The organism is Aeromonas sp. PS2Canimalfood6, from assembly GCF_048276795.1.
Classification (GTDB): domain Bacteria; phylum Pseudomonadota; class Gammaproteobacteria; order Enterobacterales; family Aeromonadaceae; genus Aeromonas; species Aeromonas caviae.
Window position 1 is genome coordinate 1 of record NZ_JBLUXC010000004.1, and the last position, 55,995, is coordinate 55,995.

At 63.6% G+C, this 55,995-nt stretch carries 56 protein-coding genes (1 of these 56 only partly in view); 11 read left to right on the forward strand and 45 right to left on the reverse strand.

Translation table 11 applies throughout. The features are described from left to right. The 45 genes from ACNPAA_RS02835 to ACNPAA_RS03055 all read right to left on the reverse strand — a co-directional run. On the reverse strand, nt 1-335 hold a 335-nt coding region (locus ACNPAA_RS02835), incomplete at its 3' end, for a transposase domain-containing protein (protein WP_417891579.1). A 167-nt stretch (nt 336-502) separates the two neighbouring features. Further along, the gene (locus ACNPAA_RS02840; RefSeq protein WP_029314176.1) at nt 503-1,315 is read right to left on the reverse strand and encodes a VacJ family lipoprotein; all 813 of its coding nucleotides are present in this window, start codon (nt 1,313-1,315) and stop codon (nt 503-505) included. Between the two features lie 78 nt (nt 1,316-1,393). Beyond that, nucleotides 1,394-2,656 carry a c-type cytochrome biogenesis protein CcmI gene (ccmI, locus tag ACNPAA_RS02845; protein WP_417891580.1) on the reverse strand — a complete coding sequence of 421 codons (1,263 nt, stop codon included), beginning with the start codon at nt 2,654-2,656 and terminating at the stop codon, nt 1,394-1,396. Beyond that, on the reverse strand, nt 2,653-3,135 hold the full coding sequence (locus ACNPAA_RS02850) for a cytochrome c-type biogenesis protein (RefSeq protein ID WP_171865494.1): 483 nt from the start codon (nt 3,133-3,135) through the stop codon (nt 2,653-2,655). Before ACNPAA_RS02850 ends, ccmI begins: the two co-directional genes overlap by 4 nt. Nucleotides 3,136-3,145: 10 nt before the next feature. Next, nucleotides 3,146-3,676, reverse strand: a complete 531-nt coding sequence (locus ACNPAA_RS02855; protein ID WP_041215578.1) for a DsbE family thiol:disulfide interchange protein — start codon at nt 3,674-3,676, stop codon at nt 3,146-3,148. After that, nucleotides 3,673-5,628: a heme lyase CcmF/NrfE family subunit gene (locus ACNPAA_RS02860; RefSeq protein WP_041212639.1), complete on the reverse strand. Its 1,956-nt coding sequence runs from the start codon at nt 5,626-5,628 to the stop codon at nt 3,673-3,675. The genes ACNPAA_RS02855 and ACNPAA_RS02860 overlap by 4 nt, the downstream gene beginning before the upstream one ends. A gap of 79 nt (nt 5,629-5,707) precedes the next feature. Further along, nucleotides 5,708-6,199 carry a cytochrome c maturation protein CcmE gene (ccmE, locus tag ACNPAA_RS02865; protein WP_052815847.1) on the reverse strand — a complete coding sequence of 164 codons (492 nt, stop codon included), beginning with the start codon at nt 6,197-6,199 and terminating at the stop codon, nt 5,708-5,710. Further along, nucleotides 6,196-6,402, reverse strand: a complete 207-nt coding sequence (gene ccmD, locus ACNPAA_RS02870) for a heme exporter protein CcmD (protein ID WP_039039901.1) — start codon at nt 6,400-6,402, stop codon at nt 6,196-6,198. The genes ccmE and ccmD overlap by 4 nt, the downstream gene beginning before the upstream one ends. A 2-nt stretch (nt 6,403-6,404) precedes the next feature. Next, nucleotides 6,405-7,145 carry a heme ABC transporter permease gene (locus tag ACNPAA_RS02875; protein WP_010673946.1) on the reverse strand — a complete coding sequence of 247 codons (741 nt, stop codon included), beginning with the start codon at nt 7,143-7,145 and terminating at the stop codon, nt 6,405-6,407. 165 nt (nt 7,146-7,310) lie between these two features. Beyond that, on the reverse strand, nt 7,311-7,979 hold the full coding sequence (gene ccmB, locus ACNPAA_RS02880; RefSeq protein ID WP_042076860.1) for a heme exporter protein CcmB: 669 nt from the start codon (nt 7,977-7,979) through the stop codon (nt 7,311-7,313). Between the two features lie 3 nt (nt 7,980-7,982). After that, complete coding sequence (gene ccmA, locus ACNPAA_RS02885; protein WP_209793475.1) at nt 7,983-8,618, reverse strand: cytochrome c biogenesis heme-transporting ATPase CcmA; 636 nt, start codon at nt 8,616-8,618, stop codon at nt 7,983-7,985. Nucleotides 8,619-8,832: 214 nt separating this feature from the next. Then, entirely contained in the window at nt 8,833-9,219 is a 387-nt protein-coding gene (locus tag ACNPAA_RS02890) for a DUF2802 domain-containing protein (RefSeq protein WP_257710354.1), read from the reverse strand. Between the two features lie 79 nt (nt 9,220-9,298). Next, nucleotides 9,299-9,787, reverse strand: a complete 489-nt coding sequence (locus ACNPAA_RS02895; protein WP_005333026.1) for a chemotaxis protein CheW — start codon at nt 9,785-9,787, stop codon at nt 9,299-9,301. 69 nt (nt 9,788-9,856) lie between these two features. Then, nucleotides 9,857-10,717, reverse strand: coding sequence for a chemotaxis protein CheW (locus tag ACNPAA_RS02900; protein ID WP_209793474.1), 861 nt, complete (start codon nt 10,715-10,717; stop codon nt 9,857-9,859). Beyond that, entirely contained in the window at nt 10,714-11,508 is a 795-nt protein-coding gene (locus tag ACNPAA_RS02905; protein ID WP_209793473.1) for a ParA family protein, read from the reverse strand. Before ACNPAA_RS02905 ends, ACNPAA_RS02900 begins: the two co-directional genes overlap by 4 nt. A gap of 4 nt (nt 11,509-11,512) precedes the next feature. Beyond that, nucleotides 11,513-12,421: a flagellar motor protein MotB gene (locus ACNPAA_RS02910; protein ID WP_279987666.1), complete on the reverse strand. Its 909-nt coding sequence runs from the start codon at nt 12,419-12,421 to the stop codon at nt 11,513-11,515. 2 nt (nt 12,422-12,423) lie between these two features. Beyond that, a complete protein-coding gene (locus tag ACNPAA_RS02915) occupies nt 12,424-13,161 on the reverse strand; it encodes a flagellar motor protein (RefSeq protein WP_042076851.1) in 738 nt (245 codons plus the stop codon). A 2-nt stretch (nt 13,162-13,163) separates the two neighbouring features. Next, on the reverse strand, nt 13,164-14,276 hold the full coding sequence (locus ACNPAA_RS02920; protein WP_042076849.1) for a protein-glutamate methylesterase/protein-glutamine glutaminase: 1,113 nt from the start codon (nt 14,274-14,276) through the stop codon (nt 13,164-13,166). Between the two features lie 31 nt (nt 14,277-14,307). Beyond that, nucleotides 14,308-16,446 (reverse strand): chemotaxis protein CheA, encoded by a 2,139-nt coding sequence (locus ACNPAA_RS02925; RefSeq protein ID WP_279987665.1) that lies wholly within the window; start codon nt 16,444-16,446, stop codon nt 14,308-14,310. An 11-nt stretch (nt 16,447-16,457) separates the two neighbouring features. Continuing rightward, on the reverse strand, nt 16,458-17,198 hold the full coding sequence (locus tag ACNPAA_RS02930) for a protein phosphatase CheZ (protein WP_042076845.1): 741 nt from the start codon (nt 17,196-17,198) through the stop codon (nt 16,458-16,460). Nucleotides 17,199-17,210: 12 nt separating this feature from the next. Further along, nucleotides 17,211-17,594 carry a chemotaxis response regulator CheY gene (gene cheY / locus ACNPAA_RS02935; protein ID WP_010673934.1) on the reverse strand — a complete coding sequence of 128 codons (384 nt, stop codon included), beginning with the start codon at nt 17,592-17,594 and terminating at the stop codon, nt 17,211-17,213. 110 nt (nt 17,595-17,704) lie between these two features. Further along, on the reverse strand, nt 17,705-18,421 hold the full coding sequence (locus tag ACNPAA_RS02940; protein WP_042076843.1) for an RNA polymerase sigma factor FliA: 717 nt from the start codon (nt 18,419-18,421) through the stop codon (nt 17,705-17,707). Continuing rightward, a complete protein-coding gene (locus ACNPAA_RS02945; RefSeq protein ID WP_257709909.1) occupies nt 18,414-19,289 on the reverse strand; it encodes a MinD/ParA family protein in 876 nt (291 codons plus the stop codon). Before ACNPAA_RS02945 ends, ACNPAA_RS02940 begins: the two co-directional genes overlap by 8 nt. Before the next feature lies 1 nt (nt 19,290). Continuing rightward, entirely contained in the window at nt 19,291-20,796 is a 1,506-nt protein-coding gene (gene flhF / locus ACNPAA_RS02950) for a flagellar biosynthesis protein FlhF (protein WP_257709880.1), read from the reverse strand. A gap of 16 nt (nt 20,797-20,812) precedes the next feature. Beyond that, the gene (flhA, locus tag ACNPAA_RS02955; protein ID WP_417891581.1) at nt 20,813-22,915 is read right to left on the reverse strand and encodes a flagellar biosynthesis protein FlhA; all 2,103 of its coding nucleotides are present in this window, start codon (nt 22,913-22,915) and stop codon (nt 20,813-20,815) included. 318 nt (nt 22,916-23,233) lie between these two features. Further along, on the reverse strand, nt 23,234-24,364 hold the full coding sequence (gene flhB / locus ACNPAA_RS02960) for a flagellar biosynthesis protein FlhB (RefSeq protein ID WP_041212629.1): 1,131 nt from the start codon (nt 24,362-24,364) through the stop codon (nt 23,234-23,236). A gap of 74 nt (nt 24,365-24,438) precedes the next feature. Further along, on the reverse strand, nt 24,439-25,236 hold the full coding sequence (fliR, locus tag ACNPAA_RS02965) for a flagellar biosynthetic protein FliR (RefSeq protein WP_010673928.1): 798 nt from the start codon (nt 25,234-25,236) through the stop codon (nt 24,439-24,441). 85 nt (nt 25,237-25,321) lie between these two features. Beyond that, entirely contained in the window at nt 25,322-25,591 is a 270-nt protein-coding gene (gene fliQ / locus ACNPAA_RS02970) for a flagellar biosynthesis protein FliQ (protein WP_010673927.1), read from the reverse strand. 123 nt (nt 25,592-25,714) lie between these two features. After that, nucleotides 25,715-26,473 (reverse strand): flagellar type III secretion system pore protein FliP, encoded by a 759-nt coding sequence (gene fliP, locus ACNPAA_RS02975; protein ID WP_010673926.1) that lies wholly within the window; start codon nt 26,471-26,473, stop codon nt 25,715-25,717. Next, nucleotides 26,460-26,843 carry a flagellar biosynthetic protein FliO gene (fliO, locus tag ACNPAA_RS02980; protein WP_010673925.1) on the reverse strand — a complete coding sequence of 128 codons (384 nt, stop codon included), beginning with the start codon at nt 26,841-26,843 and terminating at the stop codon, nt 26,460-26,462. The genes fliP and fliO overlap by 14 nt, the downstream gene beginning before the upstream one ends. After that, nucleotides 26,840-27,235: a flagellar motor switch protein FliN gene (fliN, locus tag ACNPAA_RS02985; protein ID WP_010673924.1), complete on the reverse strand. Its 396-nt coding sequence runs from the start codon at nt 27,233-27,235 to the stop codon at nt 26,840-26,842. Before fliN ends, fliO begins: the two co-directional genes overlap by 4 nt. Before the next feature lie 41 nt (nt 27,236-27,276). After that, nucleotides 27,277-28,350 (reverse strand): flagellar motor switch protein FliM, encoded by a 1,074-nt coding sequence (gene fliM, locus ACNPAA_RS02990; RefSeq protein ID WP_010673923.1) that lies wholly within the window; start codon nt 28,348-28,350, stop codon nt 27,277-27,279. Nucleotides 28,351-28,360: 10 nt separating this feature from the next. Further along, nucleotides 28,361-28,867 (reverse strand): flagellar basal body-associated protein FliL, encoded by a 507-nt coding sequence (gene fliL / locus ACNPAA_RS02995; protein WP_010673922.1) that lies wholly within the window; start codon nt 28,865-28,867, stop codon nt 28,361-28,363. Between the two features lie 57 nt (nt 28,868-28,924). After that, nucleotides 28,925-30,826 carry a flagellar hook-length control protein FliK gene (locus ACNPAA_RS03000; protein WP_257709883.1) on the reverse strand — a complete coding sequence of 634 codons (1,902 nt, stop codon included), beginning with the start codon at nt 30,824-30,826 and terminating at the stop codon, nt 28,925-28,927. Between the two features lie 87 nt (nt 30,827-30,913). After that, a complete protein-coding gene (gene fliJ, locus ACNPAA_RS03005) occupies nt 30,914-31,354 on the reverse strand; it encodes a flagellar export protein FliJ (protein WP_039039911.1) in 441 nt (146 codons plus the stop codon). Between the two features lie 16 nt (nt 31,355-31,370). After that, entirely contained in the window at nt 31,371-32,702 is a 1,332-nt protein-coding gene (fliI, locus tag ACNPAA_RS03010) for a flagellar protein export ATPase FliI (protein WP_029314163.1), read from the reverse strand. A gap of 74 nt (nt 32,703-32,776) precedes the next feature. Next, nucleotides 32,777-33,580, reverse strand: coding sequence for a flagellar assembly protein FliH (gene fliH, locus ACNPAA_RS03015; RefSeq protein ID WP_042878970.1), 804 nt, complete (start codon nt 33,578-33,580; stop codon nt 32,777-32,779). A 70-nt stretch (nt 33,581-33,650) separates the two neighbouring features. Then, nucleotides 33,651-34,712 (reverse strand): flagellar motor switch protein FliG, encoded by a 1,062-nt coding sequence (gene fliG / locus ACNPAA_RS03020; protein ID WP_010673917.1) that lies wholly within the window; start codon nt 34,710-34,712, stop codon nt 33,651-33,653. After that, entirely contained in the window at nt 34,705-36,405 is a 1,701-nt protein-coding gene (gene fliF, locus ACNPAA_RS03025) for a flagellar basal-body MS-ring/collar protein FliF (protein WP_041212623.1), read from the reverse strand. The genes fliG and fliF overlap by 8 nt, the downstream gene beginning before the upstream one ends. A 55-nt stretch (nt 36,406-36,460) precedes the next feature. Then, nucleotides 36,461-36,778, reverse strand: a complete 318-nt coding sequence (fliE, locus tag ACNPAA_RS03030) for a flagellar hook-basal body complex protein FliE (RefSeq protein ID WP_029314161.1) — start codon at nt 36,776-36,778, stop codon at nt 36,461-36,463. A gap of 378 nt (nt 36,779-37,156) precedes the next feature. After that, complete coding sequence (gene befA, locus ACNPAA_RS03035) at nt 37,157-37,933, reverse strand: beta cell expansion factor BefA (RefSeq protein ID WP_041212621.1); 777 nt, start codon at nt 37,931-37,933, stop codon at nt 37,157-37,159. A gap of 103 nt (nt 37,934-38,036) precedes the next feature. After that, nucleotides 38,037-38,462 carry a glutaredoxin-dependent arsenate reductase gene (gene arsC, locus ACNPAA_RS03040; protein ID WP_201872340.1) on the reverse strand — a complete coding sequence of 142 codons (426 nt, stop codon included), beginning with the start codon at nt 38,460-38,462 and terminating at the stop codon, nt 38,037-38,039. Nucleotides 38,463-38,513: 51 nt separating this feature from the next. Continuing rightward, complete coding sequence (arsB, locus tag ACNPAA_RS03045) at nt 38,514-39,578, reverse strand: ACR3 family arsenite efflux transporter (protein WP_417891582.1); 1,065 nt, start codon at nt 39,576-39,578, stop codon at nt 38,514-38,516. An 88-nt stretch (nt 39,579-39,666) separates the two neighbouring features. Continuing rightward, complete coding sequence (locus ACNPAA_RS03050) at nt 39,667-40,035, reverse strand: ArsR/SmtB family transcription factor (protein WP_103243532.1); 369 nt, start codon at nt 40,033-40,035, stop codon at nt 39,667-39,669. 390 nt (nt 40,036-40,425) lie between these two features. Continuing rightward, nucleotides 40,426-41,517: an HD-GYP domain-containing protein gene (locus ACNPAA_RS03055; protein WP_201872342.1), complete on the reverse strand. Its 1,092-nt coding sequence runs from the start codon at nt 41,515-41,517 to the stop codon at nt 40,426-40,428. 266 nt (nt 41,518-41,783) lie between these two features. On the opposite strand from ACNPAA_RS03055, the gene rimO reads away from it, so the two are divergent. The 11 genes from rimO to ACNPAA_RS03110 all read left to right on the forward strand — a co-directional run. Then, nucleotides 41,784-43,112, forward strand: a complete 1,329-nt coding sequence (rimO, locus tag ACNPAA_RS03060) for a 30S ribosomal protein S12 methylthiotransferase RimO (RefSeq protein ID WP_417891583.1) — start codon at nt 41,784-41,786, stop codon at nt 43,110-43,112. Nucleotides 43,113-43,656: 544 nt separating this feature from the next. Next, entirely contained in the window at nt 43,657-45,339 is a 1,683-nt protein-coding gene (locus ACNPAA_RS03065) for an ABC transporter substrate-binding protein (RefSeq protein ID WP_010673906.1), read from the forward strand. A gap of 117 nt (nt 45,340-45,456) precedes the next feature. After that, nucleotides 45,457-46,440, forward strand: a complete 984-nt coding sequence (locus ACNPAA_RS03070; RefSeq protein ID WP_010673905.1) for an ABC transporter permease — start codon at nt 45,457-45,459, stop codon at nt 46,438-46,440. Between the two features lies 1 nt (nt 46,441). Next, a complete protein-coding gene (locus ACNPAA_RS03075; RefSeq protein WP_010673904.1) occupies nt 46,442-47,347 on the forward strand; it encodes an ABC transporter permease in 906 nt (301 codons plus the stop codon). Further along, complete coding sequence (locus ACNPAA_RS03080) at nt 47,344-48,366, forward strand: ABC transporter ATP-binding protein (protein WP_201872649.1); 1,023 nt, start codon at nt 47,344-47,346, stop codon at nt 48,364-48,366. The genes ACNPAA_RS03075 and ACNPAA_RS03080 overlap by 4 nt, the downstream gene beginning before the upstream one ends. 11 nt (nt 48,367-48,377) lie before the next feature. After that, nucleotides 48,378-49,376, forward strand: coding sequence for an ABC transporter ATP-binding protein (locus ACNPAA_RS03085; protein WP_039040529.1), 999 nt, complete (start codon nt 48,378-48,380; stop codon nt 49,374-49,376). 107 nt (nt 49,377-49,483) lie between these two features. After that, complete coding sequence (locus tag ACNPAA_RS03090; RefSeq protein WP_417891590.1) at nt 49,484-51,211, forward strand: glycoside hydrolase family 9 protein; 1,728 nt, start codon at nt 49,484-49,486, stop codon at nt 51,209-51,211. 104 nt (nt 51,212-51,315) lie between these two features. Further along, nucleotides 51,316-52,188 (forward strand): BadF/BadG/BcrA/BcrD ATPase family protein, encoded by an 873-nt coding sequence (locus tag ACNPAA_RS03095; RefSeq protein WP_039040527.1) that lies wholly within the window; start codon nt 51,316-51,318, stop codon nt 52,186-52,188. 67 nt (nt 52,189-52,255) lie between these two features. Beyond that, nucleotides 52,256-54,112, forward strand: a complete 1,857-nt coding sequence (locus ACNPAA_RS03100; protein WP_171865557.1) for a beta-N-acetylhexosaminidase — start codon at nt 52,256-52,258, stop codon at nt 54,110-54,112. 192 nt (nt 54,113-54,304) lie between these two features. Further along, complete coding sequence (locus ACNPAA_RS03105; protein WP_161470397.1) at nt 54,305-55,858, forward strand: methyl-accepting chemotaxis protein; 1,554 nt, start codon at nt 54,305-54,307, stop codon at nt 55,856-55,858. 66 nt (nt 55,859-55,924) lie between these two features. Next, nucleotides 55,925-55,995: the beginning of an MGMT family protein gene (locus ACNPAA_RS03110; protein ID WP_161470396.1), read on the forward strand. 280 nt of this gene lie beyond the right edge of the window; only the first 71 of its 351 coding nucleotides appear in the window; its start codon is at nt 55,925-55,927; the stop codon falls past the right edge of the window.

Sequence of the window (55,995 nt, forward strand, 5' to 3'; positions counted from 1 at the left end):
TTGAACAGCCACTCGAGCGGCTGTTTGCCGAGTCGCTGACGGGCCTGAGACAGGGCACTGTCCGCGAGCAAGGCATCATTGGCCAACCCTTCTGCACAGATGTTGAGGCGCCGAGCGACCTTGGAGATGGGCTCATTGCGGAAAAAGGCCATCCCCACGACGAGCCACAAGACCATATCAGAAGGTAAGCGGCGTCGGCGGATAGTGGCCTTTTCAGACAAGGCGGCAGCGGCAATAATCCATTCGTCGGGAATATGGTCGGCAAAAATGGCCAGCCGAGCCAGCATGTCGCCAGATGCCTCAACAACATCGTTCAGATCGTTTGCAATAGACATAAAAAATCCGGAACCAGTGATTGGTTCCGGATTGTCCTACAGCAGAAGGATCGGTCAATGGATCCTTAACTGATCAGCATTGCGCACTTGCGGGGCGTTTTTTATGGTCGAACACCTGCCATCGACAACAAAGGCGCCCGCAGGCGCCTTGTGGAAGATGACCATGCTTACTGGTCTATCTCGTCCATGTAATCGTCGAGGTTGCCATCATCCGCCGCCTCTGGCTTCTGCTCCTGGAGCTCGGGTTTGCGGCCCGTCACCTTGCCATCGTTGTACTGCAAGTAGAAGTCCTTGGTCAGGGCGTAAGGATCCAGCGCGTTGTCGATGATGCGCTCCTGATCGATCAACTTGGAGCGGGTACCGAGGCCATCCAGCGCCCAGTGCACCACCTTCAGCGGGAAGGTCAGCAGGGCATAGGGGAAGTAGATGGTATCGATGGTATCCCCTACCAGTTGCCGGGTGGTGGTGGGACCGTAGACCGGCACCATCAGATAGGCGCCATCCCCGATGTCGGCCTTGCCGAGCACGGTGTCCATCTCCAGCGTGTTGCGAGCCAGGCCCGCATGCTTGGCCACGTCGAACAGACCGAGCAGGCCCACAGTGGTGTTGAGGGTGAAGCGGCCCAGGTTGGTACCGGCCCCTTTCAGATCACCCACCAGCAGGTGGTTTACCATGCTGCTCGGCTCGTCGAAGTTGTCCACGAAATTCTCGATGCTGTCCCTCACCCCTTGCGGGACATAGCGGGCATAGCCGTGTACCACGGGGCGCGCCACATAGGGCTCCAGCACGTCATAGTTGACGGCCCACATGGCACGGTTGGGCCCCTGGAAGGGGTCGCGAGGATCGCTGGCCGTGCTGGATGCCCCGGGGCGGCTCGGGGTCTCGCCGAGATCCAGGCTCTCCGGGCCCGGCTTGGGAGGGCCGCCCGCACAGCCCGCGAGCAGCAATGCCACCGCCAATGCTCCTGAACGCAGATACATATGAAAGTCCTAAGATTTTTTTGGGTATTGATATGAATTATACAGGGGGCCCACCCCAAGGGGTGGGCCAAAAGCGTATTAGAGGGCGTGATCGATGCGGATGTCAATCGGCGCTGTGGGGATGGTGCTGGTCGGCACGGTGACCGAAACCCCTTCAAAGGCGCCTTCCTTGTTCATGACGTTGCCGCCCCGGGAGAGGCGCGCCTTGAACTGCAGCTCGGCATGGGCCGCCAGCCTGCTCCCCTCCATCATGGCATCCCCGTCCCCCAGGGAGAGGGTGAGCGGGAGATGCGGGCCTGCAATGCGCTTGACCGCGATGGGCATGGGCGGACCGTTGGGGATCACCGCAAAGACGAACAGATGGGCATCTTCCGGCATCTTGATGCCCGGCGCCAGGGTGATGTGCAGGGGGAACTCCCCCTCTTTCACCGCCAGCACCTCGGCTTGTGCCTGGCCTTCGGCAGACGGGGTGGTCACGGCGATGCCACGCTGGCCAAGCTGCTGCCTGGCGTACTCCATGGAGCGCTCCACCATGGTGTAGCGGGCCGAGCCCGGCTCCAGCAGCGGCAACATCCCCTGCCAGCGGTCGAGGGCGGTCTGGAAATCCTCTTTTTGCAGGGCCATGAAGGCGTAGACGGAGCGAGCCTCGATGTTGGCCGGGTCCTCGGCAATGACCGCCTGCAACAGCTGATCCGCACGGGCTTCCTCCCCCGTCATCATCAGGGCCTGGGCATAGGGCACCGCCACCATGGCCTTCTGGGGCGCGAGGGCGTAGGCACGCTCCAGCGCCTCGCGGGCCATCTCGGGATCATTGCCATCCAGGGTCAGGCGCCCCAGCAGCAGCCAGCCGCGATAGTCGTTCGGTTCTTCTTTCAGCCGGGTTCGCAGGGCCAGGGTGAAGTCCAGCAGATCCTGCTCGGTCACCCGGGTATCGCGCTCCACCAGGATGCGGTTGCTGAGCTCCCCCAACCGGCTGCTGGCATCTTGCCAGCGGCTCACCTCCTGCCAGGCGCCGAGCTTGGCGTAGAGGCCGATGCTCACCACCGCCAGCACCAGCACACCGGGGATCCAGATCAGGCTCTTGCCGCCACGGGCGGTCTGCTCCACGTCGGGAATGTCGTCCAGGAGGCTGCGCTGCAGCTCCACCAGGGATTCCGGCTCCTCCGCCAGTATCCCCTGCTCCCGCTCCTCCCCTATCTCCAGCAGGCGCTGGCGATAGAGCTGCTTGTTGAGGGCCGAGCGACTGATGCTCTGCCGGCCCTCGCCGCGCCACAGCGGCACGATCAGAGCCAGGCTCGCCAGCACCAGCAGGGCCGCACCCAGTATCCAGAATGGGGTCATGGTTTCTCTTCCTCTTTGAGCAGGGCGGACAGCCTGGCCTGCTCTTCTGCACTCAGGGTGCCTTCAGGCTGTTGCAAGGGAGCAGGGGCATGGCGGCGGCTTCGCACCACCACGGTGACGACGCCAATCACGATGACCAGCAAGGGGCCAAGCCAGAGGATCAGGGTCGAGGCCATCAGGGGGGGATCATAGAGAATGAAGTTGCCGTAGCGGGCCACCATGTAGTCCACCACTTCCTGCTTCTCCTTGCCCTCGCGCACCATCTGGTAGGTCTTGTCCCGCAGATCCTTGGCGAGCCCGGCGTTGGAGTCCGCGATATCCTGGTTCTGGCACTTGGGGCAGCGCAGCTCCTTAGTCAGCTCGCGAAAGGTCTGCTCCTGGGCGTCGCTGTCGAAGGTGTAGACATCGATGGCGGCGCGGGCCTGTCCGGCACAGACGAGACCGGCCAGCAGCAACAGGGATGCAATCAGTGTTTTCATCGGGGAGGCCTCACTTCATGGCATCAAAGATGGGTTTGAGGGTACTGGCCCAGACGTCTGGGTTGATGTCCCCCACGTGGCGATAGCGGATGATGCCCTGGCTGTCGATGAAGAAGGTCTCGGGCGCGCCATAGACACCGAGATCCAGCCCCAGCATGCCGTCCGGATCGTAGAGGTTGACCTGGTAGGGATTGCCAAGCTCCGCCAGCCACTTGATGGCCTTGTCACGCTCGTCCTTGTAGTTCATGCCGACGATGTAGATCCCCTGCCCCGCCAGCTCCTTGAGGTAGGTGTGTTCCCCGTAACAGGTCGGGCACCAGGTGGCCCAGACGTTGAGCAGCATGGGGCGCCCCTTGAGGATGCTCCTGTCGTGCTGCTTGCCCAGGTCATAGATGTCCTGCAGGGTGAACACGGGCACCTCCTTGTCCACCATCACGGATTCGAGCTTGGTGGGATCGGAGTAGAGCCCCTTGAACAGAAACACGGCCCCCATCAGGAAGATGATGAAGGGCAGCAGATAGAGCCAGGTCTTCTTGCTCATGCCTTGGCCTCCTCGTCACGACGTCCGAAGCGGTAGCGCTTGTCCAGCATGGCCAGCACGCCGCCGAGGGCCATGAAGACGCCGCCGAACCAGATCCAGCGCACGAAGGGCTTGTAGTAGATCCGTACCGCCCAGGCACCGTTGTCGAGTTGCTCGCCGAGCGCCGCATAGAGATCCCGGGTAACCCCCGCATCGATGGCCGCCTCGGTCATCGGCATGCGGCTCACGGTGTACATCCGCTTCTCGGGCTTGAGCAGGGCTACCTGCTTGCCATCCCGGTGCACTTCCAGCACGCCCTTGAAACCGTCGTAGTTGGGGCCGTTCTTCTCCTTGATGCCGGTGAAGACGAACTCGTAATCGGCGAACTGGACGCGATCGCCGGCCTGCATCCGCAGGTCCTTCTCGATGCTGTAGTTCTGGGTGCAGGCGATGCCGATGATGCTGACCGCGAGCCCCACGTGCCCCAGGATCATGGCCCAGTGGCTGTTGCCAAGCTTGCGCACGCCGGTGGCAAAACCGTGTTTGTGGGTGGCCCGCGCCCAGGTCTCCTGCACGCTGGTGACGATGATCCAGACGCCAAGCCCGATACCGAGCGCAGCCCAGGGTTTGAACGCCTCGGCAAAGAGTTTGGGCAACAGCAGAGCCGCGGCCAGGCTCAGCACCAGGGCGAGCATCACCTTGCCCTTGAGCTCACCGAGATCCTGGCGGCGCCAGCGGAACAGGGGGCCCACCCCCAGCAGCAGGGCGAAGGGGATGATGAGCCAGCTGTAGATGTGGTTGAAGAAGGGGGTGCCGATGGAGATGCTGCCAAGCCCCAGCTCCTTGTGCACCAGGGGCAGCAGGGTGCCGAGCAGCACGGTGAGCAGGCCCGCCACCAGCAGGATGTTGTTGCCAAGGAGCAGGGTCTCGCGGCTCCACAGCTCATGCTTGCCGTGGCTCTTCACCTGGGAGCCCTTGAAGGCGAACAGCAGCAGGGAGCTGCCTATCACCGCCAGCAGGAAGCCCAGGATGAACAGACCCCGGGTCGGGTCCGAGGCAAACGCATGGACCGACACCAGCACGCCGGAACGCACCAGGAAGGTGCCGAGCAGGCTCAGGGAGAAGGCCGAGAGCGCCAGCAGCACGGTCCAGGCCTTGAAGGTGGCGCGCTTCTCGCTCACCGCGAGGGAGTGGAGCAGGGCCGTGCCCGCCAGCCAGGGCATGAAGGAGGCGTTTTCCACCGGGTCCCAGAACCACCAGCCGCCCCAGCCGAGTTCGTAATAGGCCCACCAGGAACCGAGCACGATGCCCAGCGTCAGGAAGACCCAGGCCGCCATGGTCCAGGGACGGGACCAGCGCGCCCAGGTGGCGTCCAGACGCCCCGTCATCAGGGAGGCGATGGCGAAGGCGAAGGCCACCGAGAAGCCCACGTAGCCCATGTAGAGCATGGGGGGATGGAAGATGAGACCGGGATCCTGCAGCAGCGGATTGAGATCCCGCCCGTCCACCGGGAAATACGGCAGGGTGCGGGTGAAAGGATCCGAGGTGAACAGCACGAAGGCGGTGAAGCCCACCGAGATAAGGCCGAGCACCCCGAGTACCCGCGCCACTGCATCGAGCGGCAGGCGGCGGCTGAAGAGGGCTACCGCCGCCGTCCAGCCCCCCAGGGTCAGCACCCAGAGCAGCAGCGAGCCTTCATGGGCTCCCCACACCGCCGAGATGCGGTATTGCAGGGGCAGCAGGCTGTTGGAGTTGGTGGCCACGTACTGCACGGTGAAGTCGTTGTCGATAAAGGCCCAGGTGAGGCAGAGAAACGACAGCAGCAGCAGCAGGAACTGGCTGTAGGCGAGCGGGCGGGCCGCCGACATCATGCCAAGACGACCGAGATGGGCCCCGATCAGCGGGTAACTACCCAGCAGCAGGGCGGTGGCGAAGGCCAGGATCAGTGAGAACTGCCCTAATTCCGGGATCATTGACTATTCCCTCTCGATTGCACGGAGAAACCTGCCGATTTGGCGGTATAAAGAAGTGAATTCTTGGCGCATACCGGCATCATTGCTTGGCTCCCTGCAACTGCGCCTCTGTGTATTCGGGCTTGAAGTGCATGCCGTTGGTGGCGTCGGCCACTTCCGGCGGCATGTAGTTCTCGTCGTGCTTGGCCAGCACCTCGAAGGCGGCGACCGTGGTGGCATCCTTGAGGGTGCCCTGGGCGACGATCCCCTGCCCTTCCCGGAAGAGATCCGGCAGGATGCCGTCAAACTCCACCGTCACCAGATGGCCGCCGTTGTCCACCAGCTTGAAGGCTACCTTGAGGCTCTGGGGATCCCGCACCACAGACCCCGGCACCACCAGGCCACCGATGCGCAGGCGCTGCCCCTCCTCGGGCTTGATCTTCTCCGGCCCCTTCCCTTCCACCAGCTCGCTCGGGGTGTAGAAGAGGTCGATGTTCTGGCTCAGGGCATAGAGCACCAGGCCAGTCACGCTGACAAGGCCCAGGCTGATGGCCAGGATGATGGTGAGGCGTTTCTTGCGGCGCGGGTTCATAGGGTGTTCTCCATCTGCTGGGCCGCCTTGCGGCGTGCCTCCCGAGCCTGCTTGTTGCGCAGTTCGCCGAGCAGGCTGCGGGTCTTCAACCGGGTGGAAATGACGATGCCGACCAGGCAGAGCAGGGTCAGACCGAAGGAGAGCCAGACGTAGAAGGCATAGCCTCCCATGGCCATGAAATCACTGAACGAGGCAAAGTGCATGCTTACTTCTCCTGCCTGGCGATGTCGGCAACCCAGGGGCGGTGCCACTCCCGCATCAGCAGCTCATTGCGAAAACGCATCAGGGTCAGGGCACCGAGAAACGCGGCGAACGCCAGGATCATGATGAGCAGCGGCCACAGCATCTCGGGGGAGATGGAGGGTTTGTCAAACTTGGTGATGGTGGCCCCCTGGTGCAGGGTGTTCCACCACTCCACCGAGTAGTGGATGATGGGCAGGTTGATCACCCCGACCAGCGCCAGGATGCCGGCGGCGCGGCCCGCCACCACCTTGTCGCTGAAGGCGTTGTAGAGGGCGATGACACCCAGATAGAGGAACAGCAGGATGAGCTCGGAGGTGAGCCGGGCATCCCACACCCACCAGGTGCCCCACATGGGTTTGCCCCAGGCAGCGCCGGTAAAGAGGGCAATGAAGGTGAAGACGGCCCCCACCGGGGCGATGGCCGCCACCGTCATGTCTGCCATGCGCAGTTGCCACACCAGGCCAATGAAGGCGGCCACCGCCATGGTGGAGTAGGCGCCCATGGAGAGGATGGCGGAGGGTACATGGATATAGATGATCCTGAAAGAGTCGCCCTGCTGGTAATCGGCGGGTGCAAAAGCTAGCCCCCAGACGGTGCCGATGATGAAGGCAAGCAGGCTTGTCACGGCAAACCAGGGCAGCAGGGTGCCGGCCAGCCCATAGGCGCGCTCGGGTTTGGCATAAGGGTGCAACCATTTCCACATAGCTCACGAAACCTTTCAGTTATTAATTTTTAAGTGGCGAGGGCTACCATACCCATGGGGGAAAAACATCATATCCCCCGAAAGCAGTAAGCCGCCATCCCCTTGATCTATCTCAACAATATCGCCAAAAAAACGGCCTCAAAAAAGGACGTCCCACCAAATTAATCAGTTGACGCTGACCCGCAGCGCCGCCGAGATGGCCAGGGGGGTCAAGGTGACGGCCCCCACCAGCATGGCCCCCAGGATGGCGAGCTGTCCGGCATAGGGCAACCCCATGCTCGCCGCGTCGATGGCGGAGGTGGCGAAGATCAGCACCGGAATATAGAGCGGCAGCAGCAGCAGGCTGAGCAGCACGCCCCCCTTGCGCAGCCCCGCCGTCAGCGCCACCCCGACCGCCCCGAGCAGGCTCAGCACAGGGGTGCCGAGGGCCAGGGTGGCCACCACGGCCAGATAGGTCTTCATGTCCAGGGAGAGCAGGATGGCCAGCAGCGGGGAGATGAGCAGCAGCGGCAGGCCGGTCAGCAACCAGTGAGCGATCACTTTGGCCAGGGCCAGCAGCCCGAGCGGATGGGGCATCAGCATCATCTGCTCCAGGGCGCCGTCGCTGAAGTCATCGCGAAACAGCCGCTCCAGGGAGAGCATGGCCGCCAGCAGGGCCGCCACCCAGATGATGCCGGGGGCGATGCGGGCCAGCAGCTGGGGCTCGGGCCCGATGCCGAGCGGGAACAGGGTAATGACGATGAGGAAGAACCAGAGCGGATTGAAGATGTCGGCCCGCTGGCGCAGGGCCATCAGCAGTTCGCGGTGAATAAGGTGGAAGACGGCACGCAGCATGGGCTACTCCTGCAACAGCGAGGACAGGGAGAGGGTCTTGAGACGCCCCTGCATCAGGGTCAGATCCTGGTGGGTGGTGAGCACCACCATGCCCCCCCGGTCCGCATGGGTCAGAAACAACTGCTCCAGCACCCGGACCCCCTGCTTGTCGATGGCGGTGAAGGGCTCGTCCAGGATCCAGAGCGCCGGCCGGTCGCTCAGCCAGAGCCTGGCCAGGGCCACGCGCCGCTGCTGCCCCGCCGAGAGCTGGCCCGCGGGATAGTCCTCGAAACCGGCGAGGCCGACCTGGGCCAGCACCCGCCACAGATCCACCTCGCCCCCGGCTGGGCCATGAAGCTTCTGGTAGAAGGAGAGGTTCTCGAGGGGGGTCAGGGTCGCCTTGACGCCGGGCTGATGGCCCAGGTAGAGCAGGCTGGCATGGTACTCGTCCCGGCAGCGGCGGATGTCCTCCCCGTTCCAGCACACCTCCCCCGCGAAGGGCTGGGAGAGACCGGTCAGCAGGCGCAGCAGGCTGGTCTTGCCCACCCCGTTGGGCCCTTCAATCTGCATCAGATCCCCCGAGCGCACCGCGAAGGAGAGATGTTCAAACAGGGTGCGATCTTCACGTACGCAGCTCAGATTGTTCGCTTGAAGCAGCATGGGGATCTAATCGTTGAAAATGAGGCGGCCTGCATATTAACACAGGATCCGGAGGCGTCTTTTCAAAGATGCCGATAATCAACAAGATTTGTGGGGAAGATCGCGCCCCATCAAAGAGGCTTGATACCAAAGGAATATCGGCCACCCCTGTCTTGGCACCGCACGGGGATGGAAGGGAAAACGGGGAGGCCTCGGCCTCCCCGCAACACATCCGTCAGCTCCGTCCCTTGCGCAGGGAGATCAGCAGCTCCGCCTCGGCCTGGGGCAACTCGCACTCGCTCATCACCTCGTCGAGATCGGCGCCGAGCTCCACCATCTTGGCGGCCCGGCTGTAGAGGCGGCGCTCAGGATCCTGCAGGGTAAGCTCCTGCTGGCTGTCGTGGATCTTCTGCATGGCGCCCTCTGCGGCCTGCAGCCGCTGACCCATGCCGATGGCACCGGTATGCAGCTCCATCATCTGCTTGCGCAGACTCTCGAGCTGGCCCTGCAGCGCCTCCACGCTGGCCTCGGACTCTCGCTGGCGACGACGGTGACCCAGGATCCCGTAAAGGGCCAGCACCAGTGCGAGCAAGGACAACCCCAAGGCTGCAAATTCAATCATCAAACCATCACCTTCCTATCAGGGTAAACGGACAAGGAGCGCAGGCGCCCGGCCTGGTGTCTTGCACGCCCTGCTCCCGTTACAGGGAACCGATATCGTCCCACTCTTCGTCGGAGAGCAGCTTGTTGAGATCCACCAGGATCAGCAGCTGGCCATCGCGGTTGCTGACGCCCTGGATGAACTTGGCGCTCTCCTCGGTGCCCACCGCCGGGGCGGCATCGATCTCGGAGGAGCGCAGATAGACCACTTCGGCCACGCTGTCCACCATGATGCCGATCACCTGCTTCTCCGCCTCTATGATGACGATGCGGGAGTTCTCGCTCACGTCACCGGCCGGCAGGCCGAAACGGGAGCGGGTATCGATGACGGTCACCACGTTGCCACGCAGGTTGATGATGCCCAGCACGTAGTCAGGTGCACCCGGGACCGGGGCGATCTCGGTGTAGCGCAACACCTCCTGGACCTGCATCACGTTGATGCCATAGGTCTCGTTTTCCAACTGGAAGGTCACCCACTGCAGCACTTCGTCTTCGGCCAGATTCTGTGCGATATTGCGCTTCTCTGTCATCTTCTTGATCCTTGTATGAACCCGTCAACGGGTAAAATTAGCAATAAAACCATGGCAGTGCCGATCTTGTCAGCGCCCTTCGATGTTCACGCCGCGACCGAGCAGCACCAGCAGCTCCCTGACGTGCAACAGGGCGCACATCTTCTCCTTGACCATGCCAGCCAGCCAGGGGCGCTTGCCCTCCTGATGGCGCCACTTCACCTGATCCCGGTGCAGCAGTTCGGTGCCCTTCAACTGATGACAGGCCAGTCCCCAGGGTGATTCCCCCAGCATAATCAGATATTTGTAATCGTCCATCGCCAGATGCTGGCCCGGCATGACCCACTGGGCCGTGTCCACCACGTTCATCTTCTGCTCCCTGGAGGTCATGATCCCCTTGTACCAGCCCGGCTGGCCGAACAGGGAGGTCACCTCCCCCAGCTGATGGATGCCGCCAAGCTCGGTCAGGGGCACCGCGAAGGTCACCCCGGCCACATCGAAGAAGAGCGCCTGAAACTCGTTGCCGGTGTCCAGGTTCTCCCAGGTCGAGGGAGCGGGCGCCGTCTCGAGCGCACGCTCGGGCTCGGCCACCGCCAGGGCCACGGGTTCGGGCTCCGCCACCACGACCTCGGGCGGCGCCAGGGCCACCTCGGGCTCGGTGTCGACCGCCTCGGCCTCGAGCTGAAATGGCTCGACATGGACCTCTTCGTGGCTCAGGGCATCCATCTCGAACTGCACCTGGCCCACCTGGGCGAGCAGCTCGCTCAGTTGCGCCAGCCTGGCATCCGCCTCCAGATAGGGGGCGGCGGTCACCTCCGGCAAGGCAGCGGGCTGACGCTGCAGCGCCGGGGCCGGCGCCTCGTCCTCCGGATCCTCCCGCAGCAGGGCATCGTCCAGCAACAGGGAGTGGAAATAGTCGTCCATGGCCCGAACCTGGGTGGTCTCTCTCATGGCTTCACCTCCTGGGTCCGTTGACGCTCCAGGGCGTCGAGATGGTTGAGCAGGGTCTCATAGGCATAGGTGCCGCGGCTGCCCGGCGCATAGATGGACGGGGGAATGTGCACCAGGCTCGCATCCCGGAACTTGGTATCGATGGGAATGACCGCATTCCACACCGCCTCGCCATACTGCTCCTTGATGGACTGCAGTGTCATCAGGGAGGCCCGGGTGCGCTTGTCAAACATGGTCGGGATCACGGTGTAGCGGAACTTCTCCCGCTTGGAACGCTGCATGATCTCGAAGGTCTTCATCATCCGCTCCAGCCCCTTCAGGGCCAGGAACTCGGTCTGCACCGGCACCAGGATGCGATCGCAGGCCGCCAGCGCGTTCACCATCATCACCCCCAGCACGGGCGGGCAGTCGATGAGCACGTAGTCAAACTGATCCTGCACCCGCAGCAGGGCGCGCTTGAGCACCAGCCCCATCCCCTCCCGGTTGCCCATCACCCGGTCCAGGGTAGCCAGCGTGATGGACGCGGGCAGCAGGCTGATGTTCTCGAACCTTGTCTTGAGGGTCATCCGGTTGACTAGCTCCGCACTGGGTTTGGCCGCCTGGAACAGCTCGTACAGGGTGCCCTCCAGCCGGTCCGAGTCGAAGTCGAGATAGGAGGTCAGGGAGGCATGGGGATCGGTGTCGATCAGCAGTACCCGCTGGCCACGCTGGGCCAGAATGCCCGCCAGGGAGACGACCGTGGTGGTTTTACCGACTCCACCCTTCTGATTGGCAACCGTCCAAACAATCACTGTATCAATCCTGCCTTGTTGTTATGCGTATGCCACCACCCGGCAGCGTGACCACCCTGACGTTTTCACTGTCGACACTCTGCAACTCGTCCTGCACCGGCGTCCCCGTCAGCGGTTTGACGGTAGCTGGCGGCACCCAGGCGAATCTGGAGATGGCGACCACCACCTTGCGATTCTGTAATCGTCCCTGCTCGCTGCCGTTGTCGGCGAAGGGGGAGAACTCCCCGTAGGCCTCGTAGGCGAGCCGCTCTGGGGCGATTCCCTTGCCCACCAGGGCGGTGAGCACCGCCTCGGCTCGGGCGGCGGACAGCGTCCAGTTGGAGCGGAAAATCTCGTTGTTTATCGGCTGGTTATCCGTGTAACCCCGCACCCTGACATAGTTATCGACCGGTTTCAGAATACCTGAAAGCGTATCGAGCACGGGGCCGGCATTGCTGCCGAGGAAGGCACTGCCGCTGTTGAACAAGAGACCCGAGCTCAGCTCCACCGTCAGCCAGTCGTCGTCCTTCGCCAGCTTGACCACGCCGGCGTCGACCAGGGCGCCCATGGCCTGCTGAAGCTGCAGATCTATCGTGGCAAGGGCCGTGCCATCTTGCTGAACTGGCGTACCCGTGATGGGGGCCTGCGAGGGAGATGGCGACGCCTCGCTCTCCAGCAAGGAGGGGGCGGCCGACACCGGGTTGTTGAGCAGGGACTTGCCCTGCCCCTCCAGCAGGCCATCGCTGCGCGGCACCTGGTTGAATGCCCTGGTCATGCCCTCGATGACGGCGCGGTACTCCTCCTTGTTGACGATGGCCACGGAGTAGAGCACCACGAAGAGGGCGAAGATGAGGGTCATGTAATCGGCGTAGGAGACCAGCCAGCGATCGAGATGTTCTCGTCCTTGCAGGTGCAAACGATAGCGCTTGCGCATGGCTATTCCCCTTTCAGATAAGCCCGTAGCCGCCGTTCAACCTGCTGGCCGTTCTCCCCGTGGGCGATGGCCAGCAGTCCCTCCAGGGTCATCTCCTGATAGAGACCGTAATGGTAGTGGAAGGCCCGCAGGCGGTTCGCGATGGGCAGATAGAGGAGGTTGGCAAAGCCGACCCCGTAGATGGTGGCGACGAAGGCAACGGCGATACCGGCTCCCAGGGTGCCCGGCTCCTCCAGGTGGAACATGGCCTGGATGAGGCCTATCACGGCCCCTATGATGCCGATGGTCGGGCTGTAGCCCCCCATGGCCTCGAACACCCTGGCCGCATGCTCGTTGCGCTCCTGCTCGATGTCGATATCCGCCTCCAGCAGGCGGCGCAGATCCTCGATGGGGACCCCGTCCACTATCATGGTGAGCCCCTGGCGGGTGAAGGGATCGGGCTCCTCTTCGGCCTGGTTCTCCAGCGCGAGCAAGCCCTGCTGGCGCGCAAACTGGGCCCAGGCCTGCAGACGCTCGGCCTGATGCACCAGATCCCGCTGCGGCGGAAACAGCATCCAGGCCGCCTGCCTGAGGGCGGACAGCATGTACTTGCGGGGCGTTTGCAGGATCACCGCCCCCCAGGTACCGCCGACCACGATGACGAAGGCCGGGCCGTCGAGCAGGGTCAGCAGGCTGCCACCGTGCCACCACTGGGCGACGGCGAGCGCCCCCAGCGCCAGCACCAGGCCGAGCATGCCCATGGTCAGCGACCCAACTCGACCAGGATGCGCTGGGCCACCCTGTCCAGCGGCAGGGATTCGCTCGCGATGCCGGCCTTGGCGACGGCCTGGGGCATGCCATAGACCACGCAGGAGGCTTCATCCTGGGCCCAGATGGTGGCGCCCTGCTCCTTGAGCAGGCGGGCACCATCCCGGCCATCCGCCCCCATGCCGGTCAAGACGATGGCCAGCACCTTGTCGCCATAGGTCTTGGCGGCCGAGGCGAAAGTGATGTCGACGCAGGGCTTGTAGTTGACCTTGTCGTTGCCCTCGATGATACGAAGGCGGGCACCGGGCCCGCGCCCTTCCAGCAGCATCTGCTTGCCGCCCGGGGCGAGGTAGGCGTGACCAGGCCTCAGCACGTCACCGTCCTCCGCCTCCTTGACCCCGATCTGGCACAGGCCGTTGAGACGGGCGGCGAAGGCCGCGGTGAAGGTGGCCGGCATATGCTGGATTAACAGGATCGGATGGGGAAAATCTCCCGGCAGCTTGGTCAGCACGTTTTGCAGCGCCACCGGGCCACCGGTGGAGGTGCCGATGGCCACCAGCTGGTAGCTCTTGCCGCTGCGCTTGAAGCTGGCGGGGGCGCTCGGTGCACGCACGGGCTCTGGCTGGCGCTCGGTGGGGCGGGTCAGGGCACCGCCGAGGGCGGGCCGCACCAGGGGCTCGGGCGCCCGGGGCCGGGTCGTCATCAGGAAACGCTTGCGGGCGATCTCCTTGACCCGCTGCTGCAGCAGGCTGACCGCCTCGTCCTTGTCCCGGGCGATGTCTTCGAATTTCTTGGGCAGAAAATCGAGGGCACCGGCATCCAGCGCATCCAGGGTCGCCTTGGCCCCCTCGTGGGTGAGGGAGGAGAACATCAGGATGGGGGTCGGACACTTGGCCATGATCTCGCGCACGGCGCTGATGCCGTCGAGCACCGGCATTTCGATGTCCATGGTGATGACGTCCGGCCGCAACTGCAGCGCCTTGTCTACCGCCTCCCGTCCGTTCTGGGCCGTGTCGATCACCGTCATCAGGGGGTCCTGATTGATGATCTCGCTGACCCGACGACGGAAGAAACTCGAATCGTCGACCACTAATACCTTGACTGCCATTGTTATTCTTTTAACTCCTTGAGCCAGACGCTCAGTGGCGACGGGCATAGGCCTTGAGCAGGCTGGGCACATCCAGGATGAGGGCGATGCCGCCGTCGCTGGTGATGGTGGCACCGGCCATGCCGGGGGTCCCCTGCAGCAGGTTGTCCAGGGGCTTGATCACCACCTCTTCCTGGCCGATGAGGTTGTCCACGACGAAGCCCACCTGCTGGGTGCCGATCTGGACGATGACCACGTGGCCTGTGTCCTGGCGCGCAGACTTGGCGCCACGCACCAGCCACTTGTGCAGGTAGAACAGCGGGATCGCCTTGTCGCGGACTATGATGGTGAGCTGGCCGTCCACCACGTTGGCCTTCTTCAGGTCCAGGTGGAAAATCTCGTTCACGCAGCCGAGCGGCAGGGCGAAGGTCTGCTGGCCCACTTCCACCATCAGGGTCGGCAGTATGGCCAGGGTCAGGGGCACCTTGATTTCCAGCCGGGTGCCCTTGCCCCAGGTGGAATCGATGTGCACCGAGCCATTGAGGCTGACGATGCTGGTCTTCACCACGTCCATGCCGACGCCGCGGCCGGAGATGTCGGAGATCTCGGACTTGGTGGAGAAACCGGGGGCGAAGATCAGGTTGTAGGCGTCGTTGTCGCTCATGCGCGCCGCGCTGTCGGCATCCAGCACGCCGCGGCTGATGGCGATGGATTTCAGCTTCTCCGGATCCATGCCGGCACCGTCATCCTCGATGCAGAGCAGGATGTGATCCCCCTGCTGGGAGGCGCTCAGGGTGATGGTGCCCTGACGGGGCTTGCCCGCCTTCTCGCGCACGTCCGGCATCTCGATGCCGTGGTCGCAGGAGTTGCGCACCAGGTGAACCAGGGGGTCGGCCAGGGCCTCCACCAGGTTCTTGTCCAGATCCGTCTCCTCCCCCACCATCACCAGCTCGATCTCTTTCTTGAGGGTGCGGGCCAGATCGCGCACGACCCGCGGGAAGCGGCCGAACACCTTCTTGATGGGCTGCATGCGGGTCTTCATGACCGCGCCCTGCAGATCGGCGGTCACCACGTCCAGGTTGGCCACCGCCTTGGACATCTCTTCGTCGTTGCTGGCGATGCCGAGGCTCACCAGGCGGTTACGCACCAGCACCAGCTCCCCCACCATGTTCATGATGACGTCCAGGGTCTTGGTGTCCACCCGCACCGTGGTGTCGCTCTGTACCGCGCCGCTCTCGGCGGGGGCGGCCGGCTTGGCAGGGGCAGCCTTGGCCGGCGCGGCAACGGGTTCGGAGGCGGGCTTGGCCGCCACGGGCGCCTTGGGGGGCGTCACGGGGGGGGCGGCAGGCGCCTTGGGTTCGGGGGCCGGGGCAGCAGCAGCCATGCTGTGCTGGGGCCCCTGACCACGGCCGTGCAGCTCGTCCAACAGCCGCTCGAACTCGTCGTCGTCGATGAGCTCGTCCACCTCTTTCTGGACCGACTGCAGCGGCGTCAGATCGGGGGCACCACTGTGCTGGCCCTGACCATGGAGCTGGTCGAGCAGCGCCTCGAACTCGTCGTCCGTGATGTCCCCTGAACCGCTCAGCACGGGGGCGGCAGAGACGGTCGGGGCCTTGCCGACCCCGTGCAGCTCGTCGAGCAGGCGCTCGAATTCGTCGGCGGAGATCTCGTCGATGGAGCCGCCGCCATTGACGGCCACCGGCTCGCTCGGGGCGACGATGACGGGCTCGGGCTCGGGCTCAGGCTCGGGTTCTGGCTGTGACTGGGCGGCGACGCTGGCGGTGCGCAGCTGCTCCTGCCCCTCGGGCTTGCACAGCTCGTGCAGATCGTGCAGCAGGTCGGGAGAGGCCGGGCTTATCTCCTCGCGGTTCTGCACCTGGGCAAACATGACGTTGATGGCGTCCAGCGCCTGCAAGATGACGTCCATCAGCTCGGCGCTGAGGGTCCGCTTGCCGTTGCGCAGCATGTCGAACAGGTTCTCGGCGCCGTGGCAGACGTCCACCAGCTCGGTCAGGGAGAGGAAGCCAGCCCCCCCCTTGACGGTATGGAAGCCGCGGAAGATGGCATTCAACAGATTCTTGTCATCGGGTCGCTTTTCCAGGTCGACCAGTTGTTCAGACAACTGTTCCAATATTTCTGATGCTTCGACCAAAAAGTCTTGCAGTATGTCTTCATCAACTTCGAAGGCCATGCGTCACTCCATTAGAATCCCAGGCTAGACAGCAGATCGTCCACATCATCTTGACCATTGACCACGTCGGACCTCGTCTGCGGGTTCATGATGGGACCTTCCGCCTCGATGCCGCTCGCCGGCAGGCTGCGCGCCGAATGATCGATAACGCCCTCACCAAACATGGTCAGCATCTCTATCAACTTTGTTTCAACTTCCTGCACCAGCTTGATCACCTTGCGGATCATCTGACCGGTCAAGTCCTGGAAATCCTGAGCCATCAGGATCTCCGTCAGCAGTTGTCGTAACTTATCGGCATCGCTTTCCGAAGCCTTAATAAAATCATTCAGTTGATGACAGAGCGCCTTGAATTGACCCAGCTCCAGATCCCGGCTCATCAGGGCATTCCAATTGGGCATGACCAGCTGAATGTTGTCATTGAGTCGATCGGCGATGGGGAGACTGGCCTCCACCGCATCCATGGTGCGGTTGGCCGCCTTGTCCGTCATGTCGATGACATAGCTGAGGCGCTCCCGGGCATCCGGGATCTCATGGGTGGCCAGGTCGGGGATCCTGGGATCCAGGCGAAAATCTTGCAATGAGTTGTGTAACTGGCGGGTCAACTGCCCCACCTTGTCGAACAGGGCTGCCGCGTTGGGGGCACACACATCGGCGAGGATGTTGTCGGCCTGTTCAAACTCCTCTCGCTCCAGGTGGGCAACCAGCATCCTTGCCTGTTCAAGCGAGATCATGGCACTCGTTTTGGCCTTCATCCCTGCCGCTCCTTAGCCGATTCGTTCAAAGATTTTGTCGAGCTTCTCTTTGAGGGTGGCGGCGGTGAACGGCTTGACGATGTAGCCATTGACCCCTGCCTGGGCGGCTTCGATGATCTGCTCGCGCTTCGCTTCGGCAGTCACCATCAGGACCGGCAGGTGCTTGAGTTTGTCATCGAGGCGAATGGCCTTGAGCAGGTCGATGCCCTGCATGCCCGGCATGTTCCAGTCGGTGACCACAAACTGGAAGTCGCCGTTCTTGAGCATCGGCAGCGCCGTGTTGCCATCGTCTGCTTCATGGGTGTTGTTGTATCCCAGGTCACGCAGCAAGTTCTTGATAATCCGGCGCATCGTTGAAAAATCATCGACGATGAGGATTTTCATGTTCTTGTCCAAAGTTCCTCCTAAATAGCCGTCAAGACGGCTCGCTTACATGATGCAGATCGCAGGTTTTATGGTGCGGATTATGCCTTAGAGTTGCGCTCCAGTGTAGCCAGTACAGTCACTTATACATTCCAATCTCGCAGACGGGCGCGCAGTCTGTGCATGGCCTGGCTGTGGATCTGGCTCACGCGAGACTCGCTCACGCTCAATACCTCGCCGATCTCGCGCAGGTTCAATTCTTCGTCGTAATAGAGGGAGAGCACCAGGGCCTCCCGCTCCGGCAGTCGGGCGATGTGCTCGGCCAGGGCGCCCTGAAAGCGCTCGGCCGCCAGATCGTCGTAACCGCCGTGGCTGGCATCATCGGGATGCCCTATCACATCCTCGCTGACCCCCAGATCCTCGATGCCGATGATCTTGCCGCAGGAGACATCCTGCAGCATGGCGTGATACTCCCCGAGGGAGACCCCCATGTTGGCGGCCACCTCGGTGTCCCTGGCGTCGCGGCCATGGGCCTGCTCCACGTTCTCGATCGCCTCGGCGATGGCGCGGCTGTTGCGGTGCACCGAGCGGGGCACCCAGTCCCCGCGGCGGATCTCGTCGAGCATGGCGCCGCGGATGCGGATGCCGGCATAGGTTTCAAAGCTGGCGCCCTTGCTGCCGTCAAAATTGCGGGAGGCTTCGAGCAGCCCAATCATACCTGCCTGGATCAGGTCATCCAGCAAGACACTGCTTGGCAGGCGAGCCAATAAATGCTGGGCAATCCGCTTGACCAGCGGAGCGTGACGCTCGACCAGCACGTAGGAATCCTGATGACGCAAGTATGCTTGGGCTTTATTCACGGGAGTCTTCCTGTGTTATGACCGGCTTTTGCAACAAGTTTTCCAGGAAAAATTCGAGGTGCCCCCCCGGCTGGCTCGGGATGGGCCAGCTCGCCGCCTTGTTGGCCAGGGCACGGAATGCCAGGGAGGCGGGGGATTTCGGAAACGCCTCGACGATCAGCTTCTGCTTGCGCACGGCGGCCCGCAGGTTGGTGTCGTAAGGGACGCAGGCCACCAGTTCCAGGGAGGTGTCGAGGAAGCGGTCGGTGACCCGGGTCAGCTTGGCGAACAGCTCCTGCCCCTCGCGCAGGGAGCGGACCATGTTGGCCACCACCTTGAAGCGGAACACGCCGTGATCCTTGGAGAGGATCTTGATGAGGGCGTAGGCGTCGGTGATGGAGGTGGGCTCGTCGCACACCACCACCATGATGTCCTGGGCGGCGCGGGTGAAGCTCAGCACCATGTCGGAGATCCCCGCCGCCGTGTCCACCAGCAGCACGTCCACCTGGGTCTTCATCTCGCCGAAGGCGCGGATGAGCTCGGCGTGCTGCACCGGCGACAGCTCGACCATGGACTGGGTGCCCGAGGTGGCCGGCACTATCATCATGCCGTAGGGGCCCTCGACGATGATGTCGTCTATGGTGCACTCCCCCGCCAGCACGTGGGAGAGGTTGCGATGCACCCTCAGCCCCAGCATGACGTCGACGTTGGCCAGACCCAGGTCGGCATCCAGCACCAACACCCGTTTGCCCTGGGCGGCCATGGCTCCCGCCACGTTCAGGGTCACGTTGGTCTTGCCGACGCCCCCCTTGCCTCCGGACACGGCGATCACTTTCACTCGATTGTTTTGACGCATTTTGCGCAGACCACTCGCCTGATCCATATACATGTTACTCATAAAACTCCGAATCTTCGGTCTCGCCGAAACCCGATCCCCAGAAATAGGGATCCTCTGCTTCCCGCTCCAGCGACCCCATGGCGGCACCGACCAGCAGCGCCGCGTTGGCAACTTGAATATCTTCCGGCACCCGCTGCCCGTCGGTGATGTAGCTGATGGGCAGGGCGTTCTGAATGCAGACGTTGATCACTTCACCCAGATTCAGGCTCTCGTCGAGCTTGGTCAGGATGCAGCCGGAGAGCGGAATGCGCCGGAAGTGATCCACCGCCTCCTGCATCACCCGCCGCTGGGAGGTGGCCGACATGACCAGATAGCTGCGAATGCGCACCTTGGCGTTCTTCACCAGGGTATCGAGCTGCTCGGTCAGGCGGATGTCCCGCTGACCCACCCCGGCGGTGTCGATGAGCACCAGCCGGCGATGGCGGAACTGGTAGAGCGCATTGGCCAGCTCTTCGGCGTCCCGCACCTGGCGCACCGGGCAGCCCATGATGCGACCATAGGTCTGCAGCTGTTCGTGGGCGCCGATCCGGTAGTTGTCCGTGGTGATGAGCGCCACCTGCTCGGCGCCATATTTCATGGCGAAGCGGGCCGCCAGCTTGGCGATGGTGGTGGTCTTGCCCACCCCGGTCGGGCCGAGCAGGGCCACGGCGCCGCCCTGACGCAGGATCTCGTCCTCGCTGATCTTGAGCTGGGCCGTCAGCACCTCGGCCAGCTGGGCCATGGCCTGATGGATGGGCATGTCCTCGGGGATGAGCCCCGCCAGCTGATCGGCGAAGGCGTCGTCGAAGCCCATCTTCTTGAGCTCCTTGATGAGCAGGGCGCGCATGGGCTCGCGGCGCTCCACCTCCTGCCACATCAGGCCGGAGATCTGGTGCTCCAGCAGCTTGCGGATGCTGGCCATCTCCTTGCGCATCCCCTCCATCTCCTGATCCCGCTGGGGGGACTGGGCAGGGCGGGACGCGGCGGCCGGACGCGCCTTGGGCTTGGCGGGCTCGGGCGCCGCCCCCCACTGGCCCTGTTCGGCCAGGGTTCTGGGCGCCGCACCGGCTGCGGTCAGCCCGGCGGACTGGGTACCGGCACCATTGGCAGACCATGACGGCGAGGCGCCATTGCCATGGCCGTTGCCTGCCGCACCGGCGGACCAGGAGGGTGAGGAGCCATTGCCGTTACCCGCCGGGTTGGCCGGATTGAGCTTCTGCTGGCGGGCCAGCAGGGCGGCCAGGGTATCGGCGTAGTATTCGTTCTGTTCCTTGGCCGGCGCCGCACGCGTCATCTGCTTGCCCGCAGACGAGATATTGACGCTCTCTTCATTCAACTGACGGCGAACCGGCGCGTCCTTGGGCCCCGGTACCTGGGACTGATAATCGACGGCTGCGACTATCTCCACCCCACCGGTGACCTTTTTGTTGGACATGATGACGGCATCGGGTCCGAGAGTCTCCTTGACCTCGGCCAGCGCCGTGCGCATGTCTTTGGCAAAAAACCGCTTAATCTTCACCCGTCGTCTCCGCTAACTAGCCCTGTCCTACCGCACTGACGATGCGGATCTGCTTGTCGTCAGGCACTTCCTGATAGGACAGCACGCGTAATCCAGGAATGGCATTCTTGACAAACTTCGCCAGGGTATTGCGCAATATCCCCGATGTCAGAAGCACGGCCGGCTGGCCTTCCAGTTCTTGTCGTTGAGTGGCTTCCACCAGGGAGCGCTGCATCCGCTCCGCCAGTCCCGGCTCGATGCCGGCGCCATCTCCCCCACCTGCCTGCAGGGATTGATGCAATATACGTTCCAACTCCGGTGACAGGGTGATCACCGGCAGCTCGGGCTCTGGGCCGGCGATCTCCTGCACGATGAGTCTGCGCAGGGCGATGCGGCAGGCCGCGGTCAGCACTTCCGGGTCCGGGCTGCGGGGCGCATATTCCACGAGGGTCTGCAGGATAGTGCGCATATCGCGAATTGGCACGCCTTCATTGAGGAGATTTTGCAGTACCTTCACCAGGTTGCCCATGCTGATCACCTCGGGAACCAGTCCTTCCACCAGCTTGCTCTGGTGTTTCCCTATCATGTCCAGCAGTTGCTGCACTTCGTCGTGGCCAAGCAGCAGGGCGGCGTGGTTGGAGACGATCTGGCTCAGGTGGGTGGCCACCACGGTGGCCGCATCGACCACGGTATAGCCCAGCGTCTGCGCCTGGGAGACCTGCTCCTTGGCGACCCAGACCGCCTCCAGCCCGAACGCCGGGTCCTGGGTGGCGATGCCGTGGATCTGGCCGAACACCTGGCCCGGGTTGATGGCCATCTCCTTGTCGTGATAGACGGTGGCCTCGCCGGTGCTCACCCCCATGAGGGTGATGCGGTACTGGTTGGGGGCGAGATCCAGGTTGTCGCGAATGTGCACCGCAGGCACCAGGAAACCGAGCTCCTGGGAGAGCTTCTTGCGCACCCCCTTGATCCGGTTGAGCAGCTCGCCCCCCTGGTTCTTGTCCACCAGCGGGATGAGCTGATAGCCCACCTCCAGGCCGATGATGTCCACCGGCATGACGTCGTCCCAGCTCAGATCCTTCTGCTCCACCGGGGCATCCCCCTGGGCCGGCAGGAGTTCGCCGCTCGCCGCCCTCGCCTTGTTCTGCTTCTCTCGGCGCAGCAGCCACCAGGCACCGGCGGCCGCCACGGCCCCCAGGCTCAGGAAGGCCAGGTGCGGCATGCCGGGCACGCTGCCCATCATCAAGAGGATGCCGGCGGAGATGACCAGCGCCTTGGGGTTCTCGAACAGCTGGCCGAGTACCGCCGTGCCCATGTCCTGATCGGTATTTTGGCGGGTGACTATGATGGCGGCGGCGATGGAGAGCAGCAGGGACGGGATCTGGGCCACCAGGCCGTCACCGATGGCGAGCAGGGTGTAGATCTGGGCCGCTTCACCGAAGCTGAGCTGGTGCTGCATCATGCCGATGATGAAGCCACCGATGATGTTGATGAAGAGGATCATGATGCCGGCGATGGCATCCCCCTTCACGAATTTGGAGGCACCGTCCATGGAGCCGTAGAAGTCCGCTTCCTGGGTCACGTCCTGACGGCGCTTCTTGGCCTCTTCCTGGTTGATGAGGCCGGCGTTCAGGTCCGCATCGATGGCCATCTGCTTGCCGGGCATGGCGTCCAGGGTGAAGCGGGCGCTCACCTCGGAGATCCGGCCCGCACCCTTGGTGACCACCACGAAGTTGATGATCATCAGGATCATGAAGACGATGATGCCCACCGCATAGTTGCCGCCGATGACCACGTTGCCGAAGGCCTCGATCACGTGGCCGGCCGCCGCGCTGCCGTTGTGGCCCTCCAGCAGCACCACCCGGGTGGAGGCCACGTTGAGGGCGAGTCGCAGCAGGGTCGCTATCAGCAAGACGGTGGGGAAGGCGGCGAATTCCAGGGGCCGGCGGGTATAGACGGCCACCAGCAGCACCACGATGGAGAGGGCGATGTTGAAGGAGAAGAGGATATCCAGCATCAGGGGCGGGATGGGGAGTACCACCATCCCCAGAGAGGCCAATACCAGCAGCGGCGTCCCTACCCCTCTGCTGAGCAGCCACTTGTACTCTTTGAAACGGCCCAGTCCCGCTTTGAATCCCATCGTGCATCTCAATGATAAACTGCCAATAGCGGATTAAAGCAAATATCAAGCCAAGGATTCAATATATTGATTTATATGGTTTTTATTTTAACGCTGTCAGAAGTCCGTCGTTGGCGTCACGGGGAATGGTGACAGGGGGGAAGCTGCCTTCACCAAGCAGGCCAAAGGCCAGCCCAGGCCATGGGGCGAGGCGACGCGCCTCGACAAGGAGATAGCGGCCTTGTTTGCGACACAAGAGAGAGATCGGATGGTGGCCGCTTTATTTGCGAAACACGGGGCACAAGGGAGAGCACCTGGGATCAGGCTGCCTCCACTGCGTTATTTGCGAAACTCGGGGGGAATGGGCAGATCCTTGGCGATGGGGGTCGGGCGCCGGCCGCGGCCACGGCGGAACTTCTTGAGCTGATAGACATAGGCCAGCACCTGGGCGACGGCGGCGAAGAGCCCCTCCGGGATCTCCTGGCCAATCTCGGTGGCGTGGTAAAGGGCCCGGGTGAGCGGCGGGGAGGACATGACGGGGATGTCGTATTCGCGCCCGATCTCCCGGATCTTCATCGCCACCTCGTCGACCCCCTTGGCCAGTACCTTGGGCGCAGCCCCCGGCTTGCCCGCATCGTATTTGAGCGCCACCGAGTAGTGGGTCGGGTTGGTGATGATCACATCGGCCTTGGGGACATCCCCCATCATGCGGCGCATGGCCATCTGCATCTGCAACTGGCGTATCCGCCCCTTGACCTCGGGCTTGCCTTCGCTGTCCTTGAACTCGTCCTTGATCTCCTGCTTGGTCATCTTGAGCTGGCGATTGTGGTTCCAGCTCTGGAACGGCACATCGATGGCGACAATGGGGATCAGGGCGCAGCAGAGGATGATCAGCATCCAGAGCAGCAGGTCCAGGGCATCGACGATGCCGCCGGGAAAGCCCTCAAGAGAGAGATTCAGCAGATGGTTGAACTGGCTCGACAGCATCCACCAGGCGAACAGACTGATAAACACCACTTTTGCGATGGATTTGACAAGTTCCACCAGAGATTGCACCCCAAACATCCTTTTGATGCCGCTCAGGGGGCTCAGCTTGCTCCACTTGGGCAGCATGGCCTCGGAGGAGAAGTTCATCCCGCCGAGCAGGGTGTTGCCGACGAAGGCGGCGATGATCACCAGCATGAACAGCAGCCCCAGAGGCTGGATCAGCTCCCCCAGCAGGGCGGGCACCATGGCTCCCATGGCATTGGGGTCGAACGCCTGGTCCCGGTCCAGGGTAAAGCCCATGGTGAGCACCTTGATCATGGCCCCTGCCAGACTCTCCTTGATCATCAGGAGGCCGAACACGGTCGCCAGCAGGACGCTGGCGGTACCCAGCTCCTTGGAACGTGCAATCTGCCCTTTTTCCCGGGCTTGTTGCAGTCGTTTGCCCGTGGGTTGTTCTGTGCGTTCCTGATCGGTATCAGCCATGCTGGCCTCCTGCCGGCATCAGCCGACTGGCGGCCCGCCAGAGTGGCGGCAAAAGGGCCGCAACCGGGAGGGCCTCAGTCATGCTGGCCCCCGAAGCACTGGACGTTGATGAGCTCGCAGCTGGTCTCCTGCACCCGCTCCCAGAGCGCGTCGAAGTGCCCCATGAAGCCACCGATGGTGAGCCAGAGGATGAACAGGCCCGACATCATGCTCACCGCAAAGCCGATGCTGAAGATGTTGAGCTGGGGGGCCGCACGGGTCATCACCCCGAACGCGAAGTTGATCAGCAGCAGGGCGATGATGGCCGAGAGCGCCATCACCAGAGAAGCCTGATACATGACCCCGAGAAAGCTCACCAGGCTGCGGATGGCAGGCAGGGTGAGCCCGCTGTCAGATACCGGCAGGGTTTCGAAACTCAGCACCACCATGCGCAGCATCAGCAGGTGGCCGTCCACCGCGAGAAACACCAGGGTCGCCAGCATCAGGTAGAACTGACCCACCACGGGAGCCGACTGGCCGTTCATGGGATCCACCAGAGTGGCAAAGCCCAGGCTGGTCTGCATGGCGATGACCTGACCCGCCATCACGAAGGTCTCCAGCAGGAACTGGGTCATGAGGCCGAGCGCAATGCCGATGAGCAGTTGCTGCCCCAGCACCAGAAAGCTGCCGAGAGAGAAGAGCTCGATCTTCGGCATCGGGGGCAGCAGGGGGGCGATGATGAGGGTGATCGCCAGCGCCAGGCCGATACGGATATGGGCGGGGGCGAGCCGGCTGCCGAAGACCGCCATCACCATCAGGAGACTGCTCACCCGGGCCAGGGGCCAGAGGATGGAGGAGAGCCACTCCATGATGAGCGCCGTGGTGTAGGTCATGACAGCAACACTCCCGGCAGGGGCAGGCCAACGGGAGGACGCAGGCACCGGTCTGCCAGAGCGAAAGGGTGGCCCTTGGCTGGCATCAGCCCACCACCTCGGGGATCTGGCTCACCATCAGCTGGAAGAAGTCCATCAGACTCTGCAATCCCCAGTGAGCCCCCGCTCCCAGGGCCAGCAGGGTGACCACCAGACGGGGCAGGAAGCTCAAGGTCTGTTCGTTGATGGAGGTGGCGGCCTGGAAGATGGCGACCACCAACCCCACCATCAGGCTCGGCAGGATCACGGCGCACACCATGATGGTCACCAGCCAAAGCGCCTCGCGAAAGACGTCGACGAAGGTTTCAGGACTCATTGCTCGCTCCTTGTGATGGGTTTGCCCAGGGCCGCATCCTCCTGGCCTCCTCCTTCGAGAGAAAGAGAGGCCTCGCGCCCTCCCCAAGTGAAGGGGAGAGCCAGGGGGAGGGTCTGCCCTCCCCTAACCACCCGAGCCCAGCCCGAAGCTGGTGGCCAGGGAACCCAGAATGAGGTTCCAGCCATCCACCATGACGAACAGCATCAGCTTGAACGGCAGGGAGACCAGCATGGGGGAGAGCATCATCATCCCCATGGCCATCAGGATACTGGCGACCACCAGATCGATGACCAGGAAAGGCAGAAACAACATGAAGCCTATCTGGAAGGCGGTCTTGAGCTCGCTGGTGACAAAGGCCGGGATCAACACCCGTAGCGGCACGTCCGCAGGCTCGGCCACCTGCACGTTCGCTATCTCCATGAAAGTATTGAGATCCTTGACCCGGGTCTGGGCCAGCATGAACTGGTGAATGGGCAGCTCCGCCTTCTCCAGGGCCTCCTTGGCCCCGATGGTCTCGGCCAGATAGGGCTGCAGCGCCTCGTTGTTGATGCGATCCAGCACCGGCGACATGATGAAAAACGACATGAAGAGGGCGATGCCGATCAGCACCTGGTTGGAGGGGCTCTGCTGCAGACCGATGGCCTGGCGCAGGATGCCGAGCACCACGATGATCCGGGTGAAGGAGGTCATCATGATCACCATGGCCGGCAGGAAGGAGAGCGCGGTCATCAGCGCCAGCACCTGCAGGGTCAGGCTGTACTCCTGACTGCCATCCGCCATGGTCTTGACGGTGAGTGCCGACATGCCGTCCTGGGCCATCGCCAGGGGCGAGAGCACCAGGGAGAGCAGTGCCAGCCACCGGGTCCAGTTAACGTTTTTCATGCTTGCCCATCAGTTTGCCCAATTGCTCGGAGAACGCCTGGGGCTGGCTCTCGTCCAGCGGCTCCTCCAGGCGATAGAGGAAGTTGACCTGCTGCGGCGTCACCCCGACCAGCAGCTGCTGGCCGCCCACCTTGACCACCATCAGCTTCTCCTTGTAGCCAAGGGGCAGGGTGGCGATGACCTTCATCTGGCCCCCTCCCATCACCTGGGAGAGCTTGCTCTTCTTGAGCAGGAAGCCGAGCACCAGAATGAGGCCGATCACCATCAGGCTGGAGAGCAGCCAGGAGGTGAGGCTGGGGGGATTGGCCCCTACCCCCGGGTTGGCCAGGGCAGGCAGGGAAAACAGCCACAACGGGAGCACACGGATCATTTGAGCTTCTTGATCCTTTCAATCTGACTGATGACGTCGGTGAGGCGGATACCGAACTTGTCGTTCACCACCACCACCTCGCCGTGGGCGATCAGGGTGCCGTTGACCAGCACGTCCAGGGGCTCACCCGCCACCCGATCCAGCTCCACCACCGAGCCCTGGTTCAGTTGCAGCAGGTTGCGAATGCTGATCTGGCTGCGGCCCACTTCCATGGCGATGGTCACCGGGATGTCCAGAATGGTGTCCAGCTTGCGCCGCTCTTCGGCGCTGATGGGGGCTTCGTCCTTCAACTCCTCCAGGGGGGCAGGCTTGGCTTCGGCCGTGACCTGCTCCTCCAGTGCGGCCGCCCAGGCGTCAGCCATCAAATCCTGCTCGTCATCGGTTCCGCTCATCTTCAATTCCTCAGTGTTGCAACACCTCCCCTGGGGGAGGATCAATCAGGGTGTTTGTCAGAGATGCTTCGCTCGAGCTCTTCCAGCTCGGCTTCGCCATCAATGCGCACGCCCCCGCGGGTCACCAGATGCATCTCTGTCTTGACCCCGTCAGGGCGCTTGATTTTGTCGGTGATCTTGAGCGCCACGTTCTCCTTGGTGCGCCCCATCTTGGCGTGGAAGGTGGGCAGATCCTCCACAAAGACCAGCAGGTTCTCCGGCATCTCCACCGGGATGATGTCCCCGGGTCTGAGCTCCATCAGCTCACGCAAGGAGAGCTCGGTCTCCAGCAGCTTGGCCTTGAGCTCCACCTTGACGTCCATGATCTCGTCGCGCAGGGCCTTGCTCCAGCGCACGTCGGTATCCCCCTTGTCGCTCTGCACCCCCGCATCCAGCAGTTCGCGGATGGGTTCCAGCATGGAGTAGGGCATGGCCACGTGGAAGTCGCCGCCACCGCCGTCCAGCTCGATGTGGAAGGAGCTCACCACGATCACCTCGGTGGGGCTGACGATGTTCGCCATGGCCGGGTTCACTTCGGAGTCGAGGTATTCAAAGCCCACGTCCATCACCGGCGCCCAGGCATCCTTGTAGTCCTCGAACACCAGCTTGAGCAGCATCTGGATGATGCGCCGCTCGGTGGGGGTGAATTCCCGCCCCTCGATCTTGGCATGGTAGCGGCCATCACCGCCAAAGAAGTTCTCCACCAGGATGAAGACGAGCCGCGCCTCCATGGTGATGAGCGCCGTCCCCTTGAGGGGGCGGAAACGCACCATGTTCAGGCTGGTGGGCACGAACAGGGTGTGGACATATTCGCCGAACTTGAGCATCTGCACGCCGTTGATGGAGACCTCGGCGGTGCGCCGCATCATGTTGAACAGGCTGATGCGCATGTGGCGGGCAAACCGTTCGTTCACCAGCTCCAGGGTCGGCATGCGGCCGCGGACGATGCGGTCCTGGGAGGAGAAGTCGAACTGGGCGATACCGGGATCCCCGGCAGCTCCCAGCTCCTCCTCCTCGACATCGTCGACGCCGTGCAGCAGGGCATCAATCTCGTCCTGACTTAACAGATCGCTCACGCTTCACCTTTCATTGCATGACAAAGCCGGTAAACAGCACTTGTTCGATTACGGGAGAAGAGACCAGGTCGTTCAGCACCCGGCGGCACTCTTCCAGCGAATCCTGACGCAGCTTCTCCTTGCCCTCGAAGGTCATCAGCTGTTCGGCGGTCGCCGAGCTGAAGACCCGCAGCAAGGTGCCTTCGATCAGGGGAATGTTCTGTTTGGCCAGGGTTTCGTCGGCGGTGCCGCGCACCATCAGCTGGATCTTGATCTGCACCAGCCGATCCCGCTGGCCTCCCGCCACGTTGAACACGAAGGGACGGGGCATGCCCACATAGAGCGAGGGCTGGGGCGTGTTCGCCTCCGGCTTGGCCTCGCTCTTTTCGGCAGCGGGCTCATCCCCACCGGCGAGCATGAACCAGGCGCCGGCGCCGCCCCCGCCAAGGAGCACGACGGCCAGGGCGACTATCATGATCAGCTTCTTTTTCTTGCCTGCCGCCGGATCCTTCAGCGTCAGTTCGTTATCGTCTGCCATCCCTTGTCCACCCTAGTCTCAAACTTGTTCGGTATCATAAACTTACTTAAGAATGCATCAAGCATAGAAATCGATTCCGGCATCGTTTGCCGATTCCACCAGCAGCGTGAGGTTGCGAGCGCTCCCCTCGGCCTCTCTGCCATCGCTGCCACCACCATTTCCCCCCTGTCGCCCCTGGTCACCGAAACCGGACTGGCCCTGGGAGGATGACTGCCCCTGCTGCTGGAAGGCTTGCTGCTGCGCCTGTTGTTGCACCACGGTCTGGCCGAGCTGGATCCCCTGCCCTGCCAGCATGTCGCGCAGGCGCGGCATGGCCTGCTCCAGCATCTCACGGGTCTGGCCATGCTGCACCACGAAGTGCACGCTGGCCTGGCTGGAGGCATCCATCTGGATTTGGATCTTCATCTTGCCAAGCCCAAGGGGGTCTAGCTGGATCTCCGCCTGTTGCAGCTTGTCCGCCAGCATCAGGTTCACCTTGTGGTGCAGCTGCTCGGGGGCCTCAGGGGTCGCCAGCTTGAGGTGGGGCAGGCTCTGGGGTTCCCGTCTGACGGTCGCCTCGGCCAGCGGTCTGTTCTCGCCGACCTGGCTCTGGGCCTGATGCAAAGGCTGGCTCCCCTCGGCGGGTTCACTGCCCTTGACCTCCATCCCCGACTGTTTGCCCAGCTCATCGAGCCGGGACTTGTCCACCGCGGGCTTCACCGACACGGCCGCGCCGGCGGCCACCACGGGGGCGCTCTCCATCTGGTCCAGGCCCGCCGAGAGGGCCGTCAGGGGGGCCTGTGCCCCCTGGGATTCATGACGAGCCAGGATCTGCGGCGCCACCTGCACGGGGGCCGTGTCCTCCGTCGTCACGGGCTGGCTGCTCCCTGCATTCACCGCAGGCTCGGCCCCTGCACGGGCTCCCTGCCCGATCGCGGCCTCGGCCTGTCTGGCCTCACCGGCAACAGGGGCGTCCTTCTCTGCCCTTGCCGCTGTCGCGGGCGGGGCGGACTCCGGTGCGGCCCCAGGGGCCGGCCCCTGCGCCACCGTCCGGATCACGCCATCGCCATAGGCGCTGGTGGCACGGGAAGTGGTTGTCCTCTGTCCGGCCGACGCCAGGGGATGGGCCACCTGTGCCTCTTGCGATGAGTCAGCCCGGGTGACAGTGGGAGCCTGGGCGTTTTCTCCTGCCACCACTTTGGCGAGCAGGGCGGCACGCTCCTGACCCGAGAGAGGGGGCTCACCCCCCTTGGCATCCGGCTCCGCTCCCTTGCCTGCCATGGGCTGGCGGGTCGCTCCGCCCTGGTCGGCCACGGCAATGTCATCGGCCAAGGGGGGCTCTTCGGCCCCCAGCGGCAGAGCACCCTGACCGCTCGGCACGGCGCTGGCGCCTTGGACCGCACCGTGGATGGCTTTCGTTTTGTTCTCTTCATGCTGACGCTCTGGCGTCATCTGCGGCAGGGAGGCGCTCCCCTCTGCCGCCTCCACGCCCTCTGCCATTCCCACCCCCTCTGCCATCCCAGGCGCTGCGGCGCCAGGCGGCAAGGGGTTGCCGTCCACAGGCGCCGCCGCCTCACCGGCCAGGGCGGGCGATGTCGGGGGCACCACCAGGCTCACATCCTGGCGCAGGGAGGCTTGCAACTGTTGCAGGAAGTCGTCGGGAGGCAGCTCCCCCTCGTCGTCCGCTCCCTTCAAGGAAGACGCAGACTCGGTGGCGGGCTCGTCAGACGCCAAAGATTTGGCAGCCGGGGCAAGCCCCTCCCGGGCGCCCTCGGCGGGGCCCTGGAGTGGTGGATTGCCCTGACTGGCTGGCGCCTTGCCCATCAGCTGGGCCATGGCCATGGCTTGCGAGAAGGCGGCCTTGCCCTCGCCTGACGGCTGCACGCCCCCTTCGCCCCCGACGGTGGGAGCCAGCAGGGTGGCGCTGCTATCGGCAGAAGGCGCCTGGGGGAGAGTGCTAATCAAGGGGGTCTGTATCATGCTGGGATCCCTGACGACGATTCGGTGACGGCCGCACGTGCGGTCATGGCTTGGCCCATCGGCCTCGCATGACCGGAAGAAAGCAAATTACAGGCCAGATTGGTGATAACGACGCAGGATGGCGTAGTCATCCAGCATCTTCTGCTCCTGGCGCTGGGCCTTCTGGCGCACCTTGTCCGCCTTCTTCTCCAGCAGCAGCTCGACCGCCTTGCGCCGCTGCTGGGCTTCGAGCCACTGGGTGCGGCACTCGGCCAGTGCCTCGCGCACCTGCAACACCCCTTGGTACTGCTGGGTCGCCGCGTTTTCGAGCTTGTTGATGAAGGCGTGATACTGGCTGTTCTGCTGGGGGCTGATCCCCTGCAGACCGCGCTCCGTCCACTGCTGGTGGTAGATCTGGCGGTACTGGTTGAGGGCGTTCTGCTGATCCATGAACAGCTTGAGATCCTGCTGGGCCTTGGCCAGCGCCATGGCGGCCTGCTGTTCAGCCTCCTCCAGCCGACTCGCCAGCAACGTCAATCCTTTACTCATAAGGGCTCTCCACCGGTCAACGCATCAGGGGCATGGCCACCAGTTGCAGGGATTGCAGGCCTTCATCGTAGTGAATGACCTCGCGCATTTTCTGCTGCAAGAACTGATCCAGATAGGGTTTCTGGATGATGGCCCGGTCGATGCGCGGATCCGATCCCTGGCTGTAGGCGCCGATGGTGATGAGATCCCGGTTCTGCTGGTAGAGGGAGTAGAACTGCTTGAAGGTGCGCGCCAGCTCCATGTGCTCCGGTGAGGTCACCATGGGCATGACCCGGCTGATGGATTTTTCGATGTCGATGGCCGGATAGTGGCCTGCATCCGCCAGCTCCCGCGCCAGCACGATATGGCCGTCAAGGATGGCCCGGGCCGCGTCGGCGATGGGATCCTGCAGATCGTCCCCCTCCGTCAGCACGGTGAAAAAGGCGGTGATGGAGCCCTGGCCGTCGCTGCCGTTGCCGGCCCGCTCCACCAGCGCCGGCAATTTGGCAAACACCGAGGGGGGATAGCCCTTGGTGGCCGGCGGCTCCCCCACCGCCAGTGCAATTTCCCGCTGTGCCTGGGCGTAGCGGGTGAGGGAGTCCATCAGCAGCAGCACGTTGAGCCCCTGCTCCCGAAAATACTCGGCGATGGCGAGCGCCGTCTCGCACCCCTTGAGGCGCATCAGCGGCGAGGCATCGGCAGGGGCGGCCACCACCACGGCGCGCTCGCGCCCCTCGGCGCCGAGGATCTCCTCGATGAACTCCTTCACCTCCCGGCCCCGCTCGCCGATGAGGCCCACCACGACGACATCCGCCACCGAGCCCCGGGTCATCATGCCAAGCAGCACGGATTTGCCGACACCGGAGCCGGCGAACAACCCCATGCGCTGACCCCGGCCCACGGTGAGCACGGCATTGATGGCCCGTACCCCCACGTCCATGGGTTGATGGATGGGGCGACGGGCCAGGGGATTGATGCGGTGCTGGGCGAACTGCACCGTCTGGGACGAGAGGATGGGGCCGAGCCCGTCAAGGGGCTGGCCGATACCGTCGATGACCCGGCCAAGCAGACTCATGCCCACCGGGATGCCGTGATCTTCGGTGACGGGCACCACCCGGGCGCCGGGAATGACCCCCTTGAGCTGCTCGCTCGGCATCAAGAACAGGCGATCCCCGGCAAACCCCACCACCTCGGCCTCCAGGGCCCCATCCTGGGTATCGATGCGGCACAGGGAGCCGATGGCGGCGCGGCAGCCAATGGCTTCCAGGGTCAACCCCACCACCCGGGTGAGCTTGCCCGCCACCGGCGGTATAGGGGCCTGCTCGCGAACCCGGTAGCCTTTAAGCCGATCAAGAAGGGGTGCCGTCATGTCGCCTCCGACGATGATTGCCTGATGATGCCGTCAGCAGGGCGCTGCACGACGGGTTCGAACCGGGCCATGGCTCAGCTCGCGTTGTCACGCAGGAAATTGCGCAGCAGTTGATCGATGCGCCCGGAGAGGGTGAGATCGATGCTGGAAAGCTCGGTGGCCAGTTGCAGATCGCCGGGGGAGAAGGTGGGCTCGCTTTGCAGCCGCCAGTGGCGCCTGGCGCACTCCTCGGCGCCAAAGGCGGCCTCTACCCGGGTCACATCCTCCGGGTGCAGCATCAGGGTGACCCCCTGCTCGGCGGCAGGGAGCAGGGCCAATCCCTGCTTGAGGGCCTCCAGCAGCAGCGTGGGGGAGGTTTGCGCCTCATGGCGGATGAGGGCGCGGGCGAGCTGTTGCACCAGGGCGATGAGCTGCTGCTCCACCGCCTCGTCCATCTCGCCAAGGGGAGTGGCCAGGCGTGAGACCAGGGCTTGCCAGCGGGCTATCTCCAGCTCCACCTGCTCCCGCCCCATGGCGAGTCCCTCTTCCCTGCCCTGCTCCAGCCCGGCCTGGTGGCCCTGCTGCAAGCCTTCGAGCTTGCCCTCTTCCAGCCCCTTGGCAAAACCGGCCTCGCGCCCATCGCGCATCCCCTCTTCCCAGGCGGCCTGACGAATCGCCTCCACCTCTTCGGCGGTGATGCTGGGGGCGGGCTCTTCGGGTTGTTCTTCCGGCAGGGCTGCATCGGCCTGCTCCTGACGATACCAGTCAGGGGCCAGCCCCAGGGCATTGGTCTCGACCTCGGCTTCGGTCTCCATCTCTGGCCAGCCCCAGGTCTCAATCTGCGCCGTGTCGGACTCGGGCCTCAGATAGCCGCGCAGTTTGCTGTTCTTGTCATTCATGTGCCGAAGAGACTCCTATCGAGGGCCGGGTACAGGGGCCGACATCATCGCACATTCCATGGCCCATGGCTTAGAGGAACTCTTCGCCACCACCCGCCCCCAGCATGATCTCGCCCGCATCCGCCAGGCGGCGCGCGGTGGAGAGGATCTCCTTCTGGGCGGCCTCCACCTCGGAGACCCGGATCGGCCCCATGGCCTCGAGGTCGTCCGCCAGCATCTCGGCGGCCCGCTTGGACATGTTCTTGAATACTTTTTCCCGCATCTGGTCGTCCGACCCCTTGAGGGCCCGTTGCAGCAGATCCCCGGGCACTTCCCGCAGCAGGGTCTGGATGCCCCGATCGTCCACGTCGATGAGGTTTTCGAACACGAACATCAGATCCTGGATCTGCTGGCTCATCTCCTCGTCCGACTCGCGGATGGAGTCCATCAGCTGCCCTTCGATGTTGGTGTCCAGGTAGTTCATGATGTTGGCCGCCGCCTTCAGGCCGCCCATCTTGGCCGCCTGGGCACCGGCCGCACCGGCGAACTGTTTCTCCATGATGTCGTTGAGCTCCTGCAGCGCCGCCGGTTGCACCTCTTCGAGGTTGGCGATGCGCATCACCAGATCCAGGCGCACCTGCTCCGGGAACTGGCTCAGGATCTCGGCGGACTGCTCCGGCTCCAGATAGGAGAGGACGATGGTCTGGATCTGCGGGTGCTCGTTCTGGATGATGCTGGCCACCTGGCGGGCATCCATCCACTTGAGGGAGTCGAGGCCACGGGCGCCTGACCCCAGGATGATCTGATCCACCAGGTTGCTGGCCTTGTCCTCCCCGAGCGCCGCCACCAGGGCTTTGCGCACGAAGTCTTCACTGCCGATGCCGATGTTGGTGTACTTCTGGATGTCGTCGATAAATTGACGATGCACCGCCGCCACCCGATCGTGGCTGAAATCCGACATGGAGGCCATGGACATGCCGAGCCGCTGCACCTGCTTGGGCTCGAGGTGACGGAAGATCTGGGCCGCATCCTCCTCGTTGAGGCTCAGCATCAGCACCGCCGCCATCTCCATGCCGCCCATCTGATCCAGGATCAAACGCTGGCTTTCGGTGATGTCGTTGCCGGTGACCTGGCTTTTATTCTCTTCAGGCATCTTTGGTTACCCATTCTTTGATGACCTGGGCGGCCAGGTCAGGTTCGTTCGCTACCAGGGCGCGCACGGCCTTGAGCAGATCCTCGTCACGGTGCAGGTCAGGCAGCTTGAGCTGACCATCCCGCAGACCGAATACCGGTTCGGCCTCGGCCTGGGCGGCCAGCAGGCTCAGTTCGTCGTCGCCACCCAGCACGGTGTGGTTGTCGAAGTCCAGCTCCCCTTCCGGCTTGGCGTCCGGGTAGAGCAGGCGCTTGAGCATGGGCCGCACCACGGTGACGATGAGCACTATGATGACCAGCACGGAGGCGGCGATGCGCACCGCGCGCCAGAACCAGGGCTGCTCGTAGAGGGGGATGTCGGCCACGGTCTCGAGTTCCGGGCGGTTGAACGGAATGGCGACCACCTCCAGGGTATCCCCCCGGGTCACGTCAAAGCCCAGACCGCCGCTCAGCAGGCGGCGCAGGGTATCGAGTTCGGCCTGGCTGCGGGCTTCCCGGGTCACGGCACCGTCGGCGCCGGGGATGGCCTTGTAATCCACCGCCACCGACACCGTCATGCGGCGAATGCCGCCCTGCTGGCGCCGGATGTGGCTGACGGTGGTGTCCAGTTCGAAGTTGCGGGTCGCTTCCTTGCGGGAACGGCCGGAAGAGGCGGTTCCTTCCCCGCCGGCTGCCTGCTCGGGAATGTTGGACGCAGCGGGCGGCTGGTTGGAGAGGGCACCGGGCACCCCGCCGTTGCTGCCGCTGGCACTGTTCTCTTCCATGGTCATTTCGGAGCGCACCGCCGGCAGGTCCGGGTTGTAGGTCTTGCGGGTCTGCTCCTGCTGGGAGAAGTCGAGGGAGAGATCCACCTCTGCCGTATAGTTGTCGGCCCCCAGCACCGGGATCAGGATGGCGTCAATTTTTTGTTTGTATTCGAGCTCCTGCTTCTGCTGCATCGCAAACTCCTTGCGGGTCTGGGCAGAGAGGGGATCCTGGGAGCCGGAGTTGAGCAGGCGACCGTTCTGGTCGGTCACGGTGACGCGGGTCGGCTCCAGACCGTGAACGGCGGAGGCGACCATGTCGACGATGGAGTCCACCTCACCCTGGCCCAGGGCGTTGCCCTTGAGGCTCAGGACCACGGTGGCGCTGGGCTTGCGTTCGTTGCGGGCAAACACGTTGTCTTTCGGGATAGCCAGCAGCACCTGGGCCTTGGCGACGTTCTGGAACTGCTCGATGGCGCTCGCCAACTGGCGCTCACGGCTCAGTTTCAGGCGCTCGCTCTCCATGCGCTGGCTGACGCCGAAGCTGGAGTCCTTGAGCAGGATGGCTTCGCCGTCGTTGCTGGCGTCGCTGTTGTTGGCCAGACCGGCGCGGGTCAGGCGCAAGCGGATGTCCGCATAGTTTTCAGCACTGACCAGCACGCTCTTGCCATCCACCTGATAGGGGATCTTCTGCTGATCCAGGTAATCCAGGGTGGAGACCAGCTCCTGGGTGGTGAAGGTGCCGAGGGGACGCATCTCCGGCTCCTTGCCCCACAAGAGGATGAAGACGGCGATGGCCAGACAGATGGTCAGCCCCAGGATCAGGGTGATCTGGCGCAACACATCGGTGTTGGACAGGAAGCCCAGCGCCGAGCTCTTCTGCTCGTGCTCGTCGAGGGCGGCCGCCCCCTCGTTGTTGATCAGCAGATCGCCGTTTTGATCAGTTGCCACGGTTTATGTCCTTGTTGCTGACATGTTCATGATGCTCGGTCGCCATGGGCCCGAGTTACACCGGCATGTTCATGATGGTCTTGTAGGCATCGACCATCTTGTTGCGCACCTGCACCGTCGCCTCGAAGGCGATGGAGGATTTCTGGCCGGCGATCATCACCTGGGAGAGATCCACCGACTTGTCGCCGAGATCGAAGCGGGTACGCAGATCGTTGGCGGTGCCCTGCAACTCGTTGACGTTGTCCAGGGCCTGTTGCAGCATCTGGCCGAAATCCGAGCTGACCGGACGACCGGGCTGGGTCAACGGCGTGGCACCGGCTTCCACCTTGAGGGCCTGCATCTCTTGCATCAGGCTGCTTGCGCTAATTTCCATCTTCCCTTCCCAGACAAATCATTGACACTGACTGGCTTGAAGCAATAAAGGTGCCAACCAGAGCGAGATCTCGAGATCAGGGATAAAAGCGGGGCGCGATCAGGCCGGCGGGCACCGGCCATCCGGGGATCAGGCCGCAGATCCGGGGGGATCGCCCAGCAGCAGGCGCAGATAGATGCTCTGCTTGTCCCACTCCCGGCGGTGGGCAGCCATCCGCTCCTGTTCGGCCTCATGGGTCATCTTGCTCTCCTGGTCGCCGGACTCTGTGCGGCCCCCATGAAAAAGAGGGCCCAAGGCCCTCTTTTTACTGCAAATCCCGACACGTAAACAGGGTGCATCTCTAGCCATCCATGAAAGACCGGGTCAGATTGGCAGGGATCACTTGTTCAGGTCATCATCCAGCCAGTACTTGGAGCCCGAGATGTTGGCGTCAAGCAACAGTCCCTTCTCGCCAATCTGGTAGATAGCCATGCCGCCATTGTATTTGGCGGTGAGCTCGGCGCTCTCCTTGCCCGCCACGGCGCCCACCTCGGAGGTGGCTTCCCACCCCTTGCTGACGAAGGCATCGAACCTCGCCTTGTCCTCGAACAGGATCACCTGCTGGTAGAACTTGCCGCCGATCCCGGCCGCAAGACCGGCACCGAACATCTTCATGTAGGTGTGCTTGCCACTGGTGCGATTGACGGCCACCCCGGCCCCCTGATTGGTGTGGATCATCAGGGAGAACTTGCGCGAGTCGAACACCGCATAGCCATAAGCCTTGTCAAACAGCAACTTGGCCGAGGGCTGTTCGTTGAACAGCCGCACCAGGGCGGTATCGGCCATGGTATCGAGGGCGGTTCTCGCCTCCTCCGGGGTCTTGGGCTCGAGCATGGTGTCGAGCTTCTTGTCGGCGGCGGTCAGCCACTCCTTGCCGGTGGCCGCGCTCTCTGCCGTCCAGGCCCCCGCCTTGTTGTAGGCCTCGGCCCCCCAGCTGGACACCGACTCCCAGGTCTCCTTGGAAAAATCGGTGATCCCCTTCCACGCCTCCTTGCTGGTATCGCTCACCGCGGTACCGAGTTCGGAGGCGGCCTCCTTCAGCTTTGCCCAGTCGGCCAGACCGGGGGTTGAGGCCAGCGCCAGTGCCGTGGCTATCACCAGGAATCGAATCTTCATTGTTTCCACCCTCTGTGATGAGTCGAAGGTCACAGTAGCAGATCTGGCGCCTGCCCGTTAAGGGCATCCCCCCGGCGCGGGTCAGACGCTGACGCGCAGGGGCTCAACGAAGCCGTTTGCCCTGGCCGTCCACCACCTGCTCGCCATCCTCCTTGGCAAAGGCCCCTTGCTGCGGGTCAGGCAGGATATCGAGCACCACCTCCGACGGGCGGCACAGCCGGGTGCCGAGGGGAGTGACCACGATGGGCCGGTTGATGAGGATGGGGTGGGCCAGCATGGCGTCGATCAGTTCGTCATCGCTGAAACACGCTTCCGCCAGCCCCAGCGCCTCGTAGGGGGGCACGTTCTTGCGCAGCAGATCGCGCACCGGCATGCCCATGGCGGCGATCAGGGCCACCAGCTCGTCGCGGGAGGGGGGCGTCTCCAGATAGTGAATGATGGTGGGCTCCACACCGCTGTTGCGAATAAGCTCCAGGGTGTTGCGGGAGGTGCCGCACTCCGGGTTGTGATAGAGGGTGATTGCACTCATTTGCCTGTCTCTCATGACTCAAGTGAATAGAAATGGGTTAGCGGCCATCCGTTAGCGCCTTAGTCCCGCCTCGTACCAGGGTTTGCTGGCGTTGACCACGCGCACCACCAGCAGCATGACCGGCACCTCGATGAGCACCCCGACCACGGTGGCGAGCGCCGCACCGGAATGAAAGCCGAACAGGCTGATGGCGGCGGCCACCGCCAGCTCGAAGAAGTTGGAGGCCCCGATCAGGGCGGAAGGGCAGGCCACCGAGTGCTTCTCCCCCACCTTGCGGTTGAGCCAGTAGGTAAGCCCGGAGTTGAACAGCACCTGGATCAGGATGGGCACCGCCAACAGGGCGATGACCAGCGGCTGCTCGATGATGGCGTTGCCCTGGAAGGCGAACAGCAGCACCAGGGTGAGCAGCAGGGCCGCCACCGACCAGGGCTGGATGCGGGTCATGACGCCGTCAAAATGGGCCTGCCCCTTTCTCATCAAGGCCTTGCGCAGCAGCTGGGCGAGGATGACGGGGATGACGATGTAGAGCACCACCGAGGTGAGCAGGGTATCCCAGGGCACGACTATGCTGGAGACCCCGAGCAGCAGCGCCACCAGCGGGGCAAAGGCAAACACCATGATGAGGTCGTTCACCGCCACCTGCGACAGGGTGAAGTAGGGATCGCCGTTGGTGAGGCGACTCCAGACAAACACCATGGCGGTGCAGGGGGCTGCCGCCAGCAGGATGAGGCCCGCCACGTAGCTGTCGAGCTGATCCGCCGGCAGCCAGTCGGCAAACAGCACGCGGATGAAGAGCCAGCCGAGGAAAGCCATGGAGAATGGCTTGACCAGCCAGTTGATGAAGAGGGTGACCCCGATTCCCTTGAGGTGCCCCTTCACCTGGTGCAGGGCGCCAAAGTCGATCTTGAGCAGCATGGGGATGATCATCACCCAGATAAGCAGCCCCACCGGCAGGTTGACCCTGGCCACCTCCATGGCGCCGATGGCCTTGAAGAGACTCGGCAACCCCTGCCCCAGACCAATGCCCACCAGGATGCAGAGGGCGACCCAGGCGGTCAGATAACGTTCAAAAAAGCCGATGGCAGGGGCTGCCTTGGCCTCACAGCTTGCAGACATGATGACTCCCGGTGCGATCCACGCTCGCACCCCAGGTTGAATAGATGAATGACACGGCACATGGGCATCGACAGCCCGGCATGGCCTGTTACGACTCGCCGCAGCAGGACGACGACCCCTCGGCGCGGGAGGCGCTGCCGGGCCCGGCGGGCAGCAGGCCGCACGCCTCGGGATGACCGGCGCAGCACTCCTCGGTGAGGTAGGCGATCACCCCCAGCATCAGGGGGATGTTGGCGCGATAGCGCAGAAAGCGCCCCTCCTGCTCCACCGACAGCAACCCGGCGTTGAGCATCCCCTTGAGGTGAAACGAGAGGGTATTGGGGGCGATGTCGAGCTCGCCAGCCAGCTCCCCCGCGACCCGCCCCTCCAGCCCGGCCTTGACCAGCAGCCGCCACACTTCGAGCCGGATGCCGGAAGCCAGCGATTCAAAGACCTTGGTGGCCGTCTCTTTGTTCATGGGTCTCCCCCCTTGGATGCTTCATTTCAACTATACAAGAATTATTGAAATGATCAAAGCGTCACCACCGAGCCGACATCGCGACGGGACGGGCCGCCAGAGGCGCCGCCCCGGCCATGTCGTGCCCGCCAGCGGCCTCATGTCAGTCATACGGCTAATATCTGGCCTCTCTTTATAAGGCACTCTTATGACCTTACCCCGGACAATCCTCCCGTTGGCCGCCCCGCTCACCGCGGCGCCCTGCCCCGCCGCAAAGCCGCAATGCCGCAGAACAACCCCCGGCGCCGGATGCACCAAAAGGCGATGAAACGAGAAATGGCCCCAGGCACCGCCATCAGATGACGGGGCCTGGGGAATCCGGGGGAAGCCGGGGAGGAGAGAGAGGCGCAATCAGGTGATCACGGGATCCCGATATTGCCGGTGGATGGCACAAAACGCCTCCCGGCTTTGCAGCACCGCCGCGACGCAGACAGGGTCGAACTGGCTGCCGGCATGGGTCTTGAGGTATTCGAAGGCCGTTTCGAGGGGCCAGGCCTGCTTGTAGGGTCGCTCGCTGGTGAGGGCGTCAAACACATCAGCCACCGCGACGATGCGGGCTTCCAGGGGGATCGCCTCCCCCGCCAGTCCTTCCGGATAGCCCTGACCGTCGAAACGCTCGTGGTGGTAGGCGATGATGTTCTTCAGCATGTCGGTGTGATGGATGCCGTCGAGGCCGAACTCGCGGATCATCAGGGCGATCATCTCCCGCCCCTTGAAGGGGTGGCTCTTCATCACCTCGTACTCCTCGGCCGTGAGCTTGCCCGGCTTGAGCAGGATGGCGTCGGGCACCGCAATCTTGCCGATATCATGCAGCTCGGAAAAAAGGTGAATGAACTCCACCTCCTCGTCACTCAAGGGGTAATGGGCCGCCACCTCCCGGGCGATGAGCCGCGAATAGGCCGACATCCGGTGCAGGTGATTGGCGGTCTCCTCGTCCCGGTAGCGGCTGAACTCCCGCACCGTGGTCAGGGCCCCGTTCAGGGTCTGGATGGAGAAGAACTCCACCGCGATGATGGCCGCCAGGATCTGGGCATAGGCCGCCAGCTCACCGCAAATGGCGCCATCGAAGTAACCGGGCTCTTTGGCATCGCAAAACAGAAAGCCGAACAAGCGACTGTTGAGCAGCAGCGGCTCGGTATAGCTCGACGCGTAACCGGCCGCCAGCACTTTGCGGCTGTGCTCGGAGGGGGAGCCCAGCAGGGAATCCAGGGTATCGAGCACCCTGGGCTGCTGGTGCTCGGCCAGGTAGCGCAGGGAAGGCACCTCGCTCAGCCTGACCTCGTACTGCAACAGCGGCGAGCCCCCGTCCGTGCTGTGGGCAAAGGTCTTGAGCTGGTCCGTCTGCGGGTCGTAGATGGCGATCGCCACCCGGCTCAACTTGTCAAACCGCTGCCTGAGGGTGGCGTGCACGTTCTGCACTTTCTCACCAAATGAACTCTCCATCCCGCACATCCTTCTGATAGGCCTGTTGGGAGTATAGTGACACCCGTTTTGCCCCTCCTGCCAAATGGTGACGGCGCACAGGTATCGTGATCCCGCCCGCACTGGCGACGGCCCCCTCCCTGCCCGTGGTCATGTCACGCCGCCCCACCCCGTTTCCCCGGGCAAAGAGATTGTTCGCTTCCGACGTGTCGGCTGTATAGTTTTTGGTTAGCCATTCCGGTAAAATCCGCGCCCTTGAATAAGAGCCACCTAAGAGTGATTGAGCGATGTCCAACACAAAACAGGCCCCCAAAGTAGGATTCGTCTCCTTGGGTTGCCCCAAAAACCTGGTTGATTCCGAACGCATCCTGACCCAGCTGCGTACCGAAGGGTACGACGTGGTGCCCAGCTATGACGATGCGAAGCTGGTGGTGGTCAACACCTGCGGCTTCATCGACAGCGCGGTGCAGGAGTCCCTGGAAGCCATCGGTGAAGCCCTGGCCGAGAACGGCAAGGTGATCGTCACCGGCTGCCTGGGTGCCAAAGAGAACCAGATCCGCGAGATCCACCCCAAGGTGCTCGAGATCACCGGTCCCCACGCCTATGAAGAGGTGCTGGGCCACGTCCACAAATACGTGGAAAAACCCACCCACAACCCCTTCACCAGCCTGGTGCCGGCCCACGGCGTCAAGTTGACCCCGCGCCACTACGCCTATCTCAAGATTTCCGAAGGCTGCAACCACCGCTGCACCTTCTGCATCATACCCTCCATGCGCGGGGATCTGGTGAGCCGCCCCATCGGCGAAGTGCTGGCCGAAGCCAAGCGCCTGAAAGAGGCTGGCGTGAAGGAGATCCTGGTGATCTCCCAGGACACCTCCGCCTACGGCGTGGACGTCAAGCACCGCACCGGTTTCTACGACGGCATGCCGGTCAAGACCAGCATGGTGGCCTTGTGCGAAGAGCTGGCCAAGCTCGGCATGTGGGTGCGCCTGCACTACGTCTACCCGTACCCGCACGTGGATGACGTCATCCCCCTGATGCGCGACGGCAAGATCCTCCCCTACCTCGACATCCCGCTGCAGCACGCCAGCCCGCGCATCCTCAAATTGATGAAGCGCCCCGGCTCCGTCGAGCGCACCCTGGAGCGCATCCAGAAGTGGCGCGAGATCTGCCCCGAGATCACCCTGCGCTCCACCTTCATCGTCGGCTTCCCCGGCGAGACCGAGGAAGAGTTCCAGATGCTGCTGGACTTCATCGACAAGGCGGAACTGGACAGGGTTGGCTGCTTCAAATACAGCCCGGTCGAGGGTGCCAAGGCCAACGAGCTGCCGGATCCGGTGCCGGCCGAGGTGCAGGAAGAACGCTTCCAGCGCTTTATGGAGCTGCAACAGCAGGTCTCCATCCGCAAGCTGGCCCGTAAAGTGGGCAAAGAGATGCTGGTGCTGATCGACGAGGTGGACGAAGAAGGTGCCACCGGCCGCTCCGCCGCCGATGCCCCCGAGATCGACGGCCTGGTCTACCTGAATGGTGAAACCGGCCTCAAGCCCGGCGACATGGTCAAGGTCCGCATCGACGAAGCGGACGAGTACGACCTCTGGGCCAGCCTGGTGGAATAATCACGCCACTCCCCCTCAAAGCCAGTCGGTTTCACCGACTGGCTTTTTTAATGTCCGCCGCCCGTCAGGCTCTTGCATGCCCCCCTGTCATCCCCTGTCCCGCCCCTCGTCACCGCTCACCTCCCCTTGCTCTTTTCGCACGCGCCCGTGAACCAGCGCACACTTCTCTCCTGCCACATGAGTCGCTTGTTTCCTGCGCAAAAATAAGCCGTGTCAACGGGGAAAAAACGAGCACGATCCAGCTCACATTATCGTTGTAACAGGGAGTGGCAAGGTGACTTTTTACTTTGTGAGAATTAATGCAACTTTATAATTTAAAAGGATTTAAAATGCATTTTGACGATAATGACGTGCGCCGTGCAATTTTTACGATATCGACGAAATGAAGAGTTGTTGTTTTCCTGTTAATTCTGCTTTTCTAAGGGCGTTGGACGACACAACTACAAGGGTGCAAAACCTGACCAACAGCGAGGGCCGGTATCCAAGCATGCGATGTCGGTGCTCCATTCCAAAACCATGGAAGACCAATAAGAAAGGAAAAAATATGCTTGCCAAAGTATCCAAAATCGCAACCTCAGTCATGCTGGGAACTCTGCTTGCCGGTGCCACCGGTACAGCCATGGCCGCCGACAACAAGACGGTGCTGACCCTGGTTGCCCAGCAGGAAACCGCATGGGTCAAGAACTTCAACCCCTTCCTGCAAGCGGGTCTGCTCCACACCACCCGTCACTTCATCTATGAGCCGCTGGTGATCTTCAACGATATGCAGGGTGGCAAACCCGTCTATCGTCTGGCTACCCACTACGCCTTCAGCGATGATCTGAAATCCGTCACCTTCGACCTGCGCGAAGGGGTCAAGTGGTCCGATGGTGAAGCCTTCACCGCCGACGACATCCTCTTCTCCTTCAACCTGGTCAAGGCCAACAAGGCGCTGGACGAGCGCTCCATCTGGACTCAGATCAAGGGTGTCGAGAAGCTGGGTGACCACAAGGTCAAATTCGACCTGGCCGAGATCAACACCAACGTGGTGAACGACCTGGTGCTGGTGCCCATCGTGCCGGAGCATCAGTGGAAGTCGGTGAAAGACCCGGTGGCCTTCACCAACGACAAGCCGGTCGGGACCGGTCCCTTCACCGAAGTGGACAACTTCTCCGCCCAGCTCTACACCCAGTGCCGCAACCCGCACTACTGGGACAACGCCAGCCTCTCCATCGACTGCCTGCGCATGCCGCAGATGGCCACCAACGACCAGGTTCTGGCCGCCGTGATGAAGGGTGACGTGGACTGGTTCGGCTCCTTCGTGCCGGACATCGAGCGTCTCTACGTCGGCAACGATCCGAAGAACAACAAGTACTGGTTCCCCGCCTCCGGCACAGTGGCGTTCAACGTCAACTTCCAGAGCAAGAACCCGGGCAACCACGAAGCCTTCAACGACATCAACTTCCGCCGCGCCTTCTCCATGGCCATGGACCGCCAGTCCATGGTGGACATCGCGGGCTACGGCTACCCCACCGTCAACGAGTACCCGTCAGGGCTTGGCAAGGCATTCGCTTCCTGGGACAACCCGGACGTCGAGAAGAAGTACGGCAAGTACAACAAGTTCGACCTGGAAGGGGCCAAGGCCCTGCTGAAACAGGCGGGCTACAAGGACTGTGACGGCGACAAGTTCCTCGACACCCCGAGCTGCAAGAAGATCGAGTTCAAGGTGCTGGTACCGAACGGCTGGACCGACTGGGTCAACACCGTCCAGATCGGGGTCGAAGGCCTGCAGGCCCTGGGCCTGAACGCCAAGACCGCCACCCCGGAAGCCACCGTCTGGACCGAGTCCCTGATCACCGGTGACTTCGACGTCGCCCTGCAGGGTTACTTTGCCGGTGCCAACCCGCACAAGTACTTCGAGACCGCCTTCCACTCCCGCAACATGGGTGAGCGCGGCAACCGCTTCGCGGCGCCCCGCTACAAGGATCCCGAGCTCGACAAGCTGATCGACGACTTCACCCAGACCGCCGATGCGGCCAAGCAGAAGGAGATCATGTTCGCCATCCAGGAGCGTGTCGGGGCCAACCAGACCATCATCCCGGTGTTCAACAACCCGACCTGGTACGAATACAGCACCAAGCGCTTCAACGGCTGGTTCAGTGCCGACAACCCGGTCGCCAAGCCGCAGGTTCACCCGGACACCCCGGAGCGTCTGCTGCACGTGCTGTCACTCAAGCCAAACAGCTAATCACCCCGGCCCCCTGCGGGGGGCCCTCTTCCCCGCCATGTCTTCCATCCCCCGTCTTTGCCGGGGTTGGGGGAGCTTTGCCCGGCGCGGGGCAGGCTTGCAGTAAAAGGTATCACCATGGGATTTATACTTAGACGCTTCTCCTTCTATCTGGTCGCCTTCCTGGTGGCCGCCACCATCAACTTCCTGCTACCCAGAGCCATGCCGGGGGACCCCGTCTCCGTCATGTTTGCCCGGGCCGGCGCCATGATGGAACCCGCCGCGCTGGAAGCCCTCAAAGCCACCTTCGGTTTCGTGGACGGCCCCATCGGCACCCAGTTTCTCACCTATGTGAAGAGCGTCTTCACCTGGGATCTCGGCACCTCGGTGCGCTACTACCCCCAACCGGTTGCCGACGTCCTCGGCCGCGCCATCGGCTGGACCCTGTTCCTGGTGGGCACCTCCACCATTCTGAGCTTCTCCATCGGCTCCATCGTCGGCATCTTCGCCGCCTGGTACCGGGGCGGACGCATGGACAGCATCCTCTCCCCGCTAACCCTGGTGATGCAGGCCATCCCCCCCGTGGTGGTCTCCCTGCTCGCCCTCTTCCTGTTCGGAGTGAGCCTCGGCTGGCTGCCCATCGGCTACGCCTACAGCCCCGAGATCCCCGCCGATTTTGGCTGGGAACACATCAAGAGCATCCTGCTGCACGCCATCATGCCGGTGGGCACCCTGGCCGCGGTGCAGGTAGGGGGCTTTCTCATCACCATGCGCAACAACATGATCAACCTCCTGGGCGAGGACTACATCACCATGGCCAAGGCCAAGGGGCTCTCCAGCAACCGGGTGATCTTCAACTACGGCGCGCGCAACGCCGTGCTGCCCAGCGTCACCGCCCTCTCCATGGCGCTCGGTTTCGTCATCGGCGGATCCCTCATCACCGAAGTGATCTTCAACTACCCCGGCCTGGGACTGACCCTCTATCAGGGCATCCTGGCCCGTGACTACCCCCTCATCCAGGGGCAACTGCTCATCATGACCATCACCATGCTCAGCTTCAATTTCCTGGCGGACGTGCTCTACGTCTTCCTGGATCCCCGTCTGCGTACAGGAGGCAAATAAGATGCGTATGCCGACTATCTTGAAAATCCTGCTGGGTAACAAGAAGGCCGCCTTCGGCCTCGCCATCGTGGTCACCTTCGTGCTGATGGCACTGTTCGCCCCGCTGCTCGCCAGCAACGAACCCACCAAGCGGGTCGCCCGCCCCCACCAGCCCCCCAGCGTGGAGCTGGTGATGGGTTCCAACCGCATGGGCCACGATCTCTGGGCCCAGTTCACCAACGGCGCCCGCATCTCCCTGATGGTGGGCTTCGGGGCAGGCCTGCTGGTGTGCGCCCTGGCCATCACGGTGGGCATCACCGCCGGCTACTTCGGCGGCGTGGTGGACGAGTGCCTCACCTTCCTGATGAACGTGGTGCTGGTGATCCCGAACCTCCCCCTGTTGCTGGTGCTGGCAAGCTTCATCGGAGAGGCCTCCCCCATGGTGATCGCCCTCATCATAGGGTTGACCTCCTGGGCCTATGGTGCCCGGGTCATCCGCGCCCAGACCCTGGCCCTGCGGGAAAAGGAGTTCGTCATCGCCGCCGAGGTGCTGGGTGAACCGGCCTGGCGCATCATCCTGGTGGAGATACTGCCGAACCTCATCTCCATCATCGGGGTGAGCTTCATCGGGTCCATCATCTACGCCATCGTCACCGAGGCGACCCTGGAGTTCCTGGGGCTCGGCGACCCGACCGTGGTCAGCTGGGGCATCATGCTCTACAACGCCCAGACCTCGAGCGCCATCCTGGTGGGCGCCTGGTGGGAGATCCTGGCCCCCTGCTTTGCCATCGCCACCCTGGGGGCGGGCCTCGCCATGCTCAACTTCGCCATCGACGAGATCGCCAACCCGCAGCTTCGTTCCCACAAGGGCCTGCGTCGCTGGAAGCAGCTTGCCACTCCCATCACTGCTCAGGAGAAGACAGCATGAAGCCGCAACAACCCCTGCTGTCGGTGCGCCAGCTCTGCGTCGACTACATCACCGAGAGCGGCGACGTGCGCGCCGTCAATTCGGTCAGTTTTGACATCATGCCGGGTGAGGTGTTCGGCCTCGCCGGCGAGTCCGGCTGCGGCAAGTCCACGGTCGCCTTCTCGGTGGCGCGCCTGCACAAACCGCCCGCCTACATCAGCGGCGGCGAGATCCTGTTCAAGGGAGAGAACATCCTCGCCTTCGACGACGAGCGACTGCGCAGCTACCGCTGGCGCCAGGCGAGCGTGGTGTTCCAGTCCGCCATGAATGCGCTCAACCCAGTGCTGCGCATGGAGGAGCAGTTCTGCGACGTGCTCTTGGCCCACAACCCCGGCATGACCCGCTATGAGGCGATCAAGCGTGCTCAGGAGCTGCTGGAGATAGTCGACATCCACCCGAGCCGGCTCAAGGACTACCCGCACCAGTTCTCCGGCGGCATGCGCCAGCGGCTGGTGATCGCCATCGCCATGGCCCTCAACCCCGAGCTGCTGATCATGGACGAGCCCACCACGGCGCTGGACGTGGTGGTGCAGCGGGAGATCCTGCAGAAGGTCTATGCACTGAAAGAGAAGTTCAACTTCTCCATCCTCTTCATCACCCACGACCTCTCCTTGATGGTCGAGTTCTGCGATCGCATCGGCATCATGTACGCGGGAGAACTGGTGGAGGTGGCGCCGGCCAAGGCGATCCTGACCGCACCGCTGCACCCCTACACCCGGGGCCTTGGCAATTCCTTCCCCCCCCTGCACGGGCCCAAGACCGTGCTGGAGGGGATACCGGGCAGCCCACTCAATCTGCTGGAGGTGCCGGTGGGCTGCCGCTTCCAGGCACGCTGCAGCAAGGTGCACGAGCGCTGCCGCCAGGAATACACCCGGCTGGCCGAGATCCTGCCCGGCCAACAGGCTGCCTGCCACCTTCATGAGGCAGCAGAGGAACAACCGGATCTTCCGATCCATCTGGACAAGGCCGCTGGCTGTTAAGGATGTCTGTCATGCAAATCGCCCAAACCGACGCGCCCATCATCGAGGTCCAGCACCTCTACAAGGACTTCGCCGTCAACTCCAACGCCATCAAGAGCGGCAAGATGCGGGCACTGTCCGACATCACCTTCAACCTGCACCGGGGCCGGGCCCTGGCAGTGGTGGGGGAATCCGGCTCCGGCAAGAGCACCATCGCCAAGATCATCGCCAAGATGTACAAGCTCTCCAACGGCCGCATCCTCTACCGTGGCCGCGACCTGGAGGAGTTCAACAAGGGCACCGCCCTGCTGGACTATCGCCAGAGCGTACAGATGGTGTGGCAGGATCCGTTCGGTTCATTGAATCCGACCCACACCATCTACCACCACATCGCCCGCCCCCTGCTGCTGCACAGCAAGGTGAGCGACAAGCGGGATCTGCCCGACATGGTCTATGGCCTCCTTGAAAAGGTGGGGCTGACCCCCGCCAAGGCGACCGCGGCCAAGTACCCTCACCAGCTCTCCGGCGGCCAGCGGCAGCGGGTCAACATCGCCCGCAACCTGGCGGTGGAGGCGGAAGTGGTGCTGGCGGACGAACCCACCTCCATGCTCGACGTCTCCATTCGCATCGGCATCCTCAACCTGATGGAGCAGATGAAGAACGAGCTCGGCGTCTCCATGCTCTACATCACCCACGACATCGCCACCGCCCGCTACGTGGCGGAAGATCTGGCGGTCATGTACGTGGGGCACATGGTGGAGTGGGGAGAGGTGGACGAGATCCTGCACCACCCCCAGCACCCCTACACCCAGTTGCTCATCTCGGCGGTGCCCGATCCCGAGAAGAGCATCCACGCCGAGCTGGAGGGAGGCCGCAAGGGGGAGATACCGCTCTGGACCCCGGAATCCCGCGGCTGCCCCTTTGCCGGGCGCTGCCACCAGGCCATGCCCCGCTGCAAGGAGAGCCTGCCGCCGGTGACCCGGCTCGCCGACAACCACTTCGTGCGCTGCTACCTCCACGAACAGGGGTAAGCAGGCCCGCGGCCGGGCGCCGTCGCCCGGCCATGCCTCGCGTCGGGGCCGCAAGGCCCCGCAATGAGCCTCGCCCGCCAGGGGCGAGCCTTCGGAGTAAGACCTTGATGGAACTTTTGATCAACCAGGTGGGTTACGAATGTGACGGGGAGAAGAGCGCCCTGCTGCAGTGCGGCGCCGACCTCGATATCCGCGGCCACGTCAGGTTGCTTCGCCAGGAGGACGACCGCCTCCTGCTGGAGACGCCGCTGGTGGCGGCGGGGAGCGTCCCCGGCTGGCAGGGGCGCCACTACTGGCGGGCCGATTTCTCCGCCTTCACCGAGCCCGGCCACTACCGGCTGGAGGCCGTCGTGACCACGGGAGCACAGAAGCGCCTGGTGCGCTCCACCCCCTTTGCCATCGGCCGGGGGCTGCTGGCGCGCCGCTGCCTCTCCGATGTCATCCACTACTTCAAGGGACAACGCGCCAGCGGCACCTTCGACCGGGCAGACCGCAGGGCACGCCTCTTTGGCACCGATCAGCGCCGGGACGTACATGGCGGCTGGTTCGACGCCAGCGGCGACATGAGCAAGTACCTGAGTCACCTCTCCTACGCCAACTACCTCAATCCCCAGCAGACCCCCATGGTGGTCTGGTCCCTGCTCAAGTGCCGGGAACTCCTGGCGACACGTCGCGACATCGACGGGATGAACCTGTGCAAACGGCTCAATGACGAGGGGTTGCACGGGGCGGATTTTCTCTGCCGGATGCAGGACGAGAGCGGCTTCTTCTACATGACCCTGTTCGACAAGTGGAGCAAGGATCCCGAGCAGCGGGAGCTGTGCGCCTATGCGACCCAGCAGGGGATCAAGTCCGCCCGCTGGCAGGCGGGTTTTCGCCAGGGGGGCGGCATGGCCATCGCCGCCCTGGCCCGCGCCGCCCGGGAACCGATTGGCGGCGACCTTGACACAAGCCAGTACGCCGAAGCGGCCAGACGCGGCTACCTGCACCTGCGCGAGCACAACCTCGCCTACCTGGATGACGGGGTCGAGAACATCATCGACGACTACTGCGCCCTGCTGGCGGCGGTCGAGCTGACCCGCACCCTGGGTCCCGAGTGGCTCGCCGAGGCACGGGATCGGGCCGGCCGGCTGTGCGCCCGCCAGCGCGCCCACCCCGATCTCGGCCACCATTGGGCCGCCAACGACGATGGCTCTCGTCCCTACTACCACGCCGCCGAAGCGGGCCTGCCGGTGCTGGCGCTGCTGGAGTATCTCGCCATCGAGCCGGATCCGGCGCGCCAGTGGGCGGCCCGGACCGTCGCCGAGCAGGCCCTGGCCGCCGAGCTGGCCCTCGCGGCCCGGGCAGGCAATCCCTTCGCTCTCGCCCGTCAGTATGTGAAAGGGGTCGATGAGGCGCCCCGGGTAAGCTTTTTCATGCCCCACCACAACGAATCCGGTTACTGGTGGCAGGGGGAGAACGCCCGGCTGGCATCGCTCGCCACCATGGCGTTTGCTGCCGCACAGCACCTGCCCGGGCAGAGCGCACTGCTCTGCACCTTCGGCCAGCAGCAGCTCGACTGGATCCTGGGGAGAAACCCCTTCAACGCCTGCATGCTGGCGGGTCAGGGCATCAACAACCCGGAATACACCGCCGGCTACCCCAATGCGCAGGGGGGGATCTGCAACGGCATCACCGCCGGCTTCGATGACGAAAATGACGTGGCCTTTATTCCAGAGGCGTACAAGGATCGGCTGGATCAGAACTGGCGCTGGGGGGAGCAATGGATCCCGCACGCCGCCTGGTTCGCCCTGGCCATCACCTGGCAGAGCGCACAAGGAGGCCACAATGATTGAGAGCGGTTCACACATCACTGGCACCGGGGAGAGCCCTGGATCCTCCATACCGCCAGCCAGGTTTACCCTGGCCGTCACCTGGCAAAGCGCGCAGGGAGGCCCCCATGATTGAGTTCTGGGTCGGGGTGGATGGCGGCGGCACCCACACCCGGGCCCGCATTCGCAACAACGCAGGCAAGCTGCTCGGCGAGGGGCGCGCCGCCGGCTCCAATCTGGAGCTGGGCATCGCCCTCGCCCACGGCCATGTGCTGGCTGCCATCGATCAGGCCCGCATCGACGCGGGTCTGCCCAGAGAGAGCGAACAGCGGATGGGAGTCGGGCTCGCACTCGCCTCCGCCGAGCTCGCCGACTGCTACCACGCCATGCTGACCATGCCCTTCCCGTTTGCGCGGGTGAAGCTCACCTCCGATGCCTTTGGTGCCTGCCTCGGCGCCTTCGACGGCCAGGAGGGGGCCATCCTGATCGCGGGCACCGGCTCGGCGGGGCTCATCTACCGGGAGGGACGCCTTCGCACCTGCTCGGGTCGCGGCTTCCCCGTCTCAGATCTCGGCAGCGGCGCCTGGCTCGGGCTGCGCGCCATCCAGCAGTCCCTGCTCTGCCACGACGGCATCCTGCCCCCCAGCACCCTGGCGGTGCGTCTGATGGATCACTTCAAGCGGGATCAGGCCGAGGTGGTGCGCTGGGCTGCGCGCGCCATCCCGGCCGACTATGGCCGCTTTGCCCCCTGGGTATTCGATGCCGCGAGCGACGGGGACGAGCTCGCCACCGCCCTGCTGGATGAGACCTGTGCCCAGCTCGGCATGCTGCTGGAGGGCATGACCCAGCTCGGGGCAGACCGGATCGCCCTGCTGGGCGGCATTGGCACGCGCCTCGCCCCCCGTCTGGGCCACTTCCATCTGGTCGCCCCCAAGCGCGACGCGCTGGAGGGGGCCATCCTGTTTGCCAGGACGGAGGCGCTGCCATGTCTGCATCCCTGAGCCTTGCCGGGCCGACAACACCTACGGGACAGGCTCCCGTTTCCTTCACCCCATCAGAGGAATTCCCATGTCCGCACCCCTGATCCACACCCGGGTCGATCACCGTGACGGTGACGATGTCTGGTTTCGCTTCACCCTGAGCCAACTGCCAGCAGCCCCCTGGAAACTCCACTTCTGCCTCGCCCGCCAGATCGATCCGCACTCGATCGAAGGGGGCTCCCTGGAGCGCCAGAGCGGCAGTTACAAGGTCATGGTGCCCCATGAGGGGGTGAGCGAGCTGCGCTTCTGTTGTCGCAACACCCCGCTCAAGCATGACTCCGATATGCCCAAGGGTTTCTTCCTGAGCCTGGAGAGCAAGGGACAGCTGCAACCCCTGGTGCTGGAGGGGGAAGACCTTGGCCTGACCAACCCGCCCTCCCCGGGACCCGACCTGCCACCGGTGGAGGCCGTCAACGGCCTCGTGCCCCAGCCCGCCCACCTGATTTATACAGAAGGCAACTTCCGGCTGGCCGAGCGGGCCCACGTCGACGGCCCCGTTCCCCTCGCCTCCCTGCTCGCCCATTTCAACGAGCTGACAGGCCTGGCCCTGACCCAGGATCACGATGCGGAGATCCACCTCGTCGAGGCGACACTTCCCCCCGAGGGGTATGAGCTCACCATCACCCCTGAGGAGATCGTCATCCGGGCCGCCGGCGAGGCGGGCTGGCGCCACGGGCTGGTGAGCCTGGCCCAGTGGGCACTCCAACACGGAGAGAGCCTGCCCTGCCTGACGGTGCGGGATGCACCGCGCTTCGGTTTTCGCGGCATCTTCCTCGACTGTGCCCGCCACTTCCACTCCATCGCCACCCTCAAGCGCCTGCTCAAGCAGATGAGCCTCTACAAGTTCAACCGCTTCCACTGGCACCTCACCGATGACGAGGGGTGGCGCCTGGAGATCAAGGCCTTCCCCCAGCTGACCGCAGTGGGAGCCTGGCGCGGCCATGGCCTGGCGGTGGGGCCCCAGCTGAGCGGCGGCCCCGATCCCTACGGCGGTTACTACACCCAGAGCGAGGTGCGCGAGCTGGTCGCCTACGCCGCCGGGCTTGGCATCACCATCATTCCGGAAATAGACATCCCGGGGCACTGTCACGCCGCCATCAAGGCGCTGCCCGAGATGCTGGTGGAAGAGGCAGACCGCTCCCGCTACCTCTCGGTGCAATATTTCGACGACAACGTGCTTAACCCAGCCCTGCCCGGCACCTACCGGTTCCTGGACGCCGTGATGGACGAGGTGTGCGATCTCTTCCCAGGGAGTCAGGTTCACATGGGGGGGGACGAAGTGCCCACCAGCGTCTGGACCGACAGTCCCGCCTGCCAGCAGCTGATGGCCGAGCAGGGGTATCAGGATTGCCGCGAGCTGCAGGGCCACCTGCTGCGCCACTGCCAGCACTACCTGGCTGGCAAGGGCAAGCAGATGCTGGGGTGGGAGGAGATACTTCACGGTGACAAGGTGAGCCGGGAGGCCACCGTCTTCGCCTGGACCAGCTTCCAGGCCGGCCTGGATGCCGCCGCATCCGGTTACCCCGTGGTGATGGCGCCTGCCCAGCACCTCTATCTGGATCTCGCCTGGAGTCAGGACATCCACGAGCCGGGACTCTACTGGGCGGGTACCCTCAACCTGGCGCAGGTGCATGCATGCGATCCTGCCCCGGCCGATTTCCATGCCAACGATAACATCCTGGGGGTGCTGAGCCCCTTGTGGTCGGAACTGATCACCTCTCGCGATCGTCTCGACTACATGTTGTTCCCGCGCATGCTGGCCACGGCAGAGGTGGCCTGGAGCACTCCCGCCCGCAAGGTGTGGGAGCACTTCGTCGCCCGTCTGCCCGGCCAGCTGCACATCCTCGACCAGTTGCAAGTGCGTTACCGGGTGCCACAGAGGTAGTGTTATCTTTTTCTTTTCGGCGACCTTTTGGTCGCCGTTTTTTTACCCATCGACAACAAAAACCCAACCTAGCCCCTACTTTTCATCTGCCTTTGTTGGCAAAATAAGGCCCCCGATGAAACCAGACAGGGGATGCACCTCCCTGCGGTTCCGCCACAATAACAATCAGCAAACAGATCGGAGCTTACCCTTATGGCCCGCAAACACGCCCAGGTCGTGGACAGTGAAGTGGAATTTCCCGCCGACGTGCAACTCGTTTCCACCACGGATCTGCGCGGCGTCATTACCTACGCCAACCCCGCCTTCTGCCGCATCGCCGGTTACCAGGTCGATGAACTGGTCGGCCACAACCACAACCTGGTTCGCCACCCCGACATGCCCAAGGCCGCCTTCGCCGACCTCTGGGATCGCCTCAAGGAGGGCAACCCCTGGCGGGGAGTGGTGAAAAACCGCTGCAAGGATGGCCGCTATTACTGGGTCGACGCCTACGTCACCCCCATCTACGAGCACGGCAAGATAAGCGGCTACCAGTCGGTGCGCTGCAAGCCCGACCCCCAGCTCAAGCAGGCTGCCGCCCAGGCCTATCGGGCCCTGCTTTCGGCCGAGCAAAAGGGCACCCCGGCCCGCCCCTCGCTGCGCCGTTTCAGGCCGCTGGTGCTCGGCCTGCCGCTGCTGGCGCTGCTGGTCTGGGCCGCCCTCACCCAGGGCCCCCTCACCGCGCTGCTGATGCTGCTCCCCCCCCTCGCCATTGCGGGCGCCTACTGGCGCGAGCTCATCGCCTTGCCCCGCTATCTCAGGCAGCTCGGTCAGCAATATGACAGCCTGACCCGGCTGGTCTATTCGGGGGATGCCCCGGGTGCCATCGCCGATTTTCACCTGAAGATGCTGCAGGCCCGGATCCGCACCGTGCTGGGGAGAGTCGACGATGCCACCCATCCGCTTCAGGCCCTGGCAACCGATCTGCAGGACTCCTCACACCGCGCCTTCCTCGACATCAACGAGCAGGATGCCCAGACCCAGCAGATGGCAGCCGCCATGACCCAGATGGCCAGCACCGCCCACGAAATCGCCCGCAACATCCAGGACACCAACGGCCAGGTGACCGAGGCGCGCAGCAGTTGCCAGAGCACGGTGGAACAGCTGGACCAGACCCAGCAGCAGATGACCAGGCTGGCCAGCCAGGCGGAGCAGGCCTTCCACTCCGCGGTGGAGCTCGCCAGCGAGTCGGAGCGCATTGGCAGCGTGATGGGTGAAATCCAGGGCATCGCCGAGCAGACCAACCTGCTGGCCCTCAACGCCGCCATCGAGGCCGCCCGTGCCGGCGAGCAAGGGCGCGGCTTTGCGGTGGTGGCGGACGAGGTGCGCACCCTGTCGACCCGTACCCACAAGGCGACCGAGCAGATCCAGGGCAGCATCAGCCAGATCCAGCACACCCTGGAACGCTGGCAGGGCATGATGCAGGACAACCTGGCCCAGACACGGGAATGTGTCGAGATGACCCGCCAGGGATCAGGCAACCTGCACCTGGTGCTGGGGGAAATCGATCAGGTGACCGAATTCTCCACCCAGATCGCCGCCGCCGCGGAGCAGCAGCAGGTGGTGGTGGAGGAGATCAGCCGCAACATCCACCAGATCTCCGAATACTCCCGCGCCAACAGCCAGAAGATCCAGGCGGTGGACGACTCCAGCCAGGAGCTGCTCAGGCGGGCCCGCGAGCTCAGGGGACTGAGCCAGACCTTCGGCTGACAGATTGCAAGCCCCATGACAGAAGCGCCACAATGGCGCTTCTGCTGTTTTTGACGAGCCATCATCATGAGAACGAACGCGCTCCCTCTGGACAAGACGGCCCGCATCGAGGCGATCCTGGCCCTGATCCCCCCCGG

Excerpts from the sequence above, each read along its gene's own strand:
- ACNPAA_RS02925 (WP_279987665.1), bottom strand. The coding sequence starts at position 16,446 with ATGGCCTTCGAAGTTGATGAAGACATACTGCAAGACTTTTTGGTCGAA.
- ACNPAA_RS02850 (WP_171865494.1), bottom strand. The coding sequence starts at position 3,135 with ATGAAAACACTGATTGCATCCCTGTTGCTGCTGGCCGGTCTCGTCTGT.
- ccmA (WP_209793475.1), bottom strand. The coding sequence starts at position 8,618 with ATGCTGCTTCAAGCGAACAATCTGAGCTGCGTACGTGAAGATCGCACC.
- ACNPAA_RS02895 (WP_005333026.1), bottom strand. The coding sequence starts at position 9,787 with ATGACAGAGAAGCGCAATATCGCACAGAATCTGGCCGAAGACGAAGTG.
- ACNPAA_RS02860 (WP_041212639.1), bottom strand. The coding sequence starts at position 5,628 with ATGATCCCGGAATTAGGGCAGTTCTCACTGATCCTGGCCTTCGCCACC.
- ccmI (WP_417891580.1), bottom strand. The coding sequence starts at position 2,656 with ATGACCCCATTCTGGATACTGGGTGCGGCCCTGCTGGTGCTGGCGAGC.
- ACNPAA_RS02875 (WP_010673946.1), bottom strand. The coding sequence starts at position 7,145 with ATGTGGAAATGGTTGCACCCTTATGCCAAACCCGAGCGCGCCTATGGG.
- ACNPAA_RS03090 (WP_417891590.1), top strand. The coding sequence starts at position 49,484 with ATGGAACTTTTGATCAACCAGGTGGGTTACGAATGTGACGGGGAGAAG.
- fliG (WP_010673917.1), bottom strand. The coding sequence starts at position 34,712 with ATGCCTGAAGAGAATAAAAGCCAGGTCACCGGCAACGACATCACCGAA.
- fliR (WP_010673928.1), bottom strand. The coding sequence starts at position 25,236 with ATGACCTACACCACGGCGCTCATCATGGAGTGGCTCTCCTCCATCCTC.
- ACNPAA_RS02930 (WP_042076845.1), bottom strand. The coding sequence starts at position 17,198 with ATGAAGGCCAAAACGAGTGCCATGATCTCGCTTGAACAGGCAAGGATG.
- arsC (WP_201872340.1), bottom strand. The coding sequence starts at position 38,462 with ATGAGTGCAATCACCCTCTATCACAACCCGGAGTGCGGCACCTCCCGC.
- fliN (WP_010673924.1), bottom strand. The coding sequence starts at position 27,235 with ATGAGCGGAACCGATGACGAGCAGGATTTGATGGCTGACGCCTGGGCG.
- ACNPAA_RS03065 (WP_010673906.1), top strand. The coding sequence starts at position 43,657 with ATGCTTGCCAAAGTATCCAAAATCGCAACCTCAGTCATGCTGGGAACT.
- ACNPAA_RS03050 (WP_103243532.1), bottom strand. The coding sequence starts at position 40,035 with ATGAACAAAGAGACGGCCACCAAGGTCTTTGAATCGCTGGCTTCCGGC.
- fliH (WP_042878970.1), bottom strand. The coding sequence starts at position 33,580 with ATGAATGACAAGAACAGCAAACTGCGCGGCTATCTGAGGCCCGAGTCC.
- ACNPAA_RS02840 (WP_029314176.1), bottom strand. The coding sequence starts at position 1,315 with ATGTATCTGCGTTCAGGAGCATTGGCGGTGGCATTGCTGCTCGCGGGC.
- fliE (WP_029314161.1), bottom strand. The coding sequence starts at position 36,778 with ATGGAAATTAGCGCAAGCAGCCTGATGCAAGAGATGCAGGCCCTCAAG.
- ACNPAA_RS03080 (WP_201872649.1), top strand. The coding sequence starts at position 47,344 with ATGAAGCCGCAACAACCCCTGCTGTCGGTGCGCCAGCTCTGCGTCGAC.
- ACNPAA_RS02910 (WP_279987666.1), bottom strand. The coding sequence starts at position 12,421 with ATGCGCAAGCGCTATCGTTTGCACCTGCAAGGACGAGAACATCTCGAT.
- ACNPAA_RS02890 (WP_257710354.1), bottom strand. The coding sequence starts at position 9,219 with ATGATTGAATTTGCAGCCTTGGGGTTGTCCTTGCTCGCACTGGTGCTG.
- ccmE (WP_052815847.1), bottom strand. The coding sequence starts at position 6,199 with ATGAACCCGCGCCGCAAGAAACGCCTCACCATCATCCTGGCCATCAGC.
- ACNPAA_RS03095 (WP_039040527.1), top strand. The coding sequence starts at position 51,316 with ATGATTGAGTTCTGGGTCGGGGTGGATGGCGGCGGCACCCACACCCGG.
- rimO (WP_417891583.1), top strand. The coding sequence starts at position 41,784 with ATGTCCAACACAAAACAGGCCCCCAAAGTAGGATTCGTCTCCTTGGGT.
- ACNPAA_RS02900 (WP_209793474.1), bottom strand. The coding sequence starts at position 10,717 with ATGAGAGAGACCACCCAGGTTCGGGCCATGGACGACTATTTCCACTCC.
- ACNPAA_RS03105 (WP_161470397.1), top strand. The coding sequence starts at position 54,305 with ATGGCCCGCAAACACGCCCAGGTCGTGGACAGTGAAGTGGAATTTCCC.
- ccmD (WP_039039901.1), bottom strand. The coding sequence starts at position 6,402 with ATGCACTTTGCCTCGTTCAGTGATTTCATGGCCATGGGAGGCTATGCC.
- fliP (WP_010673926.1), bottom strand. The coding sequence starts at position 26,473 with ATGAAAAACGTTAACTGGACCCGGTGGCTGGCACTGCTCTCCCTGGTG.
- ACNPAA_RS03085 (WP_039040529.1), top strand. The coding sequence starts at position 48,378 with ATGCAAATCGCCCAAACCGACGCGCCCATCATCGAGGTCCAGCACCTC.
- flhB (WP_041212629.1), bottom strand. The coding sequence starts at position 24,364 with ATGGCTGATACCGATCAGGAACGCACAGAACAACCCACGGGCAAACGA.
- ACNPAA_RS03070 (WP_010673905.1), top strand. The coding sequence starts at position 45,457 with ATGGGATTTATACTTAGACGCTTCTCCTTCTATCTGGTCGCCTTCCTG.
- flhA (WP_417891581.1), bottom strand. The coding sequence starts at position 22,915 with ATGGGATTCAAAGCGGGACTGGGCCGTTTCAAAGAGTACAAGTGGCTG.
- fliO (WP_010673925.1), bottom strand. The coding sequence starts at position 26,843 with ATGATCCGTGTGCTCCCGTTGTGGCTGTTTTCCCTGCCTGCCCTGGCC.
- ACNPAA_RS02915 (WP_042076851.1), bottom strand. The coding sequence starts at position 13,161 with ATGGGCATGCTCGGCCTGGTGCTGGCGCTGGGGGCGCTCGCCGTCGCC.
- ACNPAA_RS03000 (WP_257709883.1), bottom strand. The coding sequence starts at position 30,826 with ATGATACAGACCCCCTTGATTAGCACTCTCCCCCAGGCGCCTTCTGCC.
- fliJ (WP_039039911.1), bottom strand. The coding sequence starts at position 31,354 with ATGAGTAAAGGATTGACGTTGCTGGCGAGTCGGCTGGAGGAGGCTGAA.
- ACNPAA_RS02855 (WP_041215578.1), bottom strand. The coding sequence starts at position 3,676 with ATGAGCAAGAAGACCTGGCTCTATCTGCTGCCCTTCATCATCTTCCTG.
- arsB (WP_417891582.1), bottom strand. The coding sequence starts at position 39,578 with ATGTCTGCAAGCTGTGAGGCCAAGGCAGCCCCTGCCATCGGCTTTTTT.
- ccmB (WP_042076860.1), bottom strand. The coding sequence starts at position 7,979 with ATGCTGCGTGCCGTCTTCCACCTTATTCACCGCGAACTGCTGATGGCC.
- fliL (WP_010673922.1), bottom strand. The coding sequence starts at position 28,867 with ATGGCAGACGATAACGAACTGACGCTGAAGGATCCGGCGGCAGGCAAG.
- ACNPAA_RS02920 (WP_042076849.1), bottom strand. The coding sequence starts at position 14,276 with ATGGCAGTCAAGGTATTAGTGGTCGACGATTCGAGTTTCTTCCGTCGT.
- ACNPAA_RS03075 (WP_010673904.1), top strand. The coding sequence starts at position 46,442 with ATGCGTATGCCGACTATCTTGAAAATCCTGCTGGGTAACAAGAAGGCC.
- fliI (WP_029314163.1), bottom strand. The coding sequence starts at position 32,702 with ATGACGGCACCCCTTCTTGATCGGCTTAAAGGCTACCGGGTTCGCGAG.
- fliQ (WP_010673927.1), bottom strand. The coding sequence starts at position 25,591 with ATGAGTCCTGAAACCTTCGTCGACGTCTTTCGCGAGGCGCTTTGGCTG.
- befA (WP_041212621.1), bottom strand. The coding sequence starts at position 37,933 with ATGAAGATTCGATTCCTGGTGATAGCCACGGCACTGGCGCTGGCCTCA.
- ACNPAA_RS02945 (WP_257709909.1), bottom strand. The coding sequence starts at position 19,289 with ATGTATATGGATCAGGCGAGTGGTCTGCGCAAAATGCGTCAAAACAAT.
- ACNPAA_RS03100 (WP_171865557.1), top strand. The coding sequence starts at position 52,256 with ATGTCCGCACCCCTGATCCACACCCGGGTCGATCACCGTGACGGTGAC.
- ACNPAA_RS03055 (WP_201872342.1), bottom strand. The coding sequence starts at position 41,517 with ATGGAGAGTTCATTTGGTGAGAAAGTGCAGAACGTGCACGCCACCCTC.